Genomic DNA, 50,765 nt, shown 5'->3' with positions numbered 1-50,765 from the left:
TTTATGATCGAATTCGGTGATAGAGTCACCGAGTAATAGAATGGCTAGTTACACAGAATTTCGGACAGACTCTGATTTAGATTTTTACAATTTACTTTTAACGTTGGCATTTTTTCTGATTATTTCTTTGCTCATCGCGCTCGAATACATTGCCAGATTACACCAGTTGGGTAAAGCCGGCTTCCGACGTAGGCGGCTTCTGAATTGGTCTATTGGATTGATTAATATTTTTTCTGCTTACCCTATAAGCAATTACTTTCTTGCTTATTATTGTGAAATCAATAACATAGGACTACTTAACTATTACGCCGCGCCATTCTGGCTGGTGTTCATTGTCTGGTTTGTAATATCGGATCTCATTTATTATACCCATCATCGTTTGGGTCATTCGGTTAATTTATTCTGCTATTTCCACCAGATCCATCATAGTGATAAATCACCCAATATTACAACCACCTTTCGCCTGCATCCGCTTGACTTTTTAAGCCTCCTGCTAACGCGCTCAATTTGTGTGATTATTTTTGGCCCTTGTCTTCTTGCTTTTGCGATCATCAACTTTTCTCATACGATAATTGCTTTCTTTTCCCATAGTAATATTAGAATGAATGACCAATTTGAAAGAATTTTATGTCAATTTATTGTTACACCCCGGTATCATCTGCAACATCATACGAAGGAGAATTGCAATAAGAATTATGCCACGGTTTTAACTGTTTGGGATAAAATAGGGGACAAACAGGTTCCACCCCTTTTAGGTGACATTGACAGGCGTCAACTTAATATTGGTATCGACACCGAAATAAATTTCGAAAAATTTAAAAATCTGATGCTGATCAATGACGTGGTCAATTGGTTTAAGAAGCATTATTTCAGCTATTCGTCTTTCGTTTTAGGTGTGCTTATTTTTGTATTTTTCTATTGGCTTCTTTGCTTGATTTTACCGCCCTTATCTCAAGGGTTAATCGGTTTTAATATCTGGACTTTCTTAAGTATTTTATTTTTTACTGTTCATTTATCCTTGCTGACGATTTCTATTTACCTGCATCGCGCCGAGACTCATCGTGCCTTGAAGTTTCATCCGGCAATCACCCATTTTTTTCGATTTTGGCTGTGGTTGGCGACAGGAACCAATCGCAAGGAATGGGTAGCCATTCACCGCCTTCATCATCAGGATCCAGATGGAAAAAAGGATCCTCATAGCCCAGTCAATCTCAGCATTAAGGCGTTGTTTACATCAGGAATTGAAATTTACAATAGCGCCAAGACGAATGATATCGTCAACCAATTTGGTGTTATTCGCAATGATGATTTTTTGGAAAAAAATCTCTATGGAAAATTATCCATGGCGGGTCCTTTATTATTGATGTTGCTCTACATTCCCTTGCTGGGCATATGGGGCATTCCATTGTGGTTTTTTCAAATGATTCTGCAAATTATCTTGCAAGCCAGCGTGATTAACGGCCTGGGTCATTATTACGGCTACCGTAATTTTAAGACCAATGATAATTCTCATAACCTGACCCGCTTTGGGCTGTTCATAATAGGTGAGGAGTTGCACAATAACCACCATGGAGATCCGTCCAGCTGCAAATTTTCTGTCAAATCAAACGAATGGGATCTCGGGTGGTATTATATTTTGATCTTGGAGTATCTCGGGCTCGCGACATTGAAAAGGCAAAAATATCCGGATAATAATTACCCGAACTTTACGATACATCCTTTCATGAGCCAGAGGACTCCGGTTAAACCTAAATCCAGGGGCGCCATGGATAGGAAAAATCACAGAACACCGGGGGCCTGATCGCTCACGTAGCCGTTGCTTTGCATTGATTGATATTGCTTTGAATAGGAGTGGCTAATTTTAAACCTTCGTGAAACAATGATTTAACAGTCGATCAATCGAGTCTTACCCTGTCGTTTGTTAGCGACTGCCTACATTTGTTTGTTTTCCTGACTTTTCTAAAGTAATGCCTTCCATGCTTGCTCAGTGGCAGGCATTTGGTGCTTGTTTGGAGGTATATCCTTGGTTGGAACTTCGCTAAAAAACAGGGGATTTAGTCTGACGCAGGCACTCCACTAATAAATTACCGCCAGGCCCCAGATCGCCATAAACCAGATATAAGTCATGGTAACGAATGCTTTTTTCTTCAAGATGCAGCAAACGTAATTGTGTTTGGCGAGCATTGACTAATGAATCATTCAGCCAGGCATACCCCAATCCCTGGTCTAAACATTGTAATTTCATTTCCAGGGTATCGACATACCATGCATTGACAGGGGATAAAAATCCTACATTCATGCTTTGCTCTTGATTGGCATCACGCACAATAATTTGCCTGTATTGCTTTAAATGCTTCTCACTAATACAGCCATCAATACAGTGCAAAGGATGATTTTCTGCGGCATAGAGCGAACTGGTGACCGTGATTAAATGTTCGCCTAAATAATCTTTGGGATAATTAAAACTAATGGCGACATCTGCCTGATTATTTTTAAATGCCTGCAGAGGACCTGAAAGAATGCTGCGCTTTAAACTGATTTGTGTGGGCAGCTTGTATGAGTCAAAAGCGGACAGGGCGCTCATCAACAATGGGATTGGGTAAATTTCATCCACAACCAAACGAATTTCAGCCTCCATGGGTTTAGAGTCTAAGGCAGGCATAGCCTCCATTTTTTCTGCCATCTCAAGCAACTTCAAAGCATGATAATAGTATTCTTTTCCAAAAGACGTTAAGGTAACCGTTCTTCCTGACGGCGCAAATAAAGCGATGCCTAAAGTCTCTTCCATCTTTTTCATTAAATAACTTAGGGTCGGTTGGCTTTTATGTAATTTAAGGGATGCTTTGGCATAACTACCTTCCTGAGCGATCGTGACCAAGGCTTGCCATTGATCCAAAGAAACTTTTAAATTCATAGAATTTTTAAATGATTTGGTAGTTAAAATTTCCATTATACCTTAAAAAATAGCCGACATATAATTGTTAAATCGAAAATACTAATTGGAAATACCATGAGACACCTATTTTTATTACTTGCTTTGTTGTTTACTTTTTCGTTGCATGCCTCTCCCCCTAAGGGGGATAAGCTCGTCGTGGTGGAGCAATCTGGCCGCGTCGAATTTTATGATACCTCATCCCATCAACGGTTAGGCGGGACAGCGGTCAATGATCTTCCCCATGAAATTACTTTATCCGAGGATGGCAATACAGCGTATGTCACCAATTTTGGTTTACAAGACTATGATGAAACCATAGGAACCCCGGGGGATACGATTTCTATCATTGATACACACAGCTTTAAAGTGTTGGGAACACTGTCAACGGGATTAAACAATGCTCCACATGGTATTAAAGTACGTCCGCAACACCCGGATGAACTTTATGTCAATACGGAGATGGATGACAAAATAATAGTATTTGATTTAAAAATCAAAACCATTAAAAAAGAATTTACAGCAACGGCAGGCACACATAATTTTATCTTTTCTCCAAACGGTAAGATGTTATGGTTAATGGCTGCTGCCAATGGAGTCACGAAAGTCGACGCCGAGACTGGGGTGATATTGGGGAATTTTTATACGGATTCACCGATTAGAGGCATTCAATATACGCCAGATGGTTTGATTATGGCTTCGAGTACCAACCGCATTGACTTTTTTGATCCAGCGTCTCTAAAAACAGTACGAACACTGGATGATTTAGGCGTCGATCAAATTTTATACTCTGCCATAAGCCCTGATAATCACTACATCGTAGCACCTGCGGTATGGAATAATGAGACGTTAATTATCAATAACCATACCGGGAAAATTCTTAAACGCATGGTTACAGGTCTCGATCCGGTTAATGTAGTTATCGATAAGCAAAGCCAATATGCCTATGTGTCCAATGCCAGGAATTCGCACGTAACCCAAATTAATTTGCGGAGTTTGACAAGCGAAGATATCGATGTGCAGCCAGGTCCCAATGGGTTGGCCTTATTGCCATTATCGGAAGAAGTCGGTGAAACGCACCGTTTACCGCAATTTATTTTGGGCGCCCTTTTACCTTTAACTGGAGAAGAGAAGCGATTAGGACGAGAGATGATGACAGGCTTTGAATTTTTTAGGGATACTATCAATCATCTCGGCGGCCTTAAGATAGGGCAAGAGACTTATCAATTGAAAATTGCTTATGAAGATACTCAAAGTGATCCATCCGGGCTAAAGAGCAAATTTGAACAGTTACGCAGAGACAATAAACTGAATGGCCTTTTGTTAACGGATGATGCGCAGGCGAATACCATCCTGAATGACACAGGCCTCCCTGTTTATCCATTGATTGCTCCTCAGGACAACTATCAAAATGAGGATAAAGCGCTTTTTTCACCTTTTCAAAGTGAAGAAGGTTTATTTCAGGCTTACCAGAATCAATTAAATCTTTCCATGACCACCCTGTCTGAACGCGCTTTTTTAAGCACAAAATTGGCACAACGAACGGTGGTCGACAATTTGTATCTGCCCACGAATCAAAACAAGGCTCCGGGCATTGTCTTATTGCATGCAAGTGGGGGTATAGAAAAAAATCATCGAGCCTGGGCAGAGCAATTAAGGGAATGGGGTTATGCAGTCCTTATTGTCGATTCGTTCACGGTTCGTGGCTATCTCGACAGGAAATCAATAGGATGGGATAAGGCTTATCAAGCCCAGCTTGCCGACTTGCCTAACGCATTCCGCATCTTAGCGCAACAAAAAAACGTAGCAGCCAATAACATGGGTTTGCTGGGATTTTCGTTAGGAGGTTATTCCACATTGGTCGCCATGCAGAAAGAGTATGATTTACCGTTTAGCTGGGGTGCTTCTTTTTATGGCCACGCTTATCGCTTTACGCCAGGTACAGCCTTTAAAAAGACAGTCATTTTTAATGGCAAAGACGATGATCGGTCACCGCTTGCCGGGGCTCAAGCCCTGCAACAGGGCGAGCCGCAGGGGAACATTACCTTATTCTCCTATGCGAAAGCCCACCATGGATTTGATAATTTTGAATTGCCGCAATGGGTGGAAATGCTGGATGAAAACGGGGTAATTTATCATTTAGGCTATAATGCTATAGCCCGTGATGAGGCGATTAAGGATTTTTACACTTTTTTACATAGCATGCCATCTTCCTGAGGCGTAGATGGGGTGTATTGACGTAGCTGGTGCAACCTGTTGGTTTACAACCAGACTACGCTAATTCGGTTTTTTTAGGATATAAAAATTTCTCATAAAAAAATGCAATCTGAAGTAAAATAAGGTTAACCCGCTCACCTTAAATGAAATTAGGAAAAGAATGTCGAACTTACCCTCATGTCCCCAATGCCACTCCGCGTATACTTACTAAGACGGTGGGCAATACATTTGTCCCGAATGTGCACATGAGTGGGTTCACTCTACTGAACAACCAGGCGAGCAGCCAGAATCAGGAATAAAAGATGCAAATGGCAACCTGTTGCAAGACGGTGATACAGTGACTGTCATTAAGGATTTAAAAGTTAAAGGCTCCTCTTTAACAATAAAGGTGGGAACCAAAGTTAAGAATATTCGCTTGGTATCGGGTGATCATGATATCGATTGCAAAATTGATGGCATCGGTGCGATGAAACTAAAATCACAGTTTGTAAAAAAATTATGATGCCGTGTTTACCTTAGCCCGGGCGCTTATCATCAAGAATGGCTGGTGCCCGCGCCATAAGAAAATTCAAGTCATTCGTTCGTCCTGCGACGTAATTTTTTTAAGGAACTGTTCTCGCCACGACGTGGCAAAATCATGAATTAGCCGCGAGATAATTCCCCTTAATTATATTTTATAGGCCATTTTGGTATAAAATAGTCCATATTGTGTTAATTTCTTTTTATTTGATAAGGATAAAACCCATTATGGTTTATGTATTAGTTAAAAATTTGCCTGAATTATTAGCGAGTAATGATCCTCAACAAGCGGTTATGGAAATGATTGGCACTGTAAAGCCCAAACTCGTTTTTGAGAGTTTAGACAGCGCTCAACTCTACATGGATGGCGAATTAAAGGTAATGTCCTCCGATTACCGGGCAAAATACAGTTATGGGTTTGTCGAATTGGATATAAAAAGTAAAGACGATTTTAAGGCCATGCAATCCAAACCCGAACAGTTACAAAAAGCCATGTTAGCCTTTATCATCAAAGGTAAACGAATGAATGCGCTATGGCTTGATGTAAAAGAGCATGAGAAGCAGCAGTTACTGGATATGAAATACCAGGAGCCAACACCAGAGGATGTTTTACTCAAAGAGCCCTACCTGAGTGTCCTCGCAAAAATGCCTGTCTCATTGCGCTTTCTTTGCTTTATTGATTACGCGCTGTTTCATCATTTCAATGAGACCTGGACGGCTTATGACAGTAGAGAACCGGGCTCCGTGCTGGATTTATTCAATACGCATGCCCAAGTATGCCGGCACCTGTTTTTAGCCGGGCAATCAGGCCAGTTAACCTTGAAACATGTCCAGGAATTGCAATCGTCATTGAGCCAGAATTTATTTGCCAAAGAAGAAAAGAGCCGAAGCGGTGTCCTGCGTGAAGGGTATAATTCGTTTCCCATTCTGCGCGATGCAGTGTCCCTGGACGGGTTGGTTGAGCTGCTAAAGCGAATAAGAGGAGATAAAAATAACGATGGTTTTATGATTGGTGAGGTAAAACATATCGGTATAATGTACCAATTTTACTCGACGCTATCCAATTCCTTACGGGTGTTTTATTTACAAACCAAATCGCCCCTGTCGTTTGCTGATTTTTCCAAAGTGTTTGTTGAATTAAAAGAACGTGCCTTAAAAGACACCATCAAGAGCATTACCCAGGCGCATCCCCAGGTATCAGAATCCATGATCCGGGAAGTTATTGGATTGGAGCTGCAAAGCATCAAATTGGATGTGATGTGTCTTGATGAGGAAAACTATAAAAAATATGGCATTATCCTGTTTGATACGGCCTCGGAGAGACTGCTTCACCTGGCTTCCCAAACCGAACTCAGGCCATCTCAGGCTGAGTTACCCCTGGCGCTGAAGCTTGCCCGCCAATTGTCCACGATAAATCATGATCATTTAGCAAAAAAATCGGATGACGAGCTGTTTGCCATAGCAAAAAACGTCATGGCTAATTTGGGTCAACAGCCACTATCGATATTAACTCCGGATGCCAAGACAGCGGAGTACCTCGCACAACAGGCTATCGATCAATACAACAGTAACATCAAAAAAGTAAAAACCCCTGATGAAGCCATTCGCTGCATTGTCTCTCTGGTTCATGAATTGGAGCTGATTCACCTGTTTCATGATGCCAATTGCCGTACGAATTATTTCCTGATGAATGAGGAATTACTCAAACTCGGACTGAAAGCCACCATGCTTTATAATCCCAACCGCCTCGACTTGTACAGTGTGGCAGAACTTGAAGACCAGGTAAAGCAGGGCATGCGCCGCTTTGATTATGTCATTGCTGAGGGGAGTGAGTTAGACAAGATGAATAAGGAATGGTTAGAGAAAAAACCCAGTTCTCAATTTTACGAAAACATGGCAACCCAACTTAATAAAGTGATCGCTGGGTTTAATCAACGCTATGAAGACCATATGAAAAAGCTTGAGAAAATGCTGGACCTGTCATCTTCTGATCAACGCCTCTTTTCGTCTAATACGAATAAGACGCTGCTCATTAGCATAAAGAAATTATTTGAGCAATTTAAAGGGGACAGCAATGTGCTGCGGTTTACTTCGGCTATCCATTTAATGGATAAAAAAGAAATGGAGCAAACCTTGGGGAAAGACTTCATAAGGGAGATGGAAAGCTTGCAGGCACTGACCCGGATAAATAGCTCTTTCTACCAGGGCTTGACTGCCAATTATTCTAACCCACTGAATAAATGATAAGGAACGTTCCTGACGTTTTTTGAGTTGGATTATGTGTGGATTTTATAGTTTATTTTAATCTGCCCCCTCTCCCGCGTGAGGAATTTGATAGATGATGCTTTTTTGCGGGAGAGGGTTGGGAGAGGGAATGTCACGGGGTGATGTGGGTGAGCATCCTTTTAGCTTTAAAGTCACGCAGTCGTAATGACCTTCATGACAGGTGGTGTTTGTTGGAAACCGGATTCCAAAATCGTAATACTTTAAACCGCGTTCAGTTAAGTAGCCCGTGCGGTTCATATCGTAGATAGGGTTCTCTGCATGCTATCCGAGCTCAATAATCACTCTTTTTTCAAAGGTAGCCCAAATCGACGATGCAGTTGCCAATTAGCACTTGTGCCATGAATTTAATCCGAGTCTATTCGCCCCGAAGCTAGTACCCACAGATGTCTTTCAGCATCCGTACAGTTTTTCCGCAAAGCGTGGGTTCGTTGCCTTAACCCCGATGGACCCAGGCGCCAGAGTAAAAATTGATTTTTTGAGCGAATAGCACTAGCATTGGCTTTATTTTAAGCATTTGCGAGATAATCACCGTTTCATAATTAAGAATCAGCCGATTATCTTGCCACCGTATACCTGGAAATCTATAAATGCGCTTGAATTTATCCAATAAATCCATTGAAGAAATAATTAAACTACTGAAACAATTAAATGACGGCGGAACCATCCAGCTTGATTTGAGCGCTAATAAACTGGGCTATAAGCCGCAACCCGAGCTCGCCATGCTGTGGGACATGCTTAAGCATTCTGGCTTCACCCATCTAAGCTTAAGCTTGAATGATCTTGATCAAAAGTCAGAAGCTGAGTTAATCGCCCTGTTTCATAACCTCAAAGGCTCTGCAATAACGCATCTTGATTTGAGTTGGAATGGTTTTGATCAAAAGAAAGCTACTGAATTATTTGCTATTTTATGTGTACTAAACCAGTTAGGGATTACCCATCTTAACCTAAGCTTGAATAGACTTGGAGAAAAGAAAGGGGAGGAGCTTGCAACCATCGTGAGTGCGTTCAGGAACAGCAGCCTTATTGAGCTTAATTTAGATTCAAATAAGCTCGGCCAGCGGCCAGGAGCGGAACTTGGCTTACTGGGGAATGCGCTTAAAGAGACCGGTGTTATTTACTTGGGTTTGTGCTCGAATGCCCTTGGAAATAGAACAGCTGATGAGCTGGCAGCTTTGTTCGCTACATTTATAGAGTCCAATGTCACTCATCTGGATTTAAGCTGGAATGACTTTTCAAAAAGAACAGGCATTGAATTGCACAGGCTGCTTAACCTGTTGGTTGAATCAGGTATCATTGTTCTTGATTTAAGCGGAAATCACCTGGCCAAAAAGACAGACATCGAGTTGCTGGACTTGTTCAACCTTTTTAAAAAGGGTGCAATAACTCATCTCAATTTGAGTTTTAATCATCTGGGGGAAAAAGCAACGCCAGGACTGGCAGCGCTGTTTAGGGCTTTCAAGGGATCGGCAATTACCTCGCTTGGTTTAAGCAGTAATTTTCTTGAGCAAAAAACGGGGCTTGAGTTGTCAGTTATACTCAATAGTTTCAGCGATTCTAATATTACCGAGCTTGATTTAAGTAGAAATGACTTTGAGAAAAGAACGGTAGAGGATTTGATGCTTATTTTCAATGCATTGCCTGCCAATATTACCAGAATCAAACTGACAGTCCATGAAGTCACCAACATGAACGACGCGCAACGTAAAGCAATTCAAACCCGTTATCCCCGTGCCCAACAAATTGTCTTAATCGATAATCAAAATAGAGAATTAAATCCCGCTCTGAGCAGGGATGATGCGAACATATACACAAGCCTTGGATTTGAGGTTTCGGCTCCATCCTTATTTAATCTGGTTTCTTTTTTTGTTGCCCGCAATGCGACCCAATTCGGGCGTGAAGTGACAGGGACACTGAGCGCAGAGTTAAAAGAAGGTATCGAGCAATTTAAATCCTAACCGGCGAATGATTTATCGGGTTCCTCTCTGAAATATGAGTTTGATTTATGGCATAGATTTGATAAAATATTTATCAATGTGTATTTTTATTTGATAGATATGCCCTTATCAGTTAAAGAAATTATCTCTGGCGTTGACATAACTTCGCATTATCTCGGGTCTGAGAGCCAACCGTTTAAAATTTTTCGCCACAATAAAAATGTTTATGCTGTGCGTTATAACGAAACGGAAGCAGTTGATTTTGTTCACCTATGGGGCAGCCATAAAGGGGAGATGCAGAGTAAAAATGAATACCTGGGTTCGGGTGTTGTCGGGCAGGTTTTTAAAAAAACAGAAAATAAGGCATTCAAAGAGATAGGCGATAAAAAATACAAAGGGCATGAAATAAAAGCAAACCTGGCTATTCTCGAACAGAAATTTTTACTTCAAGAGCATGGAATTGATCAATATTTTGTTTTGGGCCTCTGGAATATTAAAGACAAAAGTAATGTAGTTTTTAATATGCCAAAGCTTGAGATGAAATACCCCTCCAAAATGGATTTTCAACCCCAGTATGAAGCATTTGTTCTTGGTCTTAAAAAATTGAATGAACGGGGTTATTGTCATCCCGATTTAGCCAACGACCCATGGCATAATAGCCCACAAAACCTGTTTTTTACAGCGGAGGGCCTTAGGACAGTTGATCTGGATTCAGGGTTTTATCCCCATCAGAATAATGAAAAAATGAAAATTTATGGCAAAGATCAATGGTTATATGTCTATAATCATCGATTTCCACCTGAGAATACGAAACGTAATCAGTGGCGCCAGGAAATAGAAGACTGGTATAACAAACACCAGGGGCAAGCTTTGTCGGATAATCCAGTCGCGCTGTTCAATCTTCATAATCGAGGAAAAATCGCCTTACCAGCCGATATGGTTTATGAAATGCACCTTAAGAATTCAGATAAAGCCGTGGAAGAATACCGTTCGGGAAGTCAAGAAAACAGGGTTCACCGTTTTCATGAAGTCAGTGCAGATGATTTCCCCCATGAGCGCTTTAAAAGGGAATACAAGAGCATAAAAGGAGATGCTTTAAAAAGAACTATTCTTCACGAGCTTAAGGATGAATTGGCTCAGGTCGGCACACGGGAAGAGCTTATGGAAATAAAAACCCGCTTCTTAAACTCACCTGAAATGGCAATTTTTGATAAAGCACAGGGCAAATGGACGCATCGCTTTGATCTCAAAACTGATTCGCATAAAGCCGTCGAGAAACTTTTTGCTGCAGCAGAGGAGAGGCTCAATGACGCGGATAAAGCGAAAGGCATGGAAAGGCCAGGCGTTGGTAAATCTTAACCCTCATAACCGGTTTTGGCTTAAATCGAGTAACCGGTGATTCGCGTGCACGGGCAAATGAATATGGAAGTGACAACCGTGGTCTTCATCACTCTCAAACAAGACGTCACCGTGAGCGCAATTTACATCTGGCTTTTTGTGCAATCGTTCCCGTTTCTTCAATTCGTTGCTGCAAAAAACGGATATTAAACGCTATAATTTATCCCAGTCGATGTTGGCTTTTCTTGAAGAATCAGAAAAATATTTAAAATCAATTCAATTGACAATGGGTAAGGCGCTTCATAAAGTAAAAAATTAAACGCGCGGTTTAGCTTACCTTAAGCGGAATGATTGCATATGACTAACGTGTGGACAGGCACAGTCCTACCGATTACCTACCTTTACCTTGTCAGAATGATGGGGGTTTTTTTATTTACTCCTATCTTTTCTGCTTCGATTGAAAACATACCCCACGCCACGCCCTTTCTAGTCGGTACAGCGATAGGGATATTCGGGTTAACACAAGCCGTTTTTCAAATTCCTTTTGGTGTATGGTCAGATAAATATGGCCGGAAAAAATTAATTAACCTGGGCTTATCCAGCTATATTCTGGGGAGCTTGTTGGGCATTATGGCTGGGTCCATTTACACTCTGATTCTTGCCCGTGTCATTCAGGGTATTGGAGCCATATCGGCTGTGCTCAGCGCGTTGATGGTGGATTTGACTCCGGAATCGACCCGGGTAAAGGCTTTTGCCTTCATCGGCATCGTGATAGCCGTCCTTTTCATGGTGTGTATGATAATCTCACCCATTCTTGTCCATCATTTCGGACTGTCTGTTTTATTTTACCTCATCACGGGCCTGTCATTAGCCGGATTGGCGATTAATCAGTACCTGATTCCCCACCCTGACAAATGCCTGACGTCAAGTATCGAAGCCGCTTCAATCAAAGGGTTGCTTAAAAATAAAAAGTTATCGGTCATAAATCACAGTATTCTGATTCAACATCTGCAGGTGTGTTCCACATTTTATGCCGTACCTATTCTGGTAAAACAACTGGTACAACGCGGGGAATTGATAAACGTTTTTTATTTTTATGCCCCGACGCTGGGTTTGAGTTTTATTTTGATGGCGCTCCTCGTTATTTTCTCCGAAAAATACCACGTGGTTAAACCCTTATTTCTCTTAAGCATCCTCACTTACTGCATGATCCAATTCAGCATGGGGTTTAAGCCGGATGTCACCACCATCATTTTCTTATTTACGTTATATTTTACTGCCTTTAATTTCCTGGAAGCCAATTTATATGCGTTTGTTTCAAAGGATTGTGCACCTGATAGCCGTGGCACGGTGCTCAGTATATTTGCGACTTATCAATTTGTTGGGTTTTTTCTGGGGGGAGTCTGCGCAGGGATAATCGCTCAATTTTTATCGTTGCATGCCCTGTTTATTTTTAATGGCATGCTTTGCCTATTCTGGTTTTTTTATTCGCTTCGATTATTTGAAAAAGACAAGTAAGTCCCTTAAAACAGCCGATTCACAGGAGGAAGTTTTGAAAATAAAAAGCGGAGGTTTATTAATTCTCTGGGTTTTTGTTCTTCAGGGGATGGGATTTCTTTTAGGCTTATTAACCAGGGCCAATATTTCCCCCTGGTATGAGCACTTGAATAAATCCATGTTAACGCCGCCGCCCTGGGTATTTTCAAGCGTTTGGATCCTGTTATATGTGCTGCTTGCAATAGTCGGATGGGCGTTGTGGGATGATAGAAAAAGAGGGGGTATCAAGCCATTATTCTACCTTTACCTGGTCCAATTGTTCATGAACTGGATGTGGACGCTCTTTTTCTTTCAGTGGCATTGGTTAGGCTTTAGTTTTTTGTGGATTATTCTTATCGCCGGCGTGACAGGGGTGCTTATTTTTCAGTTATACGATAGAAAAAGGGTTCTTGCTGTCTTGTTAATGCCTTATCTGACCTGGTTAGCTTTTGCGGCCTACTTAAATGGGGTAATCTGGTTTTTTAATTAGCGGGCTGGAACCCGCTAATGGGTTAGGATGCGCTTAATTCCTTAAGAAATAATAAATAGACAGCGTTAGTCCAGCCAAACCCCACTTCATTACTGGTGTAACTATAATGAATCTTTCCAGCGGTATGGATGCTTTCATCCAGTACATCGTATTTTTCAAAAACGACCTGGGCTTTCGCAAACCCCTTGTTCACCGTATTGACAAACCGTTTGGCTAAATCCAGAGCCTCAACGTGATAGCCATACCGTTTTAATCCCTCAACAGCGAAATAATGCATGGGAGCCCAGCCAAAGGGCGCATCCCATTGGACGCCCTGCTTATAAGGACTGGCTAAGAGTCCTCCCTTACCTAGTAGTCGAGGCAGGTTTTTTACCACCGCCTGAGCTTGCTCCTTAGTCGCAAGCCCAGCCCATAAAGGATAAAGGGTGGTCGCAAACAAATACGGCCGTAATTGCCGCGTTTTGTAATTGTAATCAAAATAAAAGCCGCTGGGTTTATCCCACAGGTATTGATTAATCCGTGCGGCACGCACGTTTGCGCGTTTCTGCCAAAGCGCAGCAGATTGGGGTTTTTTGAGGATGGTGTAAATTTCAGCCGTTTCCTTTTCCATTTGATAAAGAAAAACATTTAAATCAACCGGAATATAATCGACAATAGCCGCACCGAAAGGGCCGTATTTATTGGAGATATCCAATCCTGATTCTCGTACGGTCCTATCGGCAATATAAAAGGCTTTTGTTAAGGTTTCGCTGTTTTTATCGTAGTACAACGATTTGTCATAATCACGAATGTCATGGGTTTTAAAATAGCGCAACACATGCTCATAGTAAGCGGCTGATTCTTCAGGGGCAGGGCCTTCGCCTTGCGCGTAATAACGCGACAAACCTGTTTCAGGGTTTAAATGTGGAGGGCTTATCCAGAATTGATAAAATTTATTGATCGCCGGAAGGGTGGCTTTCAACCATTTTTTGTCCTTGGTCTCGCGATAATAAGCCAGGATCATGCCGGTTAATAAAGGGGGCTGAGACCGTTGTAAATAGTAGGTGCGGTTCGCATTGAGGATGGTGCCGTAATGATGAATCTCATAAATCAGGTTATCGACCATGTACTTTGCCAGTTCCACCTTCCCGCTTTCGAGCAATCCAAGTTGAATAAAATAACTGTCCCACCCATACATTTCATTAAACCGACCGCCGGGTACCACGTAGGGATAGGGCAAATACAGCAGCCCGTGTTCATGAATTTTACTGACCGATTCAGGGAGAATCCGAATAATCAGATGCTGTTGGGACGTTTTGGAGCGGCTGGCAACCCGATTTTTGACATGTTGCAGATTTTCTTTGCGCGACACATAGAGTATGGTTTGAGCCCGGTTTAATTTGTCATCAGAATGGGACCAATCCAATTGATTGGTATCTCTTACCAGGACATTCCACGTTGATTCGATATAGGTACGAACTTTTTTAGTCAGATCGTCTGTTAAGGGTGTAGAACCGCTACAGATATCGCTGATTGCCATCAGGAGCATTAACCAGTAACCCATCCGCTTTTGCATCTTGACCTCTATCCCTATCGCCATGACCATTCAGAGTAGCGTCCTTTTATGTACGATAAAAGCTTATTATTGCAGGAAATGAGAAGGATGTTTTTTTGTATAAAAGCTGTAATATTTGTCACCACTTTCCATTTTGGAGAAATAAAATAGACAGCAAAACCTGGTTATTTATTTTTAGCGCGGCCTTGTCGATGGGGGCTTTGGCTGGTGAAGAAAGGCCTGTTTATACCATTGGTGCTTATGACGATGCCTTTGCCAAGCAGCTTGCCGTGATGAAGCTTGGACCCATTGCTGCGTCCGAAGTTCCTTCCGTAATCCCGGCTTCGTTTCTGGAGCAAGATAAAAGTTATGCAGGCGGTGAGGCATTTCCCACAATTGATGAGGCTTGCGCCGCATTGAAATCGCAGCTTGCAGAAAACAAACTTCCAGCCGATGAACATTGGCATGTGTATTTATTGGAGCCTCATTGGGGCCAGGATACCTATGCATTACGGACGAATGATGTGCGCATTAGCCATCCAGTCCGCGTGATTAAAATGGTGAAAGGAGTTTGTTAATTTTTTCTTGCATCCCTGCCTGAAGTGCATTCAATCTTTGAAATGGGTATTATTGTAATCATTCTCTTCTTTTCTTCTCTGTTCTTCCCGCCAGCTGTCATCCCATTTGCCGGATCCGCCAGAAATTTTTTGAAGATCGTTTTCTGCAATTTTATTTGTTTTATTCGAACGATTTTTAAGATGTTTGCCTGTCTTTTTCATAATAATTCCATGCTGTTTTATTCATTTAAGCATAGTATAAAAAGTGATATCCGCTAGGCGCAGGTCCACAGTTTTTGTGACAAGACGCTGTGGAGAAGCGGGTCAGCCTGTTCAATAAAAGGTTCACTATCCTCAAGCCTGTGGTTAAATCGCTGAAGATACTGCACTTTTATTTTGGTTTTATGGAATAACCCCGAATCAAGTGCCTGGTAGTTACCTTTGTCAAAAAATACAGACAATTTGCTATCACAACCGGCTGGGAGAAAAAAGCCATTGATCTGGCGTGCGTCGCTGTGTTTTTTTTCGCCCTTTTCAGAGCAGGGCGAGAGGGTGAGAAAGATGGTTATGTTTAAAATTTTTTGCCCAGGAAAAGTGGATTTAAATTGGTTTAACAGCTCAGGAAAACCGCGAATCAGGTTTTCTTCCGCATGATTCGATTCAGGGTATAAATGCGGTATGCCGTCGTTTACCAACAATTGATAAAGCGTTGTTTTCTTTTTGTCCTCGTCAGCGTCTAAAACCTGACCTGACAACTCACGGCTAATGGCCAGTTTGGCCTGAGCCTGTTTCATGGTGGCAACGTCTGGACTGGGGTTACTGCGAAAAACAAAATAGGCCTGGCCGTTTAAACTGATAATGGCAATGACTTCTTTTGGTTTGCGTTGCAAAAAGGCTATGGCTTCTGAAAGGGAGCGGTACAATTTCATTTCCTCTTCCTCCTGCTGTCAATTCTGTTTAATGACTATATTGCCCTTAGAGAAAATGATCAATGGAAATACAGTCCGTTTTTTTTAAGGCAGGTTGGCCGTGAGTATTCCTTTAATAAATAAAAACTATGATATGAATAAAAACAATATATTTTACTTATTATAATGTGTGCTCAAAGATAGACCATTAAGTGGCCTAATGACGAGGTGGTTTATGATATCAAAAACTGAGCACAGTGAATCTGATTTGCAATCAGAACCGGTATTTGTGAGTTTGAAGGGCCGGGATGTAGTGACGGCTCGTGTATCGGATCATCACCCCATTGCTCATGACAATGTTCTATTCTGGAATATGATGATGCAGGGAAATAAACGAGGGGCGGGTAGTGGCTTTAATAATGGCTTTGGTATGATTGAGAGCGACAAACAATATACCCGCCGCCTGATTGCCGTCGCCTGGGTTATTGCTGAAACGGTATATCGACATCCGAACGTTGAGGCGATTCATCTCTGTGAGGGGCCGGTTAAACCAAAGGACCTCAAGGTATTCTATCAGGCGTTGATGAGATTTTCTTTTATGAAACGCTTCATGCGGGAAAACCAGTTTTACCGGCCCGATGCGGACGGTATCCATTGGGGATTGTTAACCCTTGTGGACACACGATACGATGTGACTTCTGTAAATAGTCACCCTGTTGATCTATTTCCTAAACTGACCAATCGTTTTCAGCTGTTAAAATTGACTGACAATGAGGTTGTAAAATACATGGCATCAGCGCATTTTCCTTTTGCCGGGGATGAGCATAAAGAAGATAGAGAAGCCTTGTCTCTGTCGGGAAAGGCTTATTGTCAGTGGATTAATGCATTGCATGATAATTACAGCCATGCCAGTTTGATCCTTTGCGCCGATTTTAATTTAAACCCGTATCTAATCAGTCAGAGACAGGAGCGGGCATTGGATAAAATCCCATCTGATAACAGTATCCTTCTGCATACTGGGGGCGATAAAATGGCCGCGACGATTCATAAGGTGATGGTAGATGGTATCCTGTTGTCCAATCAGGAAAAGCAGAAATACCAGACCACTCGCCTGAAGGTGGATCTGGCGGCGTTGGTCAAATCGGAATATCGTTTCTTTCAACCAAACCAGGCCGCTGTACAGGAAAGTCCAGAAAAAAACCAGGAATCCCGGGAAATCGTCTTGTTGCAGTAAGCAACAGGTAGAGTGGGTTGGTTTCCAGAGTGTTTTTTTGCGTTTTAATTTGCAAATTTCCTGATCTCAACTAAATAATATACCAGGGAAATTCAATTAAGTACCGCATGAAAAAATGGACTGGCTTTCTTATCGTGCTGGCGATAATGCTTCTTGGGGCTTACTACGTCATGGGATGGATGGCCATGCGTACGTTAAGCCAAAATATAACGGCCTTGCCTCAAAGCCCCGTGTTTAGCGTTTCACTGGAAAAGTATCAGCGCGGCTGGTTCTCATCGCATGCCCTGTTGCACTTGAAGCTCAATATCCCGCCTCAGGCGACTAAGGGGGCGGATGGGGGAGAACAGTCGGGGTTGCCTGTGACGATGCGGCTTGGTTTCCCCCTCTTGATTCAGCATGGACCGGTTATCTTTACCGATACAGGTCTGCGTTTTGGTACAGCGCAGGTGACGACAAGGCCCGCGACCCATTATGGCGCTTTGATCAATTATCTGAACAAAACCATCATGACTTACACCTTGCCGTCCATGACATTGTATACGGACATTAATCCCGCGCAGGGCAGTTATCAATTCAATTGGAAAGGGCTTCGCCTATGGCTTGGTTTATCGTCGCATTTAAACGGGTTTGAGAGTCACCTTAAAGCGGGTGGTTTAACCATCAGTGCCCGGGATTTTAATCTAAGGCTTCAAAAAATTGTCAGTGAAACGGAATCAACACGCTATCAGTCATGGTTATGGGTGGGGAAAACCCATCTTTTCCTCCCTTCGCTCACCTTCCATGCGACCGGGCGGAAGTGGTTTGATCTAAAAGGCTTTGATTTAACCGTCAAGTCCCAAGTGGAAGATGACAGCCTGCGGTTTGATTGGCAATTTTCCCTGCAAAAGCTGTTTGCAAATGACCAGACCTATGGCCCTGTCACCCTCAAATTGAGCATCCGGCATGTGGATACGGCGGCGATGGCGAAAATCAACCAGCAACTGTGGAATTCTTCGGTGCAAAGCCGTTCCAGTCTGGCGATGATGGCGATAATGGCGGAATTACCCAATTTACTGGCAAAAGGGCCGGTCATCGAACTGGAGGCGTTTGATTTAACCATGCCAGAGGGGAAAGTGATGGGGCATTTCAACGTGATTTTTCCCAAGGTTAACCCCAAAGACGATGCGGAATTCATGAAAAAGATACGCGGTGAGGGGCAATTCAAGGCGCCGGTGAAGGTCGTCCGGGCGCTGTTGATTGAATCGCTGAAACGGCATGCCCCGCCTGCGGCACCTGCTGCTCCCCGGGATGAAGCCTTGACTTTGGAAGCCGCTAATCCAGTGCCTGCCAATAATACCCTGGACATTGAACAGCAAGCCGATAAAATTCTTCAGGATTACATCAGCAAGGGTATTTTAAAGCTTGAAGGGGAAGACTACGTGGTAACCTTCACGTTAGAGAATCAGCAGCTGCTGGTCAATGGACAACGTTTTAATCCCTAACGCGCCCAAATCGGGCGTGAGGGATTATTAAAACCGGCAGCGTCATTATGTCATCAATTGTTGCATGGCGATGGCGCCCAATCCGACAGTGATATGGGTCAGCGTGGCGTTGCTGGGCAGGTATTCTTTAAAAAAGCGGTAACAACCGGATTCATTTTCAGGTTCTGGTAGAGTCCTTTGCGAGGTAATCAGACTCTCCTGCTCCCGTGATTCTGAGGATTCCTCCATGAGCGGTTGTTTCTCGTCCATTGTTTCGTCAGGTACTGTTTCGACCGCCTGTTGAGCTAAAACCTTGTTGTATTGGTCGACGATAGCTTGCTTTTCCGCCCGCAGGTTGTTCAATTCCTGTTGCAGTGCCTGATTTTTTTGTTCCTGTTGCTGCAATTTAACCTGCTGGAGGTGCTGTTGGATCTTATCGTATTCCTGTTGGGCCTGCTTTAGATGGTATTGCAATTGATGATGGTATCTCTCCCAGTCTCTGGGGGAGGATGTATCCTCATTTTGGCCGATGGTAATCTGTTTCAGTTCATCCTCATTGATTTCATGATGAAGCGCTTTTTCCGCGTCGACGTATTTCTGGGCTGTGGTATGGAGGGCCTGGATGAGGTCGACAGGGAAAAACCAGGATTTTATCCAGTAATAACATTGCGAAAACCAGGATAATTGCTCCCAGCGGCAGCGGCTATGGTAGTAATTTTTACTGGCTGCGTTGTATTTGTTCAGTTTTTGTTCGAATGTGGCCATTTTAGACTGAAGCTCGGCGCGCTGATTTACCCATTCGGCAAGTTTTTTTTCAAGTTTTTTACCTTCTTCAAGTCCAATCGGTTCCTCTGGTTTAATTAATTCAGACTTGGGTGCAATCGGTATGATGTCTATTTTTTTTGGGACGGGCGCGGGAACGTACACTTTGACCAGCCGGTTAATATAGGCTTTAGGGCTTTCTGACTCGTTTTGGTCTAATTGCTCCTCAGCCAGCGCGATGCTCTGTTGTGCGCAGTAGAGTTTAATCTGCTCAAATAAGGCGAGAGATTGATGAGCAGTCGTTTTTTTCTTTTCTTCTACCGAATTAACGACGACTGATCGCAGCATCCAGATAGATCCTTGATACTCGACGTTGCGGTAATTTTTCAGGTGTTGATAATACACAATAGCAAAAATTAGGCTTTCCCGGCTGGTGATTTTGGGTAAATGGAATTCATAATCTGTTTCTTCGGTTTTAAATTCGATTTTATTGTTAAATTTCACCGCCTCATTATGCAATTGGTTAACGACCTGCTTGATCTCGGTAATACCCTGCGTTTCTATTTGAAGACCAATGCGGATTAGGTTTCTTCCGATTTGAATTTGTCGCGTGTAGTCTGCGTTTGTCTTGACCTGAGGCAGACAATTGATTAAATCTTGAAAGCGTTGCCAATAGTTCGTCATTGAAATCATCATTAGTCCTTTAAGATTAATCTCTATTTTTAATGTAAAAGGGTTAGGTAAAAAAATCTACATCTCTTTTAGGGATGGGACTGCGTTACGGGTTAAATGCTGGCTTTAGCAGGGTTTTAAGCCTTAAGGCATCATGGGGTGCGCAACATTTTTCATCATTATCAAAATAGCAAAATACCGGTTTGCCCTCGTTGTGCCAGGCGCTTATTCGACTGGCACAACGCTTGAGCGTCTCATCGCCGTAAGAACCCTGATAGGCCTCTGGATTGGGGCCGTGCATGCGAATATAGATAAACGATCCGGTGACTACCTCGGGTGTCTGGTAGGTTTTAAAATCATAAAAACACAGGCTCATATCATGTTGGTGCAATAATTCATAAAGGGCGTCGCAAAACCAGCTTTGATGACGAAACTCAAAAGTATACAGGTAGTGCCTGGGCAGGGTTTCAACAAAAGCTTTAAGAACAGGGATATTGAGCGGCCAGTAGGGGGGAAACTGAAAAAGAATGGCGCCTAATTTTTCTTCAAAATGACTGAAGGCCTGAAGCAGGTGAATGGTGCTGTCAGTTATATCCCGCAGGCGTTTGATGTGGGTAATGTAGCGATTGGCTTTGCAGGAGAAAACAAAATCAGGCGGCGTCATGGCTACCCATTTCCTGACATTTTTTTCTTTAGGGACCTGATAAAAACTGTTGTTCAGTTCCACTGATCCAAATGTCTGGGTATAACAGGGCAGCACCTGCTCCGGTTTGATTTTTTCAGGATAAAAAATCCCTATCCAGCCAGGGTAACTCCAGCCTGATGTGCCAATATAGATAGCCTTTCTTTCCATAGCGAGTCTGTGAACGTTCTTTTTATAACTATAGACACTGCCACTAACCTTTGTGTCCTGAACACAAGGCCTTGTTTATTTAAATTTATTGATCACAGACGGAGCAAATGCATTTAAAAAAGCAAATCCAATACAATTTTTTTGGTCTTTTAATAATCACATAATAATTTTTAATTACAATTAGTTTATGTTTTGCTTATTTTGTCTTGAATATGAAAACAATTGCTATTGTAGGCGGCGGTCCAGCAGGTTTATATCTGGCCATACGTTTGAGTCAAGTCTTAAGCTCTCAATCCAGTGCGTTTAAGATTGTAATCATTGAACCTAAATTCGATGACTATAATCGGCCGGGTATCGTGGCAAAAAATGTGCTGGATCTGATTGAACGGCACATCAAACTGGGGAATGACGTCCTTAAAGCCAGTGATGACAGCGACAGCTCCATTTTCATCAGTCGGCTGGAGTCGGCGCTTTACAAACAGGCGCTGCATTTCCCAATCCAGTTTGTTAAAGCCTCCCTGACTGGAATTGACGTGAAGGGGCGTTTAACGCTCGATAATGGCGAGCACCTGAGCTGTGATTATGCCTTTGATTGCACGGGAGCAAGGCGCAAACTGATTTCGTCAGTCAATACTTACCTGCCGTCTGGCAGCAAGTTCACTTTTTCACAAGTGGCCGATAACCCGACTAAAAATCATTTTGTCGCCTATGTCACCATGGATGAAAGCAATGCCGCATTGATGAAAGAAGACACCAGACGAGCTCCTTTGCGGCGTGCGTTGGGTTTACAGCGTTTACGCAGTGAATTTAATTGGCCTGAATTTGTTGAACCGGAATTAAGTCAGCGTCGCTATACTCATGACAAGTCTGTCCTTTTTTATCTTTATCTTGAAACCCCGCCACATTTTAATCAACTGCCGAGGTCGAAACAAAAAGAGTGGCTTAATGCCTTAATCGAAATCAAGACTGGGCATGCGCTTGAGTACACCGTGGAGGACGATCCCTTAAAGTTCAGCGCTTTTATTGTTGATCCTGACAAAGTCAATGAAACCTATCTTACAACCACTGCTCTGCCCTTTATTGTTATTCCCATGGGCGATGCCCATATTAAGCCTGATTTTCGTCTGGGGATAGGGATTCGCAGCGGTGTTTTACGAACAGAGACGTTTATTACAGCGTTCGTTAAAAGCAACGGCGATGTGCCTCAGGCCTTAAAAATTTACGAATTTTTGGTACGAGAGCCCTTGGGATGGCATGAACAATCGCTAAGGTCTGAGTATCGCCTGGCCAAAGAAAAAATGCAGAATGCCTTGCTTCAAGCGAGAAAAATGTATATGGCTGCCTTTTCTCTGGCCCAAACCGATATTGAAAAACAGACACTTGAAGCAGGATTCGATGACATCAATGCCATGCTTGGATTGGCACATATTGCTGCCGCAAAAGAGCATTTTGCAATGGCTGCACACGATAAAAGCGTACAACGCCCTGTGCGGCAAATCCGTCTATCTAAAACCAGCGACGTCTTGCAGGAAGAAGCCTTGCGCGATTGTGAGCAGGAATTGCTTATCGCCCTTAAATTAATGCCAGTGCATAAACAGGCTCTTGTGAAAGACGAATTGCTTGATTTGGCGATGAGCTACAAGGATGTTGCAGGCCGGCTTTTTCAACATGATCAAAAAGCGAAGGCCAAGATTTATTACAAAGCGGCGGCTAACTTGTTTGAGTCTTTCTTTTCAGCCGAACACTCCCTGGAATTGGTTAAAATTTATTCCAATTTATTGATTATTGCCAAGCAACAACAGCAATATAACCTGTTGGAAGAGTACCAAAAAATGGCATCGCAATGGCTGAAAAAAGAGGATATGACGGTGCCAGAAATTAAAACACTCCACAAGAAGATTAATTTTAATTATTGTGAAGGCATCCTCACTCAGATAGAGAATGAGGCTAAGAAAGAGACTCCGGATAAGGCTGTGCTTGCTCAACTTGAAGAGGCGGAAAAAAACCATGTTCATTTGCAAAGCCAGAACCTGTTATCCGAAGTGGAAAATAACAAGCTGGTGTCGCTTCTCGGCAAAATTAAGGAAAACAGCCAGGTCGATGCCAGTCGAGCTATAAACCCGCCTAAAGGGAATTGATGTCTTCATTGAAAGAAACAACCTGATTTCGGCCATTGTGTTTGGCAATATACAAGGCTTTATCCGCAGCATTAATCAAGGGCTGCACCTCTTTAACCGGTGGGCAACAGGCAATGCCCACACTTAGGGTGACAACGAACGGTTGATTGTTGGCTTCGAACTGTAACTGGGACACCTGGTGGCGAAAATTGTCACAGATTCGAAAAGCATGGGCCTGCTGTACTTCAGGCAAGACAATAGCAAACTCCTCGCCGCCATAACGGCCGATGATGTCTGAGCGCCGGAAGGCGTTCTGCAGCAGGATGGCAATTTTGCGAATGACTTGATCACCAACCGGGTGGCCAAAATTATCATTAATCAATTTGAAATGATCGATATCCAGCATAGCAAAAGACAGGGGCATTTTATTACGTTTGGCGCGTGACACTTCATTATCAAGGCGTTGAATAATATTGGTGTGATTATAAAGCCCGGTAAAGCTGTCTTTGACCATTAAGGAGCCTAATACCCGGGCCCGTTTAACCCGGGAAGTCAGTACGTGGATTAAATCCTGGGGGTCGACGGGTTTTAACAAAAAATCATCACCGCCTAAATTTAAAGCGGACAACTGTTTGACACGATCGCCTTCACTGGAGAGAAAGACGATAGGAATCCCGGTGTATTGTGGTTCCTGCCGTAGCAAAACCGCAAGCTCCAACCCCGTGCATTCCGGCATGTAAATATCCATGAGCAGCAAATCCGGTTGAAAATCAGCGATGGTTTCAATGAGCGCCAACGGGTTGGTTATAAACCGAACATCCATGCCGGCTTCTTTTAAAATCAGGGTATAGTATTCAGCCACCGAGATGGAGTCATCAATGATGAGGATACGGTAGGGTTCCCGCGGTCTGCCAACCGTCATTTGGATTAATTTTTTAGCAAGTAGAAATGGATCCAGGGGTTTTTGATAGAAATCCGTGCTGCCCAGACGAATGGCTTTAAGACGAGTCAAAATATCGCCATTGCTTGCTAAACAAAACAACGGGATGGATTGCTTAAACTGACTTAAGCAATGGGTCAATAATGCGGCTTCTTTTTCGTTTAAGGAGTCCAGATCAATGAGGATGGCCGCGGGCGATTTTTTTTCAAGCATCTCTTTGAGCGCCGATGCCTGAGTCATTTTGAATAATTTTAAATCCGATTCCTCGAGATTTTTTTTTAATTCGTCAGTCAGGGTATCGCTGCTGCTTAATAAATACACGAGTAATTCCTGGGGCTTTGTGGCAACGCTGACCGGGCTTGGGGAGGGATGTTCTGCAATGCTGTCGGTCAGTATCAATTCCAGATACTTGAGTAATTGTTCTATCTGGCTTTGCTGGTCTATAGAAAGCGGGTCATGATGGTCTAACAGGGATTTTAAATACACTTCAAGGGCGCGCGCGGCCTTTCCCAACTCCGTATAGCCATAAGTGCCCGCTGAACCACAAAGGCTATGGACATTGCGATGAAAATCAATCAAACGGGACTTATCCCAATTCTGAAGCAAAGTCGTCCATTCTTCACGCAATTTTTGCACTTTGCCAGGAAGGCTCTGCCGGTACGTTTCAAATAACGCATTTAATTTATGCTGTACATCGTCTTTCATGACTGCCTTTCCCAAGCTGATTTAATGGTATCGGCCAGTGTCATCGGGTCAAAGGGTTTGGAGATGACCTCCAAAGCCCCCATGGACCGGTATTGTTGAATTTCTTCGCTTTGGATTTTTGCCGTCATGAATATCGCCGGTATTTGCATATAACCTGGCATTTTGCGCAGTTCGGTTAAGGCAGTTGGTCCGTCCATACCCGGCATCATGACATCCAGAAGCAATAAATCCGGTGCAGCGTCTTTAGCTGCCTCCAGCACTTCAAAGCCGTTGCTGCAATAAATCACATCAAACCCACCTAAATCTTCCAGCGCGATTTGTGCAATTTCCCGTATGTCGGACTCGTCTTCGGCATAGAGGATGGTATTAAGAGTTTTGCTGGACATAATGATCTTCCTTTAAAGGTGCAGGAAACAGATTCTTGATTTTTGTTAATAATTCATTGTTGGTGATTTTTGATTTCACCAACGCATCAATGACATAGCGGGAGAAATCTTTATCCAGTTCGGTTGCGGAGTAAACGATAACCGGGATTTGACGCTGAGCGAGCAAGGGCAGCAGTGAACTGCCGTTGCCGTCTGGCAGAAGCAAATCGAGTATGACGGCATCGACTTTGTTTTTAAGTAACTGGGCTTTGGCTTTTTTAAGGGTATCAACTGCAATGAGGCTGACGGTTTTACCCAGGACTTCATGAATTATTTTTTGGGTATCGGGATCATCTTCAATGTGTAAAACCACGGGCAGACTGCTCGATTGCGGATGCTGGATACGCGAAATGGCCTGTGTTAATTTGCCGAAATTGATGGGCTTTTCAAGCCAGTCAATGACAGAAAGTGCATCGCCGTTAATAATCGCCTGCCCGGTTTCGGCGATGATGGAAAGTACAATAATGGGTAAATCATGGGTTTTGGGCGAATTGCGCAATTCACGGATGAAGGTGATGCCATCCTGGTCCGGCAGGATTAAATCGAGCAAAATGGCTTCATACGTGTGTTTTTCCAACAGGATTTTGGCTTCGCCTACTGATCCTGCGATATCGCATTGCCAACCGGAGGCTTCCATGAGCAGGCTTAGGTACTTGGCCTGATCAAGATCGTCTTCGCAGATTAAAAACCGTTTTTCATCCGTGGCAAGACTGTCAGTTTCTTCCACCGGCGCGTAGTCACTGCTTGGCAAGTCGAAATAGAAGGTCGTGCCCTGGCCCGGTTGACTGGTAAAATTGATATGGCCGCCCAGCTTGTCGATGATGATTTTACTGATGCTCAAACCTAAACCGGTACCGCTTTTCCCCCGTGTGGAGGAGGAATCCGCCTGTGAAAATTTTTGAAAAATCCTGGGTTGAAATTCAAGCGGAATCCCTGAGCCCTGATCAGTAACCGACACCCTGACCTGTTGGTCATGGGTGGATAGAGAAATCGTCACTTTACCGCCCTGGTTGGAAAATTTAACGGCATTGGAAATTAAATTGGCGAGGACCTGCATGAGACGGTGAGGATCGGCTTGCACATAGGTATCAGGCAAACTGTCTTTTAGTTCAATGTCAATACCGTATTTTTCGCCATAGGCTTTATTGGCAGCGATGGCTTCGTTCACCAGCCTGTTGACTTCAACCGATTGCATGTCAAACACCATTTTGCCGCTTTCGATTTTTTCCATGTCGAGGATGTCGTTAATCAGCAGCAATAAACGTTCGCAGTTTTTGTTGGCGATATCCAGTAGTTTTCTGGCCTTATCGGAAAATTCCCCGACGGTACCGCCCATGATTAAACCCAGAGAGCCTAGGATGGATGTCAGCGGTGTTCTGAGCTCATGGCTAACCACTGAAACAAATTCGCTTTTGATTTTCTCAGTCTGTTTCAGCTCGGTAATGTCGTGAATGGCGATGACAGCGCCCAGGGCATAACCATCTTCCCGAATAATCGGCTGCCCGTCGATAACGACGTTTCGGGTGATGCCGTTTTTGAATTTCAGCAAGAGCTCTTTGCCATGGATGCGTTTGCCTTCCAGAGCCTGGCAAAGCGGCGTGTCGGCAGCGGCAAGGGGCGTGTCCCGATTCAACTCATAGAGTTCAAAATAATCGGCCTGCTCCAGGGCCTGTGGATTCGGTTTGATGTTCCCAACAAATTTGAGCAGAGCCTGGTTAAAAACGGTGATTTTGCCTTGTGCATCGCAGGCAATGATGCCATCGTCCAGATTATTGAGCATCGCCTTTAAAAACTCTTTTTCGTTTTGGATGGCATTCAGCATTTTTCGGTAGTAGGTGGAAACAGTGAGAGCAAGACCAATGATGAGGCTCGTGACCCCCGCAATAAAAAGGGCCATCCAGGTGGGATGGATGGTTGTAGAGGAATGCGTCATGGACATACCGGCCAGCGGCGTAAACACGGCGGCGGCCATGCCTGTGTAATGCATGCCGCAAATTGCTATCCCCATGACCAGGGCGCTGCCTGCCTTAAACAGGACTTGTGACCTGCCCGTGCGCTTGGTGCTTTCAATCGTCAGCCACAATGCGGCTTCTGAGGCAAAAATGGCAATCAGAATGGAGACGGTAAATAAACCGGGCAGGTATTGAATATTGGCATGGGTTTTCATGCCTTCCATGCCCATGTAGTGCATGGTGGCAATGGCCAGTCCAATCAGAATCCCTCCTTTGGCCACATCGGCGAACGGGCGTTTCTGATCCTTTAAAATATACAAGGCAAAAGCGGAGGCGGCAATGGCGACTAACATGGATGAAATGGTCCACAGCAGCTCATAGCTCATCGGCATCGCCATGACAAAGGCCAGCATGCCAATAAAATGCATGGACCAGATGCCTGCGCCCATGGCAAAGGCACCGCCAGCTATCCAGTAAATTTTATATTGTGGTGATTTTTCAGCCCGTAGCCGGCCGACAAAATCAAGGGCAACATAGGACGCAAGAACGGCGATAACATAAGACAAAATGACGAGTTTCACGTCATAACTGCCAGATACCGTATTGGAAGGCAATGGGCCGAAGAGGAACCAATTCAAATCCATTTTCATAGTCTTCTCTAATGTAATGGGCTTCATCATGAAGCCACTGTGCTTTTCTTAGTATAGCTATTTTCCAAATAGATGAATAATTGTTCTTTTACGGGTCACATGCCAGCTACTTCAGGACCTCAATAAGGTAAATAATGCCATTGTAGTCATCCGATAGATACAATTCCAAGGCTTTGCCTTCTACGATGTGGACCGGTCTGCCCACGACTTTTCCATCCTGTAAAAAGCCGGTCACGGCATCCTCTGCCGTGATGTGCCCCTTATTCAGGGTGAGCATCACGACCTTATAGCCCACTTTCACTGAACTGTTCCAGGAACCATGCAGGGCAACCAAGGCTTTGCCGTACCAGGGGGATTGCCGATTTTTAATGAAGGTAAGGCCTAAAGGGGCATTGTGGGCGCCAAATTCAAAGACAGGGGGTAATGATTGTTCAATCTGCTGTTCATGCCCTGGACCGTAGGTTGGATCCGGTACGCGATTGCCATTCGCAAAAGGCCAGCCATAAAATTGATTGTCTGAAATGACATTGAGTTCCTCAGGCGGGAAATGATCACCTAATAAATCCCGTCCATTGTCTGTCGCGTACAGTTTGCCGTCCTCAGGGGACCAGTCGAAGCCCACCGAATTACGTAAACCGCGGGCATAAATGCTCAATTGGCGTTCGCCGGGTTTAAAGCGGCTCATGGTGGCGCGCAGGGGATTTTTTTCGATACAGGCATTGCAGGATGAACCGATAGAGACATAGGCATAGCCGTCCGGTCCAAATTTAATGGTGCGTGTCCAATGCCCGCTGCCAGAAGGTATACCAGTAATTACCCGCTCATAAGCCCCTGTGGTGATGCCCTTGTCTTCCTGAAAAGGGATACGCCCTATGGCATCCTCTTCAGCCACATACAGATAACCGTTATGAATATCCATGCTGTGGGGTTTTTTCAAGCCCTGGATTAATACGCGGCGCTTTTGCGGGTGTTGATAGGGAATAAGCAGCACACGGCCTTTAAATGGCTCGCTAACCAGCAAATCACCGGAGCGTGTGACGTGCATAAACCGTGGGTTTTCCAGGTTTTTCACGTAGGGTTTAATTGTAACATGACCTGCGGTGGTGAGATGCGTCGGGTTTGCCTTAAGAATAGAAAGGGAACGGCCGAATAATTCGCCCAGGGCAATGTTAAATCCAAAGAGGGGCAGGCTGAAATAAATCAATACGCAAACGATTAGTGCCAGGAGTGGAATGTATAACAGTTTTTTCATCAAAGCCCTCTTTCAAATAGTATTATTAAGCCCTGGGAATTAAACCCTAGCCTTTGGCGGATCGTGGATCGTGCCCATGGCTGTCTTTAGCGGCTATTTGTCCGTTTTTGTTATGAATCACCAATTCAGACTGCGCACTTCTGCTTAGGGCTCTTGCCTTACCCACGGCTTCCTTTTTAGTGGCATAATGACCGAGAACAGACTGAACATTGGTTTGTTTAATATCCCAACCGCCTTTGGCATTGGGTACAACATGATGCTCATTTCTCATGAAAATCTCCCTGCGTAATGATAGATTGAGTACTTCTCAACAAGTATAGCCAGACCCATTTAAAACGTCAGAGGTGTAATTTGTTATTTAATGCCCGAGATGGTCATTAATAATTCATCTATACTTTCCTAAGGATTATTGAATTCGAAGAATCAAGGATGAGCAATAATTCAAGGAAGTCATCATTTTTTGATGCGTCGCGTTTAAAAAGCATGCGGCTTAATCGAGGTGTTTTAAACGCCATTTTTATTACGGCAGTTGCTGTTTTGTTGTTTATCAGCATCACATCCTACAAGCAGGTTAATAACTTAATTACCGCCAGTCAATGGGTGAATCATACGCATCGCGTCATTCAAAATGTGGAATCGACCCTGTATGGCATGGTGGATGCGGAATCGCGCCAGCGGGCTTATCTCTTAACTGGATCGACCCAGCTTCTCGCTGACATTGATGTCATCAAAACCGAACTGACTGCCGAATTAAACCAGCTCGACCAACTCACGCGGGATAACCCGGAGCAAAATAAACGGGTTAAGCAGTATATTCACTTAATCGGTGAGCGTTTAACGCTGCTCAATCAGGTCATGCAACTTAAAGTGGGAAAAGGGACGACCCCCCCGGCTAGTATCAGCCTGATGAATCAAAGTCAGGATTTTTCCAATCGCGTAAAAAGCATGGGGCAGGAAATCAAGGCGGTGGAGTTGATTCTACTGCAGGAAAGAAATGCCACGGTTCTCGAAAATGCGAATACCACCAGTTTAATCCTTATCGGCGGCAGTTTATTAAGCATGTTGTTTTTAATTGTTGCTTTCATTTTGGCCAATATTGAGCTGCTGACCCGAAAAGAGGCAGAGGATCACAACCATCACATTCGCCTGCGTTTGAAAAAAATCATTGAGAGCGCAAGCGATATGATTGCGGCTTATGACAAAGAAGGACGCTTAATTATTTTTAATGAATCCTATCAACGTGAATTCAAGCGGCTTTTTGATAAATCCCTGGCGGTGCACATGCCTCTGGACGAAGCGTTTAGCGATTTGCCTGAACAAAAAGCCGCGATGGCGGCGCGATGGAAGGAATCGCTCAATGGCAATGAAGGCGTCAGTAACGCGGAATTCATGCATGGTACGGAAAAAAACATTTATGAAATGAGTTCCAGTTTGATTCAAGACGAAGACAATGAGATTAATGGTGTGGTACACAGTATCCGGAATATTACCAAACGGGTGCAGGAGCATACCGAATTGCAGCGTTCGTATGAACAATTAGCCGAAGGGATGAAAGAATTGCAGGATAAAAATCAGCAAATTACCTTGCTTGTGGAAATGAGCGATATCATGCTTGCCTGCAATACCCAGGAAGAATTAAGTGTGGTGATGGCCAAATACGCCGAACGTCTGCTCACGTTTTCAGGCGGTTATCTTTTTATCATGCATCCTTCGAAAAATTACCTTGAGAAAGCCTGTGATTGGGGCAATCCTGCACCACATGAAGTCACTTTTACCCCGGATCAATGCTGGGCTATCCGATTGGGGCGCATTCATCAGGGCAGTTCATCCCTGCATGATTTGATGTGCACCCACATTAAAGCCGAGGAAAGTGCCTCCCGCGTGCTTTGTGTGCCACTGATGGCGCAAAATGATATTTACGGTTTATTGTATATGGAGGTGTCCCTGGGCATTGTCCCGCTTGCGGATGAAAACCAAAGACTTCTCATCACGGCTTTTGCGGAACTTACCGCGCTGGCGTTGGCTAATGTGCGCCTGAGGGAAAACCTGCGTTATCAATCCATTCGCGACCCGCTCACCGGCTTATACAACCGTCGGTATCTCGAAGACTTTTTATTCAAACAGCTGCACCAGGCTGAGCGCAGTAAATCCTCCTTTGCGATATTGATGCTGGATCTGGATCACTTTAAAAAGATTAATGACACCTATGGCCATGATGCCGGCGATTCGGTCTTAAAAGAATTAGGTCAGATTTTATACGAGGACATTCGGCTTGGCGATCTTGCGGCGCGTTTCGGCGGCGAAGAGTTCATCGTCATGCTGTATGATATTGACGAAAAAGCGGCCTTGGCGCGCGCTGAAGCGTTGCGCAATCATGTGGCTACCATAAGGCCCAAGTATGGCGCTCAGCAAGTAGGCCATATCACCGTATCGATTGGGGTTGCCATGTATCCTGCCGATGGCAAAACCCCGCCGCAACTGATTGAGGCAGCCGATAAAGCCCTGTACCTTGCCAAAAGCCGTGGCAGGAACCGGGTGGTGGTGTATTCTGCCGATAGAGAGGAGCAGGCAGAACGTACGCAGAAAACATAATCCGGTCTGTTAATAATCGTTTATCTTTAACGATAAACTTTGAATGAGGAAAGGGGATTTTGATTTTAATATGGTGCTGGCGGGCACGACTAAAAGCGAACAATCAATAATGATTGACATTTCAGGTATTTGAAATGCTTGAGTAACACGCCAGCATTGAGAGGCACCGCATTGTCCGGAGGCGGTGATGCGGGTGGCAGTCAGGGGTTTGGGATGGAGGATGAGTTTTTTCATTTTAATGGCTTCAAGCCTGTCCCTGAAAAAATGATTCATTGGCCACCAGGCGGCAGGGTAGTAATTTCGTTTTACCCTGTCGATGTCGGCTGGTGTATCGCCATAACTGGCGGCCAAGGTATCCATGAGGGTTTGCTGTACCCAGGCCGTGACATTGTGGTGAGCGGTTTTGGCATGGACGCAAAAAATGAGAAACAGCACAATAAAGGCTATTAACTTGTTGTTCACAATGCAAATCCTTTTGTTTGTGATAATTACAAGAATAGCCTATTTTGCAACAAGGTTCGCCATGCCGTGCAGGGCAGCAATCAGCAGCAGGAGAATTTATGCAGCCGTATGTGATTAAAACGCAGAAATTGGGGTTACGTCCCATCCGTGAAGAGGATGTGAAATACCTGGAGGAAATTGACAAGGATCCAGTGGTGAAGGAATATTTCCCCGAGGGGACGTTAAGCCGGCGTGAAATCAGGGAATTTATTCAGGAAAGCCTTGAGAATCATGAAAATAAAAATTTACCCTGTTTTGTTATTTTTCGTTTGAAGGATAGGCGGTTTGTCGGCGAAGCCTATTTTGACCAACTGGACAGCGGTGAAATTAAGGTGGGTTACCTTTTCCATCGTCAATTCTGGAATCGGGGTTATGCAACCGAGGTTTTAAAAGCCCTGCTCAATTGGGCGAAAAAAAACATCAAGGCTCCTTATATTATTGCTTACGCGGATAAAGACAATGTCGCGTCGTTTCGCGTTATGCAGAAATGCGGGATGCGATTTTATAAAGAGGCTCATTTTCTGGGCATGGATTGCAAATTTTATCGTATCCGGAATCGCTAGTTGACGCCTTGCCCGCAAAAAAACTGAATGACGTTTTTTAAGACATGTTCGCAGATAGTCAGCTGATCGAGGGTGACAAATTCATTGGGGCGGTGCGCCTGGGCTATATCACCCGGGCCGCAGATAATGGTTGGAATGCCTATGTCCTGAAAGGCGCCAGCCTCGGTAGCATAAGACACTTTAAGCCGCTCTTTCACGCCGGTGATGGTCCTTAACAGATGGGTAATTGCTGCGTCTTCCCGTGCTGTAAAACCCAACGCGTCAGAAACCTGATCAAAATAAATTACCGCATCATGATAGGTTTTTCGCATGTCGGGCAGCAATTGTTCATTAATGTGGTTTTCTATCTGGCTTCGAAAATGCTCAAGGGGAAATTCGGGAATATAACGAATTTCAAGCATGAATTCACACAAGCCGGGAATGATATTGGAGGCATTGCCGCCGCTGATTAAATTGGTGGATATGGTGGAGTAGGGAATATTGAAGGCGTCATCAAAAGGACCTGTGGTTTTTAAATGGTTAAACAAATCATTAATGTAACAAATCAGGCGGCTTGCATACTCAATGGCATTACAGCCTTCCGTTACCATGGAGGAATGAGCCGCTTTACCCTGCACCTGGCAATGATAAACCCGTCGGGATTTTTCCCCGACAATGGGTTTCATGCTGGACGGTTCACCGATGATGCAGCCTTCGGGTTGAAGTTTGATTCGTTGAAGGTATTCCGCGACGAAATCAACGCCGAGGCAGCCGATTTCCTCATCACAGGTGAAGGCGAAATGAACGGGTTTTTGTAAGGCATATTGTTTGATTTCAGGCACTATGGCCAGCATGACTGCCAGGTACCCTTTCATGTCACAGGCGCCGCGGCCGTAAATTCGGCCGTCTTTTTCAATCGCGGAAAAAGGATCGGTGTCCCACAGTTGCCCGGCCACCGGCACGACATCCGTATGACCGGATAATAGCAGGCCGCCCTGGCGGCCGCCATTGCTGGCAGGCAGCGTGGCGATTAGATTGGCTTTGTTATCGGCTGTGCCTGGAATAATGGTGGTTTCGATTTGATGGGATTTAAACCAGTCCGCAACCGCATCAATCAAGTCCAGGTTGCTGTTGCTGGATACCGTATTAAAACCAATCAAGCGATGGAGCCATGCAGTTGTATTCATTTTTGATCAAAGATGATTGTTTTTAAACAGGAAAAGTGTTATCAAGTGCTTCTACATTACCGGTTTTTGATGGGATTGTAAAAATTAATCATAAGCCCGTTAACCACACAAGGAGGTTAGGCCATGCCAGAGATCATATCCACGCCCTCGAAGGGGGTTGTTGAAGGGGAAGACAGGGACCATCATTTTGCTTATTTTGAAACCCAAAACAAACGGGTTGACCAGGAAGATGCGTTGGCCTGGCATACGCTGGGCGAAAATCAGTTGAAATCCTTAAGTCCCAGGGATATTGCCATGCGCCTGTGGACAACCGTAAGGCGGCTTGATGAGCGGGCAAAGGAACTGGATAAGGAAGCCGGTTCAACAGCCTGTATAACGGTCTTTGACGGCAAGGACCATGTGATTAGCGCCTCCGTAGGCGACAGCGTAGCCTTTTTGGTTGCTTATGGAAAAACAGGGGAGGTCATCAGTGCGACCCGATTAAATTCCACCCTTCATCATCCTGTGTTGCAATCTGAAAAAGAACGGATTCTTAAAGCCGGGGGGCACATTGATGCGCGCAACCGCCTAAATGGTGTGCTTGCGGTTTCCCGAGCTATTGGCGATTATGATATCCTCGATCCTTATGGTCGAAAATTGGCTATATCCGATGCGGCGGTAGACATTGCCAGTATTAGCCAGTTGCTGCAAGAAGAAGACGAACCCATCAGTAAAATCCAGCTCATTTCTACCTGCGATGGCTTTACCGATGGTGCTAAAGACAACAGCATTGAAAGCCATGTGATGTATTTATTGACCTGCCTTGCCCGGCTTGACAAACCAGGTTTAAAAACAGAAGCCGAGGTGGCAGCCTTTCTTGCAGCCTGTGCTATAAAATCCAATTCAACAGACAATATCTCCATTGCGGTTCAAACCCTGGTTTATGGTCTGCCGGTGTTTCTTGGTGTTTATGACGGCCATGGCGGCAAGCAGATCGCTCATGAGGCGGCGATGTCAGGCAGCGAGATTTTTTTAGAACAATGTCATTTGTCGCAGGAAGCGTATGAGCAACAACCCTTAAGCGCGGTTCAACCCAAGCAACGCTATGAAAAAGAGAATGAAAAGGCGATGCATTTTATCGCAAAAAATCCTCCCTATTTTTTGGAAAAAGCATCCCCGTTGATTAATGAATCAGCTCTTGATGAAAAAATAAGCACGCTGTCACTAAAGGAAAATTCGTCATCGCACAACGGGCTTTTTTTAGAGGATGCTAAATCCAGTCTCTGCAATGGATTTTTTAGTAATCGCACGTCAAACAAGAACGAGGAGAAACAGACGGGGAGCACGAATGTGTTTCTGAGTTAACTATTTCGCCTCATTGTGACATTAGATAATGATTATATTGAAGTGTATTTTCAGGACAATGGGCCGGGCATTCCGGCTGAAATCCATGATAAGATTCTTCACGGCTATTTTACCGCCAGGGTGCCTGTTTTGTATTTATTTTACCTGTGACGCAATGCATTAAAAAATAAATTCCAAATAAAGCGCCCATATGATTCAATATGGAAAATAAATTGCCATTTATGGGTTATGAGCTCCAATCAGACGCTTAAAAATCGCGGTGCATTCAGTAATCCCGAAGGTCGTTTTGAAAAAACGACGTCCGAGCGGTTTGACGATGGTTGGGGGATGGAAGAGGACAGCTTACCCCCACTCGAAACCTCCTTACTGCCCGAGACATCAAAAAGCATTATTACTCGCAATGACTCACCTGATTTGGGATTCAATCAATCCATTAATCCCTATCGCGGTTGTGAGCACGGCTGCATTTATTGCTACGCTCGCCCCAGTCACGCTTACATGAACCTGTCGCCGGGTATCGATTTTGAAACCAAAATTTTCTATAAAAAAGACGCAGCCACGGTGCTTAAAAATACGCTCAACGCACCGCGTTACCGGTGTGAAACCATCGTATTGGGGGCCAATACCGATCCCTATCAACCGGTGGAATCGAAATTAAACATTACCCGCAGTCTTCTTGAGGTTTTGCTTGAACACCGTCATCCGGTGGCAATTATTACTAAAAATGCGATGATTGAACGCGATTTGGATCTTTTATCCGAAATGGCAGGCCTAAATCTGGTGAGTGTTGCTGTCAGCGTAACCTCGTTATCACCTCAATTAAAACACATCATGGAGCCGCGCACGTCAGCCCCGGCAGGACGGCTTAAAGCCATTCGCCAATTGACTGGGCATGGCATTCCTGTGCGGGCCATGGTAGCGCCGGTTATCCCCATGATCAATGACATGGAACTCGAACATATCCTGAATGCGGTGAAAGACGCGGGTGCTGCTCACGCCAGTTATGTGCTTGTGCGCTTACCCTATGAAGTCAAAACCCTGTTTCGTGAATGGCTGGCCAAGCATTTTCCGGACAGGGCAGAACACGTGATGAGCCTGATTAATCAGATGCGCGGCGGCAAGGATTATGATGCCGCCTTTGGGAAACGCATGCGCGGGGAGGGGGAATACGCCAACCTGCTGGAAACCCGTTTTCGTCTGGCCTGTAAACGGTATCAATTAAACAACTTGCCTGCGCCGGAATTGGCCCGGCATCATTTTAGGAAACTGCCCAACCACGAAGGGCCGCAACAACTAAGTTTATGGGATGATTCTTGCAAGGAAGATTAGGTCGTGTTTGACTAGGGGTTTAATCCTCCTGTTGACGTGCGCAGCTTCACCTATAGGGATGCCGCGACAGGCAGGCGGTGAGGTACTCATGAACAGGGACTGATATGGCTCAACAACCGAAACGCAGGAAAAAAAGAGGGAACACCGATTTTGCCACCATTGCAGAAAAAGTATCCGTTGCCGTGGGCACGTCCTGGTGTTTTTTACTGGCTTTAAGCTTTGTGTTGCTGTGGGTGGTGACAGGGCCTTTGTTTAACTTTTCCGAAGGCTGGCAACTAGTCATTAATACCGGCACCACCATTGTGACGTTTCTGATGGTTTTTTTAATTCAAAACACCCAGAGCCGTGAAACCAAAATAATCAATTTGAAGCTGGATGAGTTAATTAAATCCCATAAGGGAGCCAGCAACACCTCCATTGACTTGAATAAACTCAGCGATGAGGAATTAAAGTCGCTCGAAAAACATTACCATGCCTTATGCAATAAACGGACGGGGCAATAAAGTGGCAAAAGCCGGATGACCAGGCTTTTGCCGAGACAGGCGTTATTTTCCCAATCGAGGTGAGGGCAGGTGATTGGTGTCAGCCTGAGGGTGCTTTGCGGAAGGTACACTGGCAAAAAAAAGGCTGGAAGAAATTTTTTCTACAGCGTCGTCATCTTCCCCATCCTGTTTTGGTTGTTCCATTGGCGCTATGGTTTTGACAGCCGGGTAGATGGCAGACGATATCGGTTGTGCAAAATGGCCTAAGTTTTCAGCAAAAACAGCCAGCCCTTCAGGGTTCATGGCCATAATGGCCGCTAAACGAAGGTAATCAGGCAGCACAGTAATTGATTCATCAGTGGCTAATAGGATTTTCGCGTCAGAAAGTTCTCCACTATAAAGTCTGATGCGTAATTGAATGGCAGCTGGAATAAAATTTGGATGATTTATAAAAATTTTTGTAATCTGAGCAATCTCTTCTTCGCTGCCTGTCCACACCTCAAAAACAATGTCTTCGTCTGGATTATCCTTTGCCGCCTTGTAGAGTTGCGCAAACAGCAGGGGGATTATCGATGCGCCGATTGTTGCCCGCGAGGGGTGAGGCATCCTGGGTTCGTGGTTAACAAGCTGGTTAATGCTGCGATAAAACGAGACCCCTGGTTCACGTTCCTTGATAATATCCTCCATTAAAAAAGGATCCAGTTGAGCGCCTAAGTTCTTGCTGACCGCCAGTGCTGCGGCACAATGGTCCGGATGAAAATGAAGCCAGGTCGAGCCAATCAATACGCGGGTTTTGGAAAAAGGTTTACCTTCTTTTCTTAATTGTTTAAGAAGGCTCTTATTCGCTGAGATAACCGCTTGGCCAATGCCTTTTGTGGAACAGTTCTTTAAATAGCGCTCGTTGAATAAGCAGCCATCAAAAGCAAAAGATAAATACCGTATAGTCATTGTTGCACCTGAAAATTAAATGAGTCCGGCTGGATTTTGAGAATAAAAGCCGATAGGGATGACTTTGCGGCAATGACAACGAGTTAAGGGTCTTAAGACCGGATAACTTAAAATCTCTCAATACCATCCAGCGTAAATAAGAAATTTTTATCAGTTACCCGTCCTCCGCCCGCTGACTGTAGGATTTGTCAACGAATAGTAAAATAGTGGGTATATATTACTTCATTTAGATTAAGAGATTATTAAATTGTAAAAAAAATGTTAAAATCGGTTGTTTAACAGGGATAATTTTAAAATGAATAAGGAATTTCTCGAAAATATTACCTTTGATGAGCTGACACCTGGGCAGCAGGCCAGTTTGAGCAAAACCTTAAATCAGGATGATATTGCCCTGTTTGCGGTGATGTCTGGGGATGTAAACCCCGCTCATCTGGATGCTGATTTTGCCAAAAGCGATATTTTTCGCGGTATCGTTGGGCATGGCATGTGGTCTGGTTCATTGATTTCCGCTTTGCTGGGAACCATCTTACCGGGGCCTGGAACCATTTACCTCGAGCAGGATATTAAATTTCGAAAGCCCGTTCGCCTGGGTGACACCATTACTGTTACGCTCACGGTGCGCGATAAATTTCCCGCCAAATCCATTGTGACCCTCGATTGCCGGGGGGTTAACCAACACGGGGAAACGGTCATCGAGGGGTTGGCCACCGTGCTGGCGCCGACTAAGAAAATACGCGTTGCCAAAGCAGACTTGCCCCATGTTGAAATCCACAACCATGACCGCTTTCAAGCCATTATACAATCTTGTCATGGGATGGAGCCTGTCCGTACGGCGGTGGTGCATCCAGTCAAGGACAATGTGCTTCTGGCTGTAGCAGACGCCGTGAATGCGGCACTGATTATTCCTCTGTTGATTGGTCCAAAGGCTAAAATCCAGGCTGCTGCCAGTCAGGCGGGGGTTGATATTTCCCAATGGCAATTGATTGATACACCGCACAGTGATGCTGCTGCTGGCAAAGCGGTCGAATTGGCAGCGACTGGACAAGTCGATGCGCTCATGAAGGGCTCGCTGAGTACGCAGGAGTTACTCAGCGCTGTAGTCCCTGCAGTGGCCAATTTACGAACCAAATACCGTATTAGTCATGCTTATGTTATGGACGTGCCATCGTATCATAAACCGCTCATTATCACTGATTCAGCCATCAATATCGCACCTGATGCGCTTGAAAAGGCGGATATCTGTCGAAACGCAATCAATTTTTGGCAGGTGCTATTCGGCGAGGAGCAAAAACCGAAAGTGGCCATCCTTGCTGCCATCGAGTCCGTCAATCCTGCCATGCAGGCGACAGTCGATGCGGCAATCCTGTGTAAAATGGCCGATCGCGGCCAAATCATGAATGGCATTCTGGACGGACCATTGGCCTTTGATAATGCCATCAATAAACAGGCAGCAGACGATAAAGGAATCCTCTCGCCGGTGGCAGGGGATGCAGATATTCTGCTTGCGCCAGACATTGAATCAGCCAACATACTGGCCAAGCAGTTGACTTTCTTTGGCAATGCCGACGCAGGTGGATTGGTTTTGGGGGCGCGTGTGCCTATTATTTTAACCAGTCGCGCCGACTCTTTGCGCACCCGGCTTTTATCCTGTGCCCTGGCGGTTAAAATGGCCGCCGCCCGTAAAGCCGGGAAAATCAAATGACAGATCTTTTGGATGAGTCAGAAGGGTGGAGTGGCATTAAATGACCTGTGCACAGGCTAGAAGCCGCTTATTTTCGGTTCACTGGTCTGGGCTGACGGACGAAATGGTTAAACAGGAAATAAAGAATTCCCATGCGGCTTAATGGTATATTGCTCAGGCTTTTATTTTTTAAGAACCGTGCCACGAGATGCCCAAGCAGTTTGGCTTGTAAATAACGGAATAAAAAACGGTATAACATCGGTTGAATATCTCCAAATGAACATGAACTCACAGGAGTAAGTATAGTTGTTTATTTGATATTTGTTCTAAATTTGTACTGATAGTCCGATTAGGAGGATTTCCTGCTTTTTTTGGTTGGTTTACTGGGCTCTTGCTTAGCCGACTTCCCTTTGCCTTTTTTCTCCATGCTTTGTTTAAGCAGCTCCATGAAATCGATCACATCATCACTGGCTGTTTTCTTCGCTTTTTTAGAGGGTTTGGCGCTGGTTATGCCTTGCATTTTTTTATCAATCCAGGCCATCAAGGCTTCACGGTACTCGTCACGGTATTTTTCAGGTTCCCAGGGCGTGCTCATTTCTGAAATTAAATCCTGAGCCATTTTGATTTCTTTGTCATTGATTTTATAGGTTTTTAATTCACCAGTCGGGAAATTAAACGCCTCCTCTTCACGGATTTCCTGCTGAAAACGAATGATGTATAAAATCAAGGCATTGCGATGGGGAAGAATAAGGCTTAAATATTCCCGCGTGCGAATAATGATTTTAGCCACGCCGACTTTATTGGATTTTTTCAGTGCTTCCCGCAATAACACATAGGCTTTTTTATTCTTGCTTTCGGGGAGAATATAGTAGGGTTTATCGAAATAAAGGTAGTCAATGTCTTTTAAATTGACGAACTCCTCAATATCAATGGATTTATAGGCTTCAGGGCTGGCTTTTTTAAAGTCTTCTTCATCGAGGACAATATAACTGTCCTTGTCGTATTCATAAGCCTTGACTATCTCATTCCACGGCACTTCTTTTCCCGTCTCGGAATTAACGCGTTCATAGCGAATGCGGGAATGGTCGCGTGAGTCCACCAGATGAAAATGGATATCCTGTTTTTCCTCGACTTGCACCAGACTGACAGGGATTGCAACCAGACCGAAGGAAATGTCGCCTTTCCACACAGGCCTTGGCATGATTTCTCCTTATTTTTCTCTTTCCTTTAGTATAGGTAAAAATAAGTGACTGTTCTTTTATTGAACTACAATTAAAGAGTCCAGAGGACTAGCGACAAGGATTGCCATGGGCCTTGAAACCTATCATAAAAAAAGAAATTTTAAAAAAACACCCGAGCCCCGCGGTCGCGTGCACCGGCAAAAGCATTTTCTGTATGTTATTCAAAAACATGCTGCAAGCCACCTGCATTATGATTTTCGACTGGAGCTTGATGGTGTGTTGAAAAGCTGGGCCATCCCCAAGGGGCCCTGCCTTGACAATACTGTCAAACGCCTGGCCGTGCATGTGGAAGACCACCCCATTGAGTATGGGACCTTTGAAGGCATTATTCCTAAAGGAGAATACGGCGGTGGTACCGTAATGCTTTGGGATAAGGGTGAATGGATTCCCTTGGACAAGGATCCGCGCACGGGTTATGAAAAAGGGCATTTACGCTTTGAATTAAAAGGAAAAAAGCTCAAAGGACGTTGGGACTTAATCCGTTTTAAAGAGGATAAAAACTGGTTTTTAATTAAATTCAACGACGAGTATGCACAATCGGCTGAGGGCTACGATATTACGACGGATAAGCCCCTGAGTGTATTAAGCGGCCAATCCATTGATGACATTGCCGATCAGTATGAGCGAGTCTGGAGCAGTAAAGAAAAGAAAAGCCAACGCAGTAAAAAATCAGCCACTGCCGGGCAAGCATTGCAATTGAATCAGCCAAAATCCCCTTTTCCTGAGACGGTTTCCGCTCAATTGGCAACCCTGGTTAACAAGCCGCCGCGCGGGGAGGATTGGCTGCAGGAGTTAAAGCTTGACGGCTACCGTATTTTAGCAATGAAAAACAACAAAAAAATCCGATTGATAACCCGCAACCACAATGACTGGACCCCTGTATTTCCAGCGGTGGTTGAAGCCATTGCCGACTTGCCCGTCAAAAAGGCGATTTTTGATGGCGAAGTGGTGGTTTTAAACGGCGAGGGGCGACCCGATTTTCAAAGCCTGCAGAACGCCATTAAAGATGGGCTAAAGGCGCCTTTTATCTATTATCTCTTTGATTTACTGTATCTTGAACAATACGATTTGCGCCCCTTGCCGTTGATTGAACGAAAAAGCCTGCTTGCACCCTTAATCGCTGCTGCTGCCTCATCGATATTGCGCTACAGTGATCACATCATCGGTCAGGGCGATGATGTGTTTAAGCAGGCCTGCGACATGGGGATGGAAGGCATTATTGCCAAGCAAATTCATAGTCCCTATGAGGGGAAGCGATCGCTTAACTGGCTTAAAATCAAGTGCAGTCAGCGGCAGGAGTTCGTGATTGGCGGTTTTTCGAGTCCCAAGGGGGCACGCGACTATTTTGGCTCCCTGTTTATCGGGGTATTTAATGTACGGGGTGAGTTCGTGCATACCGGCAATGTCGGAACCGGCTTTACCGACAAAACCATTAAATCCCTGTATGAGAAACTTAAGCCTTTGATTATCGACAAAAGCCCGTTTAAAAAAAGACCGCCTGATTCCAAAACGGCAACCTGGGTGAAGCCTGAACTGGTCATTGAGGTGGCTTTTTCTCAGTGGACACAGGATGGGCGATTAAGGCATCCCAGTTTTAAAGGCTTACGGCTGGATAAATCAGCCAGCGACGTAATTGAGGAAAAAGTCAAACCGGTGGAAACCATCGAGGACAGCATGCCGAAAAGCAAATCAACCGCCATCATCCTGTCCAATCCGGACAAGGTTCTTTATCGTGAAGACAGCATCACCAAGCAGGATTTGTATGATTATTATGAACGCATCAGCGATCACATCCTGCCCTACATCAGCGGCCGGTTTTTATCCCTGGTGCGCTGCCCTTCCAGCTATACCGAATGTTTTTATCAGAAACACCTCAATCAGAAGTCAGATTACCTGTTTTCCTTACCCGTTCGCGATAAAAACGGCGAGATGGAGGACTACCTTTATTTAAAGGATAAGCAAGGCCTGTTAAGTCTGGTGCAAATGGGCGTTTTGGAAATTCATCCCTGGGGCAGTACCGTGAAGCGGTACGAGTACCCGGATATTCTCATTTTTGATTTGGATCCCGGCAGCGGTGTGGCCTGGGGTGAGGTGGTTAATGCCGCTTTGGATATTCGTGATCGTCTGGCGACTTATCAATTGCGCTCGTTTGTAAAAACAACCGGCGGAAAGGGGCTGCATGTCGTGATTCCCATTAAACCGGAACACGATTGGGACATGATTAAACAGTACACGCATGTGTTTGTGGAATACCTTGAAAAAATCAACCCAAAAAAATACATCAGTACCATGGCCAAGGTGAAGCGTAAAGGCAAAATTTTCGTCGATTACCTGCGTAACCAGCGCGGGGCGACGGCCATTGCTCCGTATTCCACGCGAGCCAGACTGCATGCACCCGTTGCAGTGCCGTTGCATTGGGAGGAGTTGAGCGCGCGATTTGACGATCATGTTTATACTATTCATACCTTGCCCCAGCGGCTTGAGAAGCTAAAAAGCGATCCCTGGGCTGATTTCTGGACGCTTAAGCAACCCCTGCGTACAGAAAAATAAGGTTATTTTTCTCGGGTGCATAGGCATGATTGGTGAGGATGATACTCTGTGTTATTCTCACGTTTTCACCAGGACACAGGGAACGAATGTGACAACCTTACTGATTTGTCTGTTTATCGCGGCATTATTGCCTTATCTGTCAAAGCTGGCTGTCGTCTATGCCATTAAGAAAGAAGGCCACTATGATAATCATCATCCCCGTCAGCAACAGGCTGGGCTCACGGGTTTGGGAGCACGGGCCGTGGCGGCGCATCAGAACAGTTTTGAAGCCTTGCTGATTTTTTCTTCGGCTGTTCTTGCGGCCCTGGCGACCGACCACACCTCAACAACCAATCAATACCTGGCTATCGCGTTCATTGTGGCGAGGCTCGTTTACCATGCTATTTATCTATTAAATTGGTCCACCCTGCGCTCCACCATCTGGTTTCTGGGGTGGTTGTGCTCCATCGTTATTTTATGGAATTGCATCCCTTAAAGACCAAGCCAACGAATGAAATGGGCCGTGGTTTTAAGATTAACGAGGGGGCGGGCATCAAAGGAAATCAGGTAATCAGCCGTTCCCATGTTTTCTTCGCTGCCGTCCCGTTTGGTAATGGCTTTAATTTTTCCAAGATTCATGAGTTTCATTTCGGTGATGTAATAGCCGCGCAGACGTTTCACATCCGGTATAACAAAATAAAGGTGGCTGAAGTCCGTCACCGGTTCCTGGGTGCTGCCGATTAAGGCATTGAATTCCTCACCGGATAAGGCAATGTATTCTATTTTATCAATTTGCCTTCTCAGCATGCGCTCCAGGGGGGGCGAGTGATGGAAAAAGCGTTGGTAATTATCCGCAGTAATCACCACAATCGGTTCATTTTCTTCCCGTTGATTATTTTTATTGAGGTCTAAAAAAAGAATGCCGTCGCGGGTTTCGTTTTTGGGGGGCAACAATTTTTCCTCCACTGTCTGGATGGTGCCGCGATGCACGGGCGAGAAATTATCACAATTTAAAAATTTGGATTTTAAGAACCAATGGTCGCTGGGGTAATAAATAACCATCAGGGAATTGTCCTTGATCGTATTGATGATGGGTTTTGCCCATTGCATGGGCAGGGCCGGACATCCCCAACTGCGTCCTGCACGGCCATATTTTTTAATGAAATCTTCCTCGACATACCAACCGCTGTGCATGACTAAATAACGACCAATAGCATTGTCATTAAAGCCCTGATCAAGCCCCGCAAGACGCAATGACAAACCTTCGCGTCCATAGTAAGCCTGCTCGGTTTTGTATACCCCGATGCTGCTGGCTTTGCTGTCGTACTGGTTGGAAAAATATTGTGTCAACAAGGTACCGGAGCGTATTCCATGAGAGACATAGGTATGAAACAGTAATTGATGGGTACTTAAATCAAAGACCCAGAGTCTTTTTTCACTGGACGGCAGAGAATAATCAATAATAGTCAGAATAGGGTTGTGTTCAATACGATAGGTATCCAGGCATTTCAGGGTAGTCAGGACCTTGGTAATCACCGCTTCACTAAGATGAGGGCTTTGCTGCCGTAACAAGGCATGGATGCTTTGCAAGGTATGCCCATTAATGGGTGTCTGATTATTGATGACAGAAATGACTTCGCTTAAGACGGGTTCTTCCGCCGGATTCGTCCTTTCCTTGACGAACTGCAGAGGGGTCAGTGAGAAACAGGGAAATGTCACTGCCAAAAGCAATAACAGGCTTTTTCTCATGGGGCTTCCTTGGTCTATACTTTCTTATTCTTCCTCGTTATAACTAACTATAGCTCAAACTATCTAGGGGTGCGGGATGAAAGATGCTGCGAAAATAGTGGAAAGTATTCATGCGTTGGGTGAGTTGACCTTTAATAACAAAACGCTTGGCGGCATTGATACCCTTTCAGCTAAAACCATTGAGGTTACACACGGATTGTTTTCCTTCGTTATCCCCCTGACCAATGAGCAATTCAAGCAATTTAAAACCTACTTTGGCGAGGATCGTTTTTGCGAGTACAGCCTTTCGCTGGATATCAGCGCTTACGCTATCCAGGATCACTGCGGGCGTGGCGTACTGACCCTTAAACTATCACAAACTAAATTTACCCATAATCAGCGTTTGACTATTTTAACGGTTGAATGCCTCGATGGAAAACAGGGTCAGAAAATTCATTATATTGCCAAAAATAAACAGGAACTCAATGAAGCATTCCGTGCCCTGCGCCTGCAGTTGCCGATTAAGCAGATTGAAGAAAAGCTGAGGCGTTATTATCGTTTACGGGCTAAGCCTCACCCCAGTTCTTTTTGGGGCAAGGAGTGGGGGCTGGATAAATATTGTTTACCTTACAGCGCCCCCGGGGGTATCGATACCGTAACTGTGGATACGTTTCGCAGTTACATGACGGATAGGGCTTTATCAGAGGCTGTGGTGCTTGATGTGGGAGGTGGTAAAGGCCGGCTCGCGGCTAAAATAGTACTTGAAGCCGCGCGCATGGGCATCGATCTGAAGTATATTTTGATTGAGCCGGATCTGTCGCAATGCGAGGCCGCCTGGTCACTGTTGAAATCCTGTTCTCAGGTGCGAGTTTTTCATGGCACGTTACAAGATTTTATGTCAAGACCCGAGGATAAAGCATTAGAGGAAGGCCTGGTTGAAAACCAAAGCCTTAAGGGGCGTGTGGATTTAATCATTTCCTGTGGAGGCCCTTTAAATAACCAAGTAGTTTCTTACGAAACCGCTTACACCAATGCCTGTGATTATTTAACCATGTTGTCTTTTGGAGGGGCGGTGATTGCCACCGGACTTACCTCCTTGCTGTTATCAAAAAAAAATCTCGAATCCATTGGGTTTCAGGTTGAGCGCTGCGTGGCGGCCAAGCGCGATCAAACCATCAGTGAAAGCACTACCTACCATCCAGCCTATGTCATGAGCAAACCGGCCATTGGACCCAACTAATCCATCATCTGGGGCATTGATGGAAGGAACCTGTTGGTGGTTATGCTTTCGGTTAAACTATCCCGGGGTAAATCATACCCGGCTTTTCTGTTTTATTTTTGTCTTCTGGTCTTAATGAAAAAAAGCTGTTTTTAACGTGATATTCTATTTTTTGCGATTCGGTCGGGTCTTTATCCAACGCGACCTCTTCTTTGCTATTGCTGTTATCCGCACCCAGGGAAAGGTAAAGGGTGCGAGGGTGGATGACAGTGCCCATTATGGGGCTGCAGTCAAAATGCGGTAAAAATTTCTGCTGCATCGTGTCTAAATTTTTTAAGGTAGCTGTCACCTGGTTCGCACAACTGACCGCCAGGGTGGGATTGGCAAAAAAATCCATACCTAATTGATGCCGGAGTAATTCAGGCATCACGGGGGAGCCGGTATTTTTACACAATAAAGCGGCAAAGAGTAAGAATTGTTCCGTTAGGGTGTCGGCCTGGCTGGGCGGGATAATGAGCTCGGTCAGCAGGGCGTTGATTTTCGTCGAAAGGCTTTCCAATTTGGGTTTACAACGGATTAAATCACATTGGTGAGCCAGTTTAAGCAAGAGTTGATAAAGATTTTTTTTATGCCAGTGCTTGGCTGAAGATGCGTCGGTTGAAGCGAGTTCTTTGTCGAAATCAAAGCAGTCTGAAATGTCTTTGATCAAATCGGGGTCATACCCCAGTTCAGTGGCGATGGTGGTAAAAATGAAAGCCGAACGCGGGCTATAACGGGGATCGTCATCCCAGCTTAATTCATTGGTGCGTCCGCTTCGCAGCAAGAAAGAAGCCAGTTTCAGGCAATGAATTTCTTCACTACGGAAATTTTTTGCAAGTGTTTGGACTTCATCACAACCAGATTGCTTTAACAATTCCCAAAAACAGTGGACCAGCGTCATGGTACGCAACCCGGAGGCTGTGCCATGATTGATGTGAAAGGCAATATGGTCATACCGCACTTCATAATTTTGGGGGTCATCAACGTAAGGGTTTTCGATGAGATCCCGCGATAACTGCTGCCATAACAACGGGAAATCGGCATTCTGATCCTGCCAGTAAAATTTAAAGGCGGAAAGATCGCTGTACGTAACAATAACCCGGTGGTTTTTTTCTTTCGATAACATCAAATCATCTGGAAATTCAATGGGTTTTTTCTGCTGATAAAGCAGGATATCACGTAACTCGGCCTGATTATCAGGAGATAAATACAGAGGGAGCGGCTCGTCCTGGGGGAGACTGAAAAAGAGCAGCGAATCAACCCCGTTTTTTGCCGCGTAGTCGTGAATACTTGTTTCCAATTGATCGCTTTTTTGCCGGGGAAGGTAACGGACCAACTGATTGTTGATGTATATCTCAAAAATTTCCGTACTCAAACGCTTAATCTGAAGTGTCAGCATTGTGTAGAACCAGAAATGAAAAAGGCAATTTTACATTAAATGGGTATGATGCGCATGTTTTTGTCAAATTGCCGTTCTCTAATTAATGGGGATAACCGCTGGATTGACCAGTCATTTCACTCTCCGATTCAGACGAGGATTGGGTTTCATCGGTGGTGACCACAACGTCATTGGATTCTAAAAAATCAAAAATCCAATCATCCGATACCACCGGCTTTTTGGGTTTAACAGGTGCCAGAGGAATCTCAACCCGGGTCAGGGCGCTTAACATGTTAAACGCATAAGATACTTTCTCATCTTTGAGTTCAACCTTTTTCTTAACGCCTTCAGTAGGACCTGTGTAGGCCATTTCCGCCATTGCCGCTACTTTGCTTTTCAACGTGTCATGCAATTCTGTCTTCATATTGACATGATTATGAACTTCGATAGATTTCGCAATCTCGGGATCAATCACTTTGGCCACCAGCAGACGCACCTGCAGCCTGTGATGATTAGGCACTTCTCGTCCTGGTGTTTTTAATTGAAGCAGCGTGTGTAAGGCGCTGGGGTTAGCCTGATCGTAGATACCATTTTGTGTGGAAATGTAGGCTATCTCATCCACCAGATGATGAGGAATCATGAATTGATAAATAACCCCCTGGCTGCCAAAGTCTGGAGAACTCACCAACTCATAAAAATCATCCACCAGCTTTTTACGCAAATCCTCCTGGCCTACCAATAAGCCCACGTTGTCCAATAAATCATGGATGATGGTTTTAAAGTTCAATTTGGTCACGGAACTGTTATTGTAGAAATAATCCACTGTCGACTCTTCGGAAGCGAAATCCGCGTTTTGCCACAGGTTTGGGCTGCAGGACAATAGATTCCAACTGATGTTTTCACTGTTGTCAATAGAACGTCCATCACTCATTTTGTCTTTTATTTCTTCAATTTCCGTGTAAATCTTGCCGCGCGGTTTCGAGTGGAAATCCCTTAACCAGGCCACGTGATTTGCCCCTTCAGACAGGCGTTTTAATTCACGGCAAATCAGATCCAGGGCGTAGCTGGCTTTGGTGGTGGCATGGTAAACGCTGACATGCGTCTCCGACAGGCGTTGTTCTTCCTCGATGCAGGCAGAGGTAGGAATCGCGCCAATGGCTTCATGGGTCCAACTGTCTTTCAGGATAATTTTTTCTTTGCCGGCATGGCCCCAGATTAGAAAATCACCCATGACGTTACTTTGATGAGGCAGGTTATCTTTTGAGGGCGCCTCTTGTCCTGTTGTAAAAAATAGCTCAGATTTACCGGATGAATAAGTATGCTCATCCGATTCAATCCATAAGGCCGTAGCGGAGGTAAAATCTGGAAAAATATCCGGGTGAAGTTCAAGCAAGCGGTAATAGGTATCGCGCAATTCATTGGCGGATTTGGCTGCCAATGTTTGATTGCCGGTTATGGACGGATTTATGCCGCGTCGTGGGGTTTTGAATTCATTGAAGGACTGATTGACTTGTTCACGTAATTGGCCATCGGTAATCGGCGCACCGGTTTCGGCACACAATTGGCCTGCGTACAACAACAGGCTGTCTGCCAGGCTTCCCGTGTCGCTTTTCTGGTTCAGGACCTTGTTCAGCTCCTCGACTATCGGTTCACGCTGCTTGGCATAGCCATCCATATTAACCCGGATTAAATCGCTTTCATGACTTAATTTCAAAATGCTGGTAAACAGGTTCAGCTTATTGCGGGTCTTTTCCATGGAATGCCCAGGCAGTGGGTTGATTGTTTCATTGATGCTATGGTAATCAAAACAGAGGGTGATTAAGTCAACAACCGCCGTGTTAAATCCTAAATCAATCGCAACCTCTTTAAAAATAACGGCCGAGCGTTTCCCATAAGTTTTATCATCTCGCCAGCCCAATTCATTGGTACGCCCTGAGCGAAATAAAAAGGCGGCCAGTTGCAAGCAGGCTTCTTCCTCCTGGGTCAGGGCGTTTGCGGTTTCAAACGCGATGGCATTGCCTTGCCGCTTAATGAGTTGTAGATAAGCAGCGGATAATTTATCCTGACGGATGCCATGACTGGTGCCATGGTTAGTATGGTAAGCAATCAGGTTCTGGCGCTCGATATAATCCCTGGGGTCATCAACATAAGGTGTTTCGATTAGATCAGTTGATAAAACCTGGTAAAGCGCTGTTTTTTTATCCAGTGACTGGGTTTGCCAATACTGCTGGAATGGACGTAAGTCCCGGTAAGAAAAAACAACCGGATTTTTTTGGACAGACGTAGCCAAATCGGAGGGAAGCTCAACCTTGCGTTTATCAGGCCCTGTTTCGAGCAGGCTTATTAAGTGGCTTTCCTGGCTTTCATCCAGATCCGTGAGGTCATATTCCGCCTGGGCTGCCAAAGTGATTGTTTCGGATGAGTTATCTAAATTAACCAGCCCGGCTTCTGATAAATAGCGGTTAACGCCTTGGCTAAGAGAAGACAAGTCACGGGCTTTAACAAAGCGGACAAAGTTGCCATCGATATAGAGTTCAACCAGATTACTGTTTTGCGCGTTGGTGATAAGTTTAAGCAGCATGATTCCCTGACCCTGTATTAAAAATACAATTTATGTAAAAAAATAATACTATTAATTCCTTAATGAAATATTAAGAAAGGGAACATAATTGGAAAAAGTCCACGGCCTACGCACTTCAATTTTCAATCAAACTGAGCAAATGTTCTAAAAAGGAATTGTCCCATCCACCGA

At 44.6% G+C, this 50,765-nt stretch carries 38 protein-coding genes and 1 pseudogene; 21 read left to right on the top strand and 18 right to left on the bottom strand.

From position 1 onward, the window contains the following. Positions 1-40 precede the first annotated feature (40 nt). The gene (locus Lery_RS02975; RefSeq protein ID WP_058525771.1) at positions 41-1,801 is read left to right on the top strand and encodes a sterol desaturase family protein; all 1,761 of its coding nucleotides are present in this window, start codon (positions 41-43) and stop codon (positions 1,799-1,801) included. 237 nt (positions 1,802-2,038) lie between these two features. On the opposite strand, the gene Lery_RS02970 is transcribed toward Lery_RS02975, so the two are convergent. Beyond that, positions 2,039-2,914, bottom strand: coding sequence for a LysR family transcriptional regulator (locus Lery_RS02970; RefSeq protein ID WP_162262936.1), 876 nt, complete (start codon positions 2,912-2,914; stop codon positions 2,039-2,041). A gap of 96 nt (positions 2,915-3,010) precedes the next feature. On the opposite strand from Lery_RS02970, the gene Lery_RS02965 reads away from it, so the two are divergent. From Lery_RS02965 to Lery_RS02935, 7 genes and pseudogenes are all read left to right on the top strand, one after another. Next, entirely contained in the window at positions 3,011-5,149 is a 2,139-nt protein-coding gene (locus Lery_RS02965; RefSeq protein WP_058525769.1) for a dienelactone hydrolase family protein, read from the top strand. Positions 5,150-5,309: 160 nt separating this feature from the next. Beyond that, a pseudogene (locus tag Lery_RS02960) lies at positions 5,310-5,651 on the top strand (zinc ribbon domain-containing protein YjdM). Between the two features lie 245 nt (positions 5,652-5,896). Further along, entirely contained in the window at positions 5,897-7,912 is a 2,016-nt protein-coding gene (locus Lery_RS02955) for a Fic family protein (protein ID WP_058525768.1), read from the top strand. Positions 7,913-8,541: 629 nt separating this feature from the next. Next, on the top strand, positions 8,542-9,909 hold the full coding sequence (locus tag Lery_RS02950; RefSeq protein WP_058525767.1) for a leucine-rich repeat domain-containing protein: 1,368 nt from the start codon (positions 8,542-8,544) through the stop codon (positions 9,907-9,909). A gap of 210 nt (positions 9,910-10,119) precedes the next feature. Further along, entirely contained in the window at positions 10,120-11,247 is a 1,128-nt protein-coding gene (locus tag Lery_RS02945; protein ID WP_237759133.1) for a hypothetical protein, read from the top strand. A gap of 336 nt (positions 11,248-11,583) precedes the next feature. Further along, on the top strand, positions 11,584-12,744 hold the full coding sequence (locus tag Lery_RS02940; RefSeq protein ID WP_058525765.1) for an MFS transporter: 1,161 nt from the start codon (positions 11,584-11,586) through the stop codon (positions 12,742-12,744). A gap of 34 nt (positions 12,745-12,778) precedes the next feature. Then, positions 12,779-13,252, top strand: a complete 474-nt coding sequence (locus tag Lery_RS02935) for a TspO/MBR family protein (protein ID WP_237759132.1) — start codon at positions 12,779-12,781, stop codon at positions 13,250-13,252. Positions 13,253-13,274: 22 nt separating this feature from the next. Here the strand turns inward: Lery_RS02935 and Lery_RS02930 are convergent, their stop codons facing one another. Then, positions 13,275-14,837 (bottom strand): alpha,alpha-trehalase, encoded by a 1,563-nt coding sequence (locus Lery_RS02930; RefSeq protein ID WP_237759131.1) that lies wholly within the window; start codon positions 14,835-14,837, stop codon positions 13,275-13,277. A 65-nt stretch (positions 14,838-14,902) separates the two neighbouring features. On the opposite strand from Lery_RS02930, the gene Lery_RS02925 reads away from it, so the two are divergent. Further along, complete coding sequence (locus Lery_RS02925; RefSeq protein ID WP_058525763.1) at positions 14,903-15,364, top strand: DVU_2496 family lipoprotein; 462 nt, start codon at positions 14,903-14,905, stop codon at positions 15,362-15,364. Positions 15,365-15,394: 30 nt separating this feature from the next. Here the strand turns inward: Lery_RS02925 and Lery_RS15210 are convergent, their stop codons facing one another. Both Lery_RS15210 and Lery_RS02920 read right to left on the bottom strand, forming a co-directional pair. Beyond that, entirely contained in the window at positions 15,395-15,565 is a 171-nt protein-coding gene (locus Lery_RS15210) for a hypothetical protein (protein WP_156412471.1), read from the bottom strand. Between the two features lie 53 nt (positions 15,566-15,618). Continuing rightward, complete coding sequence (locus Lery_RS02920) at positions 15,619-16,272, bottom strand: cytidine/deoxycytidylate deaminase family protein (RefSeq protein WP_058525762.1); 654 nt, start codon at positions 16,270-16,272, stop codon at positions 15,619-15,621. A gap of 214 nt (positions 16,273-16,486) precedes the next feature. On the opposite strand from Lery_RS02920, the gene Lery_RS02915 reads away from it, so the two are divergent. Then, the gene (locus Lery_RS02915; protein ID WP_058525761.1) at positions 16,487-17,485 is read left to right on the top strand and encodes a hypothetical protein; all 999 of its coding nucleotides are present in this window, start codon (positions 16,487-16,489) and stop codon (positions 17,483-17,485) included. 107 nt (positions 17,486-17,592) lie between these two features. Further along, the gene (locus tag Lery_RS02910; RefSeq protein ID WP_058525760.1) at positions 17,593-18,966 is read left to right on the top strand and encodes a YdgA family protein; all 1,374 of its coding nucleotides are present in this window, start codon (positions 17,593-17,595) and stop codon (positions 18,964-18,966) included. Between the two features lie 45 nt (positions 18,967-19,011). Here Lery_RS02910 and Lery_RS02905 read toward each other — a convergent pair whose 3' ends face one another. After that, a complete protein-coding gene (locus Lery_RS02905; RefSeq protein WP_131751092.1) occupies positions 19,012-20,391 on the bottom strand; it encodes a hypothetical protein in 1,380 nt (459 codons plus the stop codon). Positions 20,392-20,485: 94 nt separating this feature from the next. Then, on the bottom strand, positions 20,486-21,232 hold the full coding sequence (locus Lery_RS02900) for a DUF72 domain-containing protein (protein ID WP_058525758.1): 747 nt from the start codon (positions 21,230-21,232) through the stop codon (positions 20,486-20,488). Between the two features lie 212 nt (positions 21,233-21,444). Here Lery_RS02900 and Lery_RS02895 point away from each other — a divergent pair, with 212 nt between their 5' ends. Continuing rightward, the gene (locus tag Lery_RS02895; protein WP_058525757.1) at positions 21,445-23,370 is read left to right on the top strand and encodes an FAD-dependent oxidoreductase; all 1,926 of its coding nucleotides are present in this window, start codon (positions 21,445-21,447) and stop codon (positions 23,368-23,370) included. Here Lery_RS02895 and Lery_RS02890 read toward each other — a convergent pair. The 5 genes from Lery_RS02890 to Lery_RS02870 all read right to left on the bottom strand — a co-directional run bounded on the left by Lery_RS02890 (position 23,357) and on the right by Lery_RS02870 (position 29,544). Next, positions 23,357-24,994, bottom strand: a complete 1,638-nt coding sequence (locus Lery_RS02890) for a diguanylate cyclase (protein ID WP_058525756.1) — start codon at positions 24,992-24,994, stop codon at positions 23,357-23,359. The genes Lery_RS02895 and Lery_RS02890 overlap by 14 nt on opposite strands. Then, positions 24,991-25,380: a response regulator gene (locus tag Lery_RS02885; protein WP_058525755.1), complete on the bottom strand. Its 390-nt coding sequence runs from the start codon at positions 25,378-25,380 to the stop codon at positions 24,991-24,993. Before Lery_RS02885 ends, Lery_RS02890 begins: the two co-directional genes overlap by 4 nt. Beyond that, positions 25,361-28,051 (bottom strand): hybrid sensor histidine kinase/response regulator, encoded by a 2,691-nt coding sequence (locus Lery_RS02880; protein ID WP_237759130.1) that lies wholly within the window; start codon positions 28,049-28,051, stop codon positions 25,361-25,363. The genes Lery_RS02885 and Lery_RS02880 overlap by 20 nt, the downstream gene beginning before the upstream one ends. A gap of 76 nt (positions 28,052-28,127) precedes the next feature. Beyond that, positions 28,128-29,273: a PQQ-dependent sugar dehydrogenase gene (locus Lery_RS02875; protein WP_058525753.1), complete on the bottom strand. Its 1,146-nt coding sequence runs from the start codon at positions 29,271-29,273 to the stop codon at positions 28,128-28,130. Between the two features lie 46 nt (positions 29,274-29,319). Continuing rightward, a complete protein-coding gene (locus tag Lery_RS02870; RefSeq protein WP_058525752.1) occupies positions 29,320-29,544 on the bottom strand; it encodes a DUF2188 domain-containing protein in 225 nt (74 codons plus the stop codon). A gap of 158 nt (positions 29,545-29,702) precedes the next feature. Between Lery_RS02870 and Lery_RS02865 the strand changes: the two genes are divergently transcribed. Then, a complete protein-coding gene (locus Lery_RS02865; protein ID WP_058525751.1) occupies positions 29,703-31,865 on the top strand; it encodes a sensor domain-containing diguanylate cyclase in 2,163 nt (720 codons plus the stop codon). Between the two features lie 9 nt (positions 31,866-31,874). Here the strand turns inward: Lery_RS02865 and Lery_RS02860 are convergent, their stop codons facing one another. Further along, complete coding sequence (locus Lery_RS02860) at positions 31,875-32,327, bottom strand: hypothetical protein (protein WP_058525750.1); 453 nt, start codon at positions 32,325-32,327, stop codon at positions 31,875-31,877. Between the two features lie 98 nt (positions 32,328-32,425). Here Lery_RS02860 and Lery_RS02855 point away from each other — a divergent pair, with 98 nt between their 5' ends. Next, entirely contained in the window at positions 32,426-32,929 is a 504-nt protein-coding gene (locus Lery_RS02855; protein ID WP_058525749.1) for a GNAT family N-acetyltransferase, read from the top strand. Here the strand turns inward: Lery_RS02855 and argE are convergent. Beyond that, a complete protein-coding gene (argE, locus tag Lery_RS02850; protein ID WP_058525748.1) occupies positions 32,926-34,095 on the bottom strand; it encodes an acetylornithine deacetylase in 1,170 nt (389 codons plus the stop codon). The two genes, Lery_RS02855 and argE, sit on opposite strands and share 4 nt — an antisense overlap. 123 nt (positions 34,096-34,218) lie before the next feature. Here argE and Lery_RS02845 point away from each other — a divergent pair, with 123 nt between their 5' ends. The 3 genes from Lery_RS02845 (at position 34,219) to Lery_RS02835 (ending at position 37,271) form a co-directional block, all read left to right on the top strand. Beyond that, positions 34,219-35,439 carry a PP2C family serine/threonine-protein phosphatase gene (locus Lery_RS02845; protein ID WP_058525747.1) on the top strand — a complete coding sequence of 407 codons (1,221 nt, stop codon included), beginning with the start codon at positions 34,219-34,221 and terminating at the stop codon, positions 35,437-35,439. Between the two features lie 228 nt (positions 35,440-35,667). After that, a complete protein-coding gene (locus Lery_RS02840) occupies positions 35,668-36,768 on the top strand; it encodes a PA0069 family radical SAM protein (RefSeq protein WP_058525746.1) in 1,101 nt (366 codons plus the stop codon). Positions 36,769-36,872: 104 nt separating this feature from the next. Then, positions 36,873-37,271, top strand: coding sequence for a low affinity iron permease family protein (locus Lery_RS02835; RefSeq protein WP_058525745.1), 399 nt, complete (start codon positions 36,873-36,875; stop codon positions 37,269-37,271). Between the two features lie 42 nt (positions 37,272-37,313). Here Lery_RS02835 and Lery_RS02830 read toward each other — a convergent pair whose 3' ends face one another. After that, entirely contained in the window at positions 37,314-38,198 is an 885-nt protein-coding gene (locus tag Lery_RS02830; RefSeq protein WP_058525744.1) for a hypothetical protein, read from the bottom strand. A 295-nt stretch (positions 38,199-38,493) separates the two neighbouring features. Between Lery_RS02830 and Lery_RS02825 the strand changes: the two genes are divergently transcribed. Beyond that, complete coding sequence (locus tag Lery_RS02825) at positions 38,494-39,900, top strand: bifunctional enoyl-CoA hydratase/phosphate acetyltransferase (protein ID WP_058525743.1); 1,407 nt, start codon at positions 38,494-38,496, stop codon at positions 39,898-39,900. A 328-nt stretch (positions 39,901-40,228) separates the two neighbouring features. Here the strand turns inward: Lery_RS02825 and ku are convergent, their stop codons facing one another. Beyond that, positions 40,229-41,080, bottom strand: coding sequence for a non-homologous end joining protein Ku (ku, locus tag Lery_RS02820; RefSeq protein ID WP_058525742.1), 852 nt, complete (start codon positions 41,078-41,080; stop codon positions 40,229-40,231). A gap of 106 nt (positions 41,081-41,186) precedes the next feature. On the opposite strand from ku, the gene ligD reads away from it, so the two are divergent. Both ligD and Lery_RS02810 read left to right on the top strand, forming a co-directional pair. After that, positions 41,187-43,670 carry a DNA ligase D gene (gene ligD / locus Lery_RS02815; protein WP_058525741.1) on the top strand — a complete coding sequence of 828 codons (2,484 nt, stop codon included), beginning with the start codon at positions 41,187-41,189 and terminating at the stop codon, positions 43,668-43,670. A gap of 88 nt (positions 43,671-43,758) precedes the next feature. Beyond that, the gene (locus Lery_RS02810) at positions 43,759-44,145 is read left to right on the top strand and encodes an MAPEG family protein (RefSeq protein WP_058525740.1); all 387 of its coding nucleotides are present in this window, start codon (positions 43,759-43,761) and stop codon (positions 44,143-44,145) included. On the opposite strand, the gene Lery_RS02805 is transcribed toward Lery_RS02810, so the two are convergent. Beyond that, positions 44,142-45,398 (bottom strand): murein L,D-transpeptidase catalytic domain family protein, encoded by a 1,257-nt coding sequence (locus Lery_RS02805; RefSeq protein WP_058525739.1) that lies wholly within the window; start codon positions 45,396-45,398, stop codon positions 44,142-44,144. The genes Lery_RS02810 and Lery_RS02805 overlap by 4 nt on opposite strands. Before the next feature lie 76 nt (positions 45,399-45,474). Between Lery_RS02805 and Lery_RS02800 the strand changes: the two genes are divergently transcribed. After that, positions 45,475-46,617: a class I SAM-dependent methyltransferase gene (locus tag Lery_RS02800; RefSeq protein WP_058525738.1), complete on the top strand. Its 1,143-nt coding sequence runs from the start codon at positions 45,475-45,477 to the stop codon at positions 46,615-46,617. A 52-nt stretch (positions 46,618-46,669) separates the two neighbouring features. On the opposite strand, the gene Lery_RS02795 is transcribed toward Lery_RS02800, so the two are convergent. Both Lery_RS02795 and Lery_RS02790 read right to left on the bottom strand, forming a co-directional pair. Then, positions 46,670-48,034, bottom strand: coding sequence for a SidE phosphodiesterase domain-containing protein (locus tag Lery_RS02795; RefSeq protein WP_058525737.1), 1,365 nt, complete (start codon positions 48,032-48,034; stop codon positions 46,670-46,672). A gap of 82 nt (positions 48,035-48,116) precedes the next feature. Next, entirely contained in the window at positions 48,117-50,594 is a 2,478-nt protein-coding gene (locus Lery_RS02790; RefSeq protein ID WP_058525736.1) for a SidE phosphodiesterase domain-containing protein, read from the bottom strand. Positions 50,595-50,765 lie beyond the last annotated feature (171 nt).

The organism is Legionella erythra, assembly GCF_001467615.1.
GTDB classification, from domain to species: Bacteria; Pseudomonadota; Gammaproteobacteria; order Legionellales; family Legionellaceae; genus Legionella_C; species Legionella_C erythra.
This window is presented reverse-complemented; position numbering and strand designations above follow the sequence as displayed.

What these genes read in the sequence shown, in the direction of transcription:
- Lery_RS02975 (WP_058525771.1), top strand. Translation starts at nt 41, where the DNA reads ATGGCTAGTTACACAGAATTTCGGACAGACTCTGATTTAGATTTTTAC.
- Lery_RS02970 (WP_162262936.1), bottom strand. Translation starts at nt 2,914, where the DNA reads ATGAATTTAAAAGTTTCTTTGGATCAATGGCAAGCCTTGGTCACGATC.
- Lery_RS02965 (WP_058525769.1), top strand. Translation starts at nt 3,011, where the DNA reads ATGAGACACCTATTTTTATTACTTGCTTTGTTGTTTACTTTTTCGTTG.
- Lery_RS02955 (WP_058525768.1), top strand. Translation starts at nt 5,897, where the DNA reads ATGGTTTATGTATTAGTTAAAAATTTGCCTGAATTATTAGCGAGTAAT.
- Lery_RS02950 (WP_058525767.1), top strand. Translation starts at nt 8,542, where the DNA reads ATGCGCTTGAATTTATCCAATAAATCCATTGAAGAAATAATTAAACTA.
- Lery_RS02940 (WP_058525765.1), top strand. Translation starts at nt 11,584, where the DNA reads ATGACTAACGTGTGGACAGGCACAGTCCTACCGATTACCTACCTTTAC.
- Lery_RS02930 (WP_237759131.1), bottom strand. Translation starts at nt 14,837, where the DNA reads ATGGTCATGGCGATAGGGATAGAGGTCAAGATGCAAAAGCGGATGGGT.
- Lery_RS15210 (WP_156412471.1), bottom strand. Translation starts at nt 15,565, where the DNA reads ATGAAAAAGACAGGCAAACATCTTAAAAATCGTTCGAATAAAACAAAT.
- Lery_RS02920 (WP_058525762.1), bottom strand. Translation starts at nt 16,272, where the DNA reads ATGAAATTGTACCGCTCCCTTTCAGAAGCCATAGCCTTTTTGCAACGC.
- Lery_RS02915 (WP_058525761.1), top strand. Translation starts at nt 16,487, where the DNA reads ATGATATCAAAAACTGAGCACAGTGAATCTGATTTGCAATCAGAACCG.
- Lery_RS02910 (WP_058525760.1), top strand. Translation starts at nt 17,593, where the DNA reads ATGAAAAAATGGACTGGCTTTCTTATCGTGCTGGCGATAATGCTTCTT.
- Lery_RS02905 (WP_131751092.1), bottom strand. Translation starts at nt 20,391, where the DNA reads ATGACGAACTATTGGCAACGCTTTCAAGATTTAATCAATTGTCTGCCT.
- Lery_RS02900 (WP_058525758.1), bottom strand. Translation starts at nt 21,232, where the DNA reads ATGGAAAGAAAGGCTATCTATATTGGCACATCAGGCTGGAGTTACCCT.
- Lery_RS02895 (WP_058525757.1), top strand. Translation starts at nt 21,445, where the DNA reads ATGAAAACAATTGCTATTGTAGGCGGCGGTCCAGCAGGTTTATATCTG.
- Lery_RS02890 (WP_058525756.1), bottom strand. Translation starts at nt 24,994, where the DNA reads ATGAAAGACGATGTACAGCATAAATTAAATGCGTTATTTGAAACGTAC.
- Lery_RS02885 (WP_058525755.1), bottom strand. Translation starts at nt 25,380, where the DNA reads ATGTCCAGCAAAACTCTTAATACCATCCTCTATGCCGAAGACGAGTCC.
- Lery_RS02880 (WP_237759130.1), bottom strand. Translation starts at nt 28,051, where the DNA reads ATGATGAAGCCCATTACATTAGAGAAGACTATGAAAATGGATTTGAAT.
- Lery_RS02875 (WP_058525753.1), bottom strand. Translation starts at nt 29,273, where the DNA reads ATGAAAAAACTGTTATACATTCCACTCCTGGCACTAATCGTTTGCGTA.
- Lery_RS02870 (WP_058525752.1), bottom strand. Translation starts at nt 29,544, where the DNA reads ATGAGAAATGAGCATCATGTTGTACCCAATGCCAAAGGCGGTTGGGAT.
- Lery_RS02865 (WP_058525751.1), top strand. Translation starts at nt 29,703, where the DNA reads ATGAGCAATAATTCAAGGAAGTCATCATTTTTTGATGCGTCGCGTTTA.
- Lery_RS02855 (WP_058525749.1), top strand. Translation starts at nt 32,426, where the DNA reads ATGCAGCCGTATGTGATTAAAACGCAGAAATTGGGGTTACGTCCCATC.
- argE (WP_058525748.1), bottom strand. Translation starts at nt 34,095, where the DNA reads ATGAATACAACTGCATGGCTCCATCGCTTGATTGGTTTTAATACGGTA.
- Lery_RS02845 (WP_058525747.1), top strand. Translation starts at nt 34,219, where the DNA reads ATGCCAGAGATCATATCCACGCCCTCGAAGGGGGTTGTTGAAGGGGAA.
- Lery_RS02840 (WP_058525746.1), top strand. Translation starts at nt 35,668, where the DNA reads ATGAGCTCCAATCAGACGCTTAAAAATCGCGGTGCATTCAGTAATCCC.
- Lery_RS02835 (WP_058525745.1), top strand. Translation starts at nt 36,873, where the DNA reads ATGGCTCAACAACCGAAACGCAGGAAAAAAAGAGGGAACACCGATTTT.
- Lery_RS02830 (WP_058525744.1), bottom strand. Translation starts at nt 38,198, where the DNA reads ATGACTATACGGTATTTATCTTTTGCTTTTGATGGCTGCTTATTCAAC.
- Lery_RS02825 (WP_058525743.1), top strand. Translation starts at nt 38,494, where the DNA reads ATGAATAAGGAATTTCTCGAAAATATTACCTTTGATGAGCTGACACCT.
- ku (WP_058525742.1), bottom strand. Translation starts at nt 41,080, where the DNA reads ATGCCAAGGCCTGTGTGGAAAGGCGACATTTCCTTCGGTCTGGTTGCA.
- ligD (WP_058525741.1), top strand. Translation starts at nt 41,187, where the DNA reads ATGGGCCTTGAAACCTATCATAAAAAAAGAAATTTTAAAAAAACACCC.
- Lery_RS02805 (WP_058525739.1), bottom strand. Translation starts at nt 45,398, where the DNA reads ATGAGAAAAAGCCTGTTATTGCTTTTGGCAGTGACATTTCCCTGTTTC.
- Lery_RS02800 (WP_058525738.1), top strand. Translation starts at nt 45,475, where the DNA reads ATGAAAGATGCTGCGAAAATAGTGGAAAGTATTCATGCGTTGGGTGAG.
- Lery_RS02795 (WP_058525737.1), bottom strand. Translation starts at nt 48,034, where the DNA reads ATGCTGACACTTCAGATTAAGCGTTTGAGTACGGAAATTTTTGAGATA.
- Lery_RS02790 (WP_058525736.1), bottom strand. Translation starts at nt 50,594, where the DNA reads ATGCTGCTTAAACTTATCACCAACGCGCAAAACAGTAATCTGGTTGAA.